This is a genomic window from Variovorax sp. 10N432 (assembly GCF_056394465.1).
Genome location: NZ_JBFTHX010000006.1, coordinates 219,467 through 261,905 on the forward strand (window position 1 = coordinate 219,467; position 42,439 = coordinate 261,905).

Here is a 42,439-nt window from a genome sequence, read left to right on the forward strand (position 1 = left end):
ACACCAGCGAGGTGCCGGTCATCATCGTCACCGGCAAGCAGGATGAGGCCGACCGGGTGATGGGGCTGGAGATCGCCGCCGACGACTACGTCACCAAGCCTTTCAGCAACCGCGAGATGCTGGCGCGGATCCGGGCGGTGCTGCGGCGCTACCAGTCCCGGACCGACGCCGCGCCCCTGGGGCGCAGCACCAAGCGTCGGGCCTATCGCTTCGCGGGCTGGGAGCTCAACCTGCTGGCGCGCCGGCTGACCTCGCCCGAGGGGCAGCGCGTCGAGCTCAGCAACGGCGAGTTCAACCTGCTGCTGGCGTTGTGCGAGCAGCCGCAGCGCGTGCTGACGCGCGACCAGTTGCTGGAGCTGTCGCGGCTGCACGGCGCCGAGGTGTACGACCGCTCGATCGACGTCCAGATCCTGCGGCTGCGGCGCAAGATCGAGGTCGATGCCTCGGCGCCGAAGATGATCCGCACCGAGCGCGGCGCCGGCTACGTGTTCGAGCCGCAGGTGCAGGTACTGCACTGAGCGTGGTCGCCCGCCCTGCGCTGCTTCAACTACCCGCGGCAGCGTCGATGATCAGGCTGGTGATCTCGTCGGGATGCGAGATGAGGGCCAGGTGGCTCGACGGCAATTCGATGGTGGTGGCGCTCATTCGCCTGGCCAGGAAGCGCTCGAGATCCGGGTCGATCGTGCGGTCGTTGCTGGAGACCTGGTACCAGGATGGCTTTGTGCGCCAGGCGGCCACGGTGGTTCTTCCGTTGAACAAGGTCGATGCCACCCGGCCCTGCACGGCGTAGAGCACGCGTGCCCTGAGCGGGTCGATGTCGCCCGCGAAGTCGCGCAGGAAGGCCTCTTCGCTCAACTGCGCGAAGCCACCCGAAGTCACCATGCCCGCACTGGCAGGGGGCTTGGGAAACTTGGCGGCCAATGCGCCGAAGTCCTCGCCGGCATCGGGTGCCCGGGCCGAGACATAGACCAGCCCCGACACCTTGTCGTGGACTCCCGCTTCGCTGATGACCATGCCGGCCCATGAATGCCCGACCAGCACGGTCGGGCCGTCCTGCAGGTCGAGAATGCGGCGCGTGGCCTGGACGTCGTCGTCGAGCGATGTCAGCGGGTTCTGCACCGCAGTCGCGCGCAGGCCTGCCCCTTGAAGGCGAGAGATCACCTCGGTCCAGCAGGAGCCGTCGGCATAGGCGCCGTGGACCAGGACCACGTTGCGCACTCGCACAGATGCAGCGTTGCGCTGCGCTGCGGGACTGGCGCTCGTCCGTGCCATCGAAGGCGCGGCGAGCAGCGCGGCGCCCGCGCCTGCCAGCAGGGCTGAAAAGTTGCGTCGATTGAACATCAGGGGTCTCCTTGAATTGCCTCAGGACGCGCGGCCGGTCTCGAACAGGAACCAGGCGCGCCGCTCGGCCTCGTCGATCCAGTTTTCCAGCAGGCTCGCGGTGGCGACGTCGCCGTGCTCGTCGCACAGCGCATGGGTGGCGCGCATGTAGTCGACCAGGCGCAGGTTGTCCTCGCGCAGCTCGGCCAGCATGTCGCCCGGCGTGACGAAGGGCGCATCGTTGTCGGACAAGCGCTGGTGGCGCGAGATGTCGCCGATCGAGCGCAGGGTGCTGCCGCCGAGCTTGCGGGCGCGCTCGGCGAGCGGATCGGTGAGGGCGAAGATCTGGTCCGCCTGCTCGTCGAGCATCAGGTGGTAGTCGCGAAAGTGCGGGCCGGACATATGCCAGTGGAAGTTCTTGGTCTTCAGGTAGAGCGCGAAGCTGTCCGCCAGCAGGGCGGCGAGGCCGGCGCCGATGTCGCGCCGGGCCTCGGCGCCGAGGGTCGTCGGGGTTCGCAAGGGCGCCTGGCGGCGGGCGAGTGTGGATTCGAGCGTGGTGGTCATGAAAGCGGCCTCTTTGGATTGCATCGGGGTTGGAGATGAACCGCCGGCCGATGCGCTGCCGGTGTCCATGGATGAACTGTGCGGCGGGCGAGTTGCCAGGTCGTTTCAGGGCCGGCGGCCGTGTTGCAGTTGAAATGTCCGCACCGGCATCTGATGCGAAGCGCGAAATGCGGCCGACCGAGCATCGAGGCTCCACGACCAAGGAACCCCTCGCCATGAACACCCCCTCCCATCCCGTGCAGCCGCCTGGCACGCCGATCCCGGCCATGCGCCGGTCCAGGCGGTCGCGGCGGCCATGCTGCTCGCGCCCTCGGCCGGGCCTGAATCGTCAGACGTACCGGGGAATCGGCCCCACCTGCGGGGTGGTGTCGTCGCCGAGGTCGAGCCCGACACGGTCGACGTAGCACCAGCCCCAGCCTTCCGGCGGGTCGTAGCCTTCGATGACCGGGTGCGATGTCGCATGGAAGTGCGCGCGCGCATGGCGGTTGGGCGACTCGTCGCAGCAGCCCACGTGGCCGCAGGTCCGGCACAGCCGGAGATGGACCCAGGTGCTGCCGGTCTTGAGGCATTCCTCGCAGCCCTTGGCGCTGGGCAGCACGTGGCGGATGCTTGCGGCGTGGGTGCATTGCCTGGTCATGTCGATGTCCTCGTGAAGTGGAAAGATGCGGGTGGAGCCGTCGTCGACGACCATGAGCCGCATCATGCGATGCCCATGATCTCGTTGCCCATCGAAATGCCCCGTTCGCCCATCCGGGCACCGGCGTTCAGCTGTTCTGCCCCCCAGGCCGCCAGGCGGGTGTCGAGGCCCCGGCCCGGCGCCAGGGCCTTCGCGAGCGCCAGCGCGTCGGCTGCCGCTTTCGCCGTGCTGCCTGCGGTGTGCGGGCGTGGCACGAAGGCGGCATCGCCGATCAGCACGGTGCGCCCGAACACCATGCGCGGGACCGCCAGGTCGAGGATGGCTTGAACGAAGGGCGCTTCGGTGGCGAGCACCAGTTCGCGCAGGCTCGGCGCCAGCAGTTGCCGCGCATCGTGTCGCAGGGCGGCGATCGGCGCATCCCTCGCTGCTCCGGGTGGCAAGGAAAACGCGTGCGCCACGCCGTTGCGATCAGTCAGCAGCTCCGCCAGCGGCGCGCCGGCGGGCACCTTGCGGTACCACACCCAGTTCCAGCGTCGGGCGCCCTCGGCCACGGACCCGTCTTCGCCGGGAACGCGGTACTCGAGCAGGAGATGGTCGCGTCCTTGCTGGAACACGAAGGCGCTGCCGAGCCTCGCGGCAGCAGCCCCGCCCAACGCCGCCTCCGGAACCAGGCCTCGCCAGGCGACGTAGCCCGCATAGGAGGGCCTGGTTCCGGGCAGCAGCTGGCTGCGCACGGTGGAGCCCGCGCCGTCGGCGCCGATCAGCAGGTCGCCTCTTTCCATCCGGCCGCTCGCGAACAGTACCGTCACGCGCTCGCCCGTCTGCTTGAAGCTCACCAGCCGTTCCCCCGCATGGACGCAGCTGGCCGGCAGCGCCTTTCGCATGGCGCCGTAGAGCATGTTCCAGGAGGTCTGGGTCTGCGGCATCCAGGTGCGGTGGATCACCTCGTCCTCCGCGTCCAGGTAGATGCGGTCGCCCGATCGGACGCCCAGCGCGTCGGTATGCCCGACGCCGGCAAAGCGAAAGGCAGCCAGTACATCGGGCTGCAGCACGATGCCGCCGCCGCGGCTGTCGAGCGCGTCCGGCGAGCGCTCGAAGACCGCCACATCCCAGCCGACGGCGCGCAGGGTGGTCGCCGCGAACAGGCCGCTGAGCGATCCGCCGGCGATGATCGCGCGCGGGCGTTCCGGCGCGGTCATGTGGAAGACCCGGCAGCGAGGGGCTGGTGGGCGTGCGGTGCGAGGTGGCGAGGCGTCATCGTTGCTCCTTGTGTGCCGCGACCTGTGCGACGCCTCGACTGTCGATGGCCGGCGTTTCCGGCGGATTTCACGCGGCGGGCGGATGTCTTACAGATGCAAGATGCCGGGCACGCACCGATGCCGCGCGCTACTCCCTCATGCCTGCGAAGTCGACGATGCGCTTGTATTCCACGGCGTCCCTGGCCATCAGCTGGGGCAGGTTCTCGTCGCCGCGGCCGACCACCACCCCGATGCGCTCGAGCTTCTGTCGCACCATTGCGTCCTGCAGCGTCTCGCGCAGCGCGCGCTGCAGCCTGGCCCGCGGGTCGGGCGCCAACCCGCGCGGCGCCATCAGCGCGTACCAGGCCACCAGGTCGTAGCCCTTGAGGGCCGGATGCTCGCCCAGCGCCGGCACATCCGGCATCAGCGCGATGCGCTGGGCACTGGTCACCGCGATCGGGACGATGCGCCCGCCATCGATGAAGGGCTTGGCCGCGCCCGGCCCGAGGAATGCGAACTCGATCGCACCGCCCGCAAGGTCGCTGCCGATGTTGCCGGCACCGCGGTAGGGGACGTGGGTGATCGACAGTCCGGCCTGCTTCTTCACGAGCTCGCCCGAGAAATGCAGCATCGATCCGATGCCCGAGGTGCCGTAGCTCAACTGGCCGGGCTTCTGGCGGGCGACCGACACGAACTGCGCGAGCGAAGTGACGCCGCTCTGCGTCGATGCGACCAGCACCAGCGGAATGGCGCCGACGTAGCCGACCGGCGTCAGGTCCCTGGCGGCGTCGTACTTCTGGGTCGGATTGAGGAAACGGGTGGCGACGAATTCGCTGCTCGATCCGAAGATCAGCGTGTGGCCGTCGGGCGCCGCGTTGACCACCTTCTGCACACCGATGGCGCCCGCGGCGCCGCCGGCGTTGTCGACGACGACGGTCGCGCCGAGTTTCTTGCCGAGCGTCTCGACAACGGCGCGGCCTACGGCATCGACGCTGCCGCCGGGGGGATAGCCGATCACGACGGTGATCGGGCGGCTGGGCCAGGCCGGCTGCGCCGCCGCGGGCGCGCCCAGGATGCAGGCGGTGGCCAGAGCGAGCAGGGCTGCAAGTCGTCGGGCGTTGCGAACGCGAACACGGGGCGATGAAGACATGGCTGGGTGCATGAAGAAAGCGAGCTCAGTGCGGCACGGGCGGAACGGCGGTTTCGCGCATCACGGCCTCGGTGCTCCGGTAGCGCTCGGCCATCTCGCGTTCGGCCGGCGTGCTGATCTGCGCCTGCATGTAGGCACCCAGCGCGCGGGCGTGGTTGACGATGAAGCTGCCGGCGGCGAGGCGCGAGGCCTCGTAGGCCTGCAGCGCGGACGGCACATCGGGCGTTTCCGCGAGCGCACGAACCAGCGCCGCGGCATCGCTGCCGGCCTTGGTGACGCCCATCCCGCAATGCGGCCGGGCAACGAAGGCCGCGTCGCCCAGCAGCGCCACCCGGCCGAAGGCCAGCGCCGAGCTCTCGAGATCGAAGATCGGCTGGAAGAACAGGTTGGGCGTCTTCTGCACCACCTCCGCGAACTGCGGCGCCAGAACCTCGTGCGCCGCTTGGCGCGCGGCGGCCAGCACCTCGGGCCGGATCAGCGGCGGCGGGATGCCGTCGGGCCAGGTCTTGCCGGTCGCATCGGTCAGCATCTCGCGCAGCGTCGTGTCCTGGTCGGCCGGCCGGTACCAGACGAAGTTGTAGCGGCGCTTGCCGGGCGCCACGCTGTTGCCCTGTCCCGCCACCGGGTAGGCGATCATCTGTTCGCGCGGCGGCAGGCCGAAGGCGAAGTACGGAAAGAGCTCGGCCAGCGCGCGTGGCGAGAGGCTCGCTTCCTCGACCAGTCCCCGCCATGCAAGGTAGCCGGCATAGCGCGGCCGGGTCTCGGGCTGCAGCAGCTGGCGCACGGTGGAGCGCAGGCCATCGGCCGCCACCAGCAGATCGGCGGCCACCACGTCGCCATCGGCGAAGGTCGCGCGCACACCGGCGGCGTCCTGTTCGAAGGAGACCAGCTGCCGGCCGTTGTGATAGCGCTCCGACGGGAAGGCGCGGCGCAGCACCTGGTACAGGCGGCCCCAGGCGGTGAGCAGCTGCGGCAGGGGGCGCGAGTCCTCGACCTGGCCATCGCGTGCCAAGGTGATGCGCTCGCGGACCTCGACGCCGATGCTGTCGGTCACGTCGACGCCCGCGGCGCTCAGCACTTCCATCAGCTCGGGATGCGTCACGACGCCGGCGCCGCGGCTTTCCAGTTCGTCGGCCACCCGCTCGTGCACATGGACGTCCCAGCCGGCGCGCAGCAGCAGGTTTGCAGCGAACAAGCCGCCCAGCGAGCCGCCGATGACCAGCGCCTTGCGCTCGGGCCTTGCGCTCTGCGGCGCGTTCATGCGTGGGCTCCGTGTTGCCGGGCTTCTTCGGCCGGGTAGTTGAGCTCGATCGTCACGCCGGACGGGTCTTCGACGAACAGCTGGTGCAGGCCGATGCTCGGCACCGTGCGTTCGCGAAAAGCCAGGCCGGCCTGCCGCAGCCGCCGGCGCATGTCGGGCAGGTCGGTCGCCAGGAAGGCCAGGTGGTCGATCGCGGCGCTGCCGTGCAGCGATGCCTCGCTCTTGTCGCCAAGGTACTCGACCAGGCCCTGCGGCGCGTCGGGGTCGATGCCGATGATGTGGACGACGCCGAACTGGGCTTCGTCGTCGCCCTTGTAGAGCCAGAGGCCGGGGAAGTCGAACGGTGGCCGGAAGCCTTCGCGCAGGCCGAGCACGTCGACATAGAAGTGGCGCGAAGCCTCGAGCCGGGTGGTGCGCACCGAGTAGTGGGCAAGGGTGTGGATGGCCATGACGAGGTCCTTGGACGTTGGATTCGAATCGGGTTCGGAAGGCGGGCGCTCAGCCCGCGTTGATCAACTGCGCCAGCCGTTCGGCCGACAGCGGCAACTGGCGCGCGCGCAAGTCGAGAGCATGGGCGACGGCGTTGGCGACCGCCGCGGCGGCCGGCCCGGCGGCGGCCTCGCCGGCGCCCAGGCTGGGCTCGCCCGGCCGTTCGATCACGCGCACGGCGATCTCGGGGATCTCGTCGAAGCCCAGGATCGGGTAGTGCTCCCAGTCCCCGGACGTGATGCCGCTGTGGTCCCAGGTCACGCTTTCCTTCAGTGTCCAGCTGAGCGACTGCAGCAGGCCGCCCTCGATCTGGTTCACCAGGCCATCGGGATTGACCACCGCGCCGGCATCGACCACGGCCCAGGCCTTCTCGACCCGGACCTTCTCCTCGACGCTGACCTGCATGGCGATGGCGCAGTACGCGGCCTGGTTCTTGTAGCGGCCGACGGCGATGCCCAGGCCGCTGCCGCTGCCGCTTTCGCCGCGCCGGCGCCAGCCGGCCATCTCGGCGGCGGCCTCCAGCACCGCACGCGCACGGGGGTCGCCGAGGTGGCGCAGGCGGAATTCGACCGGGTCGCAGCCGGCCCACTGCGCCAGCTCGTCCATGAAGCTTTCGATCGCATACAGGTTGGCGTAGGAGCCGAGCGAGCGCAGCGCCGACACGCGCACCGGCGAGTCGGGGATGAAGTGGTAGTCGACCTGCTGGTGGGGCAGGTCGTACAGCGCGATCGCGTTGCGGTCGCCGCCGCCCATCGGCAGCGGCAGGTCGCGCGGCGTTGGCCGCGGCAGCGGCGGATCGATCTCCCAGGCGCCGAGCAGGTTGATGCCGTCGCCCCAGCCGGGCCGGTTCATGTGGGTGTGGCTCCACAGGGACATGGCCCAGCCGCCGATGCGGCCGGCGTCGTCGAGGCCGGCCGTGAGCTGCACCACGCTGGCCGAACCGAACGGTGACATCGACATCTCGTCCTCGCGCATCCACTGCACGCGCACCGGCTGCCCGATGCGGGTGGCGACGAAGGCGGCATCGAAGGCGGCATCGTCGGCGCCGTTGTGGCCGTAGCACCCTGCGCCTGGCGCATGGATGACCTCTACCGTCGCGGCCTCGCGTCCCAGCGCCGCGGCGATCTGGTCGCGCAGCGGATAGACGCCCTGCGTATGGGACCAGACGCGCAGCTGCATGCCGCGAGGATCGGCCAGCGCGCAGGCCGGGCCGATGGACGCGTGCGCCAGGTAGGGGCGGGAGTAGGTGGCGCTGTAGGCCTGCAGCCCCGTGCCGGGCGTGCCGCCCTCGTGCACGCGGCGCGTGCTGGCGGGCAGGCCCTGCAGCAGCGTGACGGTGTCCTGACCCGCATGGGGATCGGGCATGGCATCGAAGTCGAGCAGCTTGCGGGCCTTGGGCAGCGCGCGCACCAGTGCGCCTTCGTGCGGGCCCACGAGGGCCAGGAAGCGGCCGCTCTGCACCACCTGCGACACACCCGGCAGCGCCCGCAGTTCGGCGAGGGGCACCGCCGCCAGCCGCTGCGAGGGATGCCGCCCGCGCAGCATCCGCACGTGCTGCATGCCGGGAATGACCAGGTCCTGCAGATAGCCGGCGCCGGTGAGCTTGGCCCGGAGATCCACGCGCGGCAGCGATCGCCCCACGTAGGGCTCGGGCGCGTGACGGATGCTGGCGGGGGCCGGGACGATGGCGACGTCGAGATCGATCTCGGCGGCGAGCTCCCAGTAGTCGGTGCGGCGCGTGCCGCCGGCGTCGCTGAAGCAACCGGCATCGACTTGCAGGTCCGACGGCGAGACATCCAGCCGGCGCGCGGCCAGCGCAACGAACAGCGACCAGGCGTGCGCGCAGGCCCAGCGCAGCGCCGCGCCGCCGTACTGCACCGAGAGGCTGCCTGCGGTGTAGCCCTCGTCGGGCGAGCGGTCGGTGTGGCCGGCGACCAGCACCACATGCGCCGGCGTCAGGCCGAGGCCGTCGCAGGCGATCTGCACCAGGGCCGTCTCGATTCCCTGGCCCAGCTCGACCTTGCCGGTGAACACGGTGAGCTGGCGCCCGGGTCCGATGCGCAGCCACTGGCCGAGCCGAGGATGGGCCTGGATGGCGGGCGGCGTGGAGAGCGTGGAACTCATGGCTGGCCTCCCGCGCGCAGCCGGGCCGCGGCGGCCTCGATCGCCTTCAGGATGCGCGCATGCGCGCCGCAGCGGCACAGGTGCCGGTGCATCGTCTCGTGCAGATCGGCCTCGGTCGGCGAGGTGGTGCGACGCAGCAGGGCGGTCACCGACATCAGGATGCCGTTGATGCAGTAGCCGCACTGCGCGGCCTGCAGCGTGACGAAGGCGTCGAGCACGACCGTGCCGACCGGGTCGCTCGCCAGTTGCTCGACCGTGGTGAGCTCGCGGCCGGCGGTGCCCCACAGGGGCATGTCGCAGGACTGGACCGCGCGGCCGTCCATCCAGACGGTGCAGGCGCCGCAATGGCCGGCGCCGCAGCCGAAGCGCACGCCCTTGCAGTCGAGGTCGTTGCGCAGGACATAGAGCAGCAGGTCGTTCTCGTCGGCCTGCACTCGGTGCGCGCGGCCGTTGACCTTGAGTTCGAAAGTGGAAGTCATGGGCACTCGAAATGGGGCCGCGCGCTCAGGCGTCCGTTGCCATGGCGGGCTTGCGGAGGCCGGCGGCGCGACGGTACGGCGGGGGGTAGTAAGGCGTGATGCCCAGCGTCTCCGCTGCTCGCCAGACCCAGCGCGGGTCGGCCAGGAAGGGGCGCGCCAGGGCGACCTGATCGGCCTGGCCCGAGGCCACGATCGCGGCCGCCTGCGCCGGCTCGCTGATGCCGCCGACGGCGCGGGTGGCGATCCCGCTGCGGCGCCGCACTTGCGCGGCCAGCCCGACCTGGAAGCCGGGGCCGAACGGAATGCGCTCGCCGCGCACCACGAAGCCGCTGCTCACGCAGACGTAGCCGAAGCCGATGTCCTTGAGGCCCTGGGCCAGGCGCACCGCGTCGTCGACCCCGAGGCCGCCTTCGGCCCAGTCGGTTCCGGTGATGCGGGCACCGAGCACCCGGCTGCCGGGCACCTGCTCGTGCAGGCGCCGGGCGATGTGCAGCGCCAGCCGGTCGCGCCCGGCCGCGTCGCCGCCCCAGGCGTCGTCGCGCCGGTTCGATAGCGGCGACTGGAACTGGTGCAGCAGGTAGCCGTGCGCGCAGTGCAGCTCGATGACATCGAAGCCCAGGCGCACGGCGCGCCGCGCGGCGTCGACGTAGGCCTCGACCAGCCCTTCGATGCCGGCTTCGTCGAGCGCCTCGGGCGTGTGCCAGTCGGGCGCGAAGGGCAGGGCGCTCGGCGCCACGCAGCGCCACGGCGCGCCGCCGTCGCCGCCGGCCTTCAGCGGCCCGCCGCCTTCCCAGGGCACCTGGGCCGAGCCCTTGCGGCCCGCATGGCCGAGCTGGATGCCGAAGCGCGTGCCCGGCGCGGCCACCGCGCGTGCGGCCTGCAGCACGCGCGACAGCGCGGCCTCCGCGGCGTCGCTGTAGAGGCCCAGGCAGCCGTGCGTGATGCGCCCGCGGGCCTCGACGGCGGTGGCTTCGACCATGACCAGGCCGGCGCCCGACATCGCGAGCTGCATGAGGTGCTGCAGGTGCCAGTCGTTGGCGACGCCGTCCCGCGCCGAGTACTGGCACATGGGCGAGACGACGATGCGGTTGGGGAAGTGCATCCCGCCCATCGCGAGTGCGCTGAACAGGTGGGATTCGGGTGCTGCGGGTGAAGTGACGGGCATGGTCATGGCTCCTGGCGGGTCAGCGCATCGGCGCGATGTCGAGCAGCTTCAGGGCGTTGAGCCCTTCGATCTGCGCCACCTCGTCGCTCGACAGGCCGCGCACCGAGGCGATCAGTTCCCGGGGCCGCTCCTCGCCCATGTCGTAGGGATAGTCGGTGCCGAGCAGCACCCGGTCGGCACCGAAGAGATCGACCAGATGGCGCAGCATCTCGGGGTCGAACACCATCGTATCGACATAGAAGGTCTTGAGATAGCTCGACGGCGCGCGATCGATCACCGTGCGGCAATCCTTGCGCGCCCGCCAGGCGTGGTCCATGCGTGCCCAGTAATGCGCCACGTAGCCGCCGCCATGCGCCGCGATGAACTTGATGTTCGGATGGCGCGCCACGACGCCGTCGAAGATCAGGTGGCTGACGGCCACGGTCGTGTCCAACGGGTTGCCGATCACGTTGTTGAAGTAGTGGTCGGTCAGCCGGGAACCTTCCGAGAAGCCGACCGGATGCAGGAAGATCACCGCACCGAGCGCGTCGGCGCGGGCGAAGAAGGGTTCCAGCCCGAGCCTGGCATCGGTCAGGTCGAGCCCGTTGACGTTGGTGTTGATCTCGATGCCGCGCAGGCCGAGCGTGCCGATCGCGTGGTCGAGCTCCTGGATCGCGAGCTCGGCGTTCTGCAGCGGCACCGAGCCGAGCCCGACGAAGCGCCGCGGCGTGGCCGCCACCAGCGCCGCGATGCCTTCGTTCACCTGGCGGGCCAGGACTGCCCCGCGCTCCGGCGGCGTGAAATAGAAGAACTGGAAAGGCGCCGGGCTGATCGCCTGGATGTCGATGCCCATGCGGTCCATGTCGTCCAGCCGCTGGTCGACGCCGGTCAGCTTCGGCGCACGCTCCCGCATCTGCGCCACGTTGGTCTCGCGCGTGAGGGCATTTGCATGGATCACGCTCGGGTCGTGGCGGCCGACATCGAGGTCGCTCGCCGCCTTGGCGACCTCCGGGTTCAGGTAGTGGCAGTGGACGTCGACGACCGGCGGACGGTCGCCGCGCACCGGCGTCGACGCGCTGGCCGTGCGCGGCATCGAAAGCGAAGCCGATCTCGCGCGGCCCGTGGCCGGCGGGGCGTGGCGGTGGGTCGGGTCGGTGCAGTGGGGGGAGCAGGTGTAGAGCACGTGAAATCCGTTGGGTGGGTATTGGAAGAGTCCGGGCTAGAACACGCCGAGATGGCGGGTCGCGAGGTCGGGTTCGGCGCGCACCGCGTCGGCGCTGCCGGCGTGCACGACGTGGCCGGTGTTGAGCACCACCACATCGTCTGCCACTTCGAGCGCAAGGTTGAAGTTCTGCTCGACCAGCACGATCGAGAGCCGGTCGGCCTTGAGCGTCTTGATGGCCTGCGCCACCTCCGCGACGATCAGCGGCGCGAGTCCTTCCGAAGGCTCGTCGAGCAGCAGGACGCGCGGGTTGCCCATCAGCGCGCGGCCGATCGCGAGCATCTGCTGCTCGCCGCCGGAAAGGGTGCCGGCGCGCTGGCGCATGCGTTCCTTGAGGCGCCCGAAGGTGGCGTAGACGCGATCGAGATTCCAGGCGTGCTTGCCGTCGTCGTTCGCCCGCGCCGCCTGTTCGGCCACCTGCAGGTTCTCCAGCACCGTCAGGCTCGGGAAGATGCGCCGGCCCTGGGGCACCAGCCGCATGCCGGCGCGGGCGATGCCTTCGGGCGACATCCGTTCCACCGGGCGGCCCGCGAGGCGGATGCTGCCGGCGCGCGCCTGATGCAGGCCCGCGAAGGTGTTGAGCGAGGTGCTCTTGCCCGCGCCGTTGCGACCCAGCAGCGCCAGCACACGGCCTTCCTGCAGGTTCATCGACAGCCGGTGCACGACCTGGCTCTGCCCGTAGCAGACGTCGAGTTCGCTCACGCTCAATGCATCAGTGGCCAAGGTAGATCTCCCTCGTTCTCGGGTGGTTGACGACGGTGCGCCGGTCGCCTTCGACGATCACCTGCCCATAGTGCAGCACCGTGATCTGTTCGGCGAATTCGAGCGCCACGTCCATGTCGTGTTCGATCATCAGGATCGCCGTCTCGCGCGGCACCTGGGCGATCAGCCGCTGCACCACCACGCGCTCGTCCTGCGACAGGCCGGCGAGCGGCTCGTCGAGCAGCAGCAGGCGCGGCTGCTGCGCCAGGCCCAATGCCAGCTCGACCCGTCGCTGTTCGCCATAGGACACGTCGCACACGCGGTGCAGCGCCTTGCCGGCCAACCCGACGCCGTCGAGCAGCTGCACCGCGCGATCGTGCAGCGCCGCGTGCCGCGCCAGGTCGGTGCGCGCATCGAGCCGCAGCGGCAGCAGCGCCAGCAGCCCCAGCACCACGTTGTGCGCCAGCGTGTCCTTCGGGAACAGCGTGATGATCTGGTAGGTGCGCGCGAGTCCGCTGCGTGCGCGGGCGCGCACCGGCAGCTTCGTGACGTCTTCACCGAAGATGCGGATCGACCCGCTGTCCGGGCGGATCTCGCCACCGATCAGGCCGAACAGCGTGGTCTTGCCGGCGCCGTTCGGTCCGATGACAAGACGCCGCTCGCCGGGCTGCATCGTGAGCGAGACGTCCTGCGTGACGGCGATGCCGCCGAAGGACTTGCGCAGTCCCTTGATCTCGAGAGCGGCGGTCATGCGCGGCCTCCCTTCCAGCGCGCCAGCAAGGTGCGGACGCCCGGCACGATGCCGTGCGGCATCACCAGCACGATGAAGACGAACACGGCGCCCAGCAGCATGTTCCATCGTTCGATGTAGCCCGACGCATAGTTCTTCAGCAGCACCACCAGCACGGCGCCGACGGCCGGCCCGGCCAGCGTGCCGGCACCGCCCGCGATCACGCTCAGCAGCACCTCGGCCGATGCGGTGACCGACAGCACGCTCGGATGCACGTACTTGTGGAAGTAGACGTAGAGCAGGCCCGCCACCGCGCCGACGAAGCTCGCGCCCACGAAGGCACACCAGCGGATCGCCCAGACGTTGTAGCCAAGCGAGCTCATGCGGCGCGCCTGGTCGCGGGTGCCGCGCAGCGAGGCGCCGAAGGGCGAGTTCACGAGCCGCCCGACGACCAGCAGCACCACCGCCGTGATCGACAGCACGAACCAGTAGTAGGCGTTGCTGTTCTCCATGTCGATGCCGAAGGGAGCCGGCCGCGTGAGGCCCGACAGGCCGTTGTCGCCGTTGGTGACCGAGGTCCAGCGGTAGGCGAGGCCCCACACGACCTGCGACAGCGCCAGGGTCAGCATCAGGAAGCTGAGTCCCGAGGCCCGCAGCGCGATCCAGCCGAAGACGCCGCCGATGGCTGTGGTGGCCAGCAGCGTGAGCGGCGCGGCCATCGCGTGGCCGAGGCCGAGCCGCAGCGCCAGCCAAGCGGCGATGTAGGCCGACAGGCCCAGGTAGGCCGCGTGGCCCAGCGAGGTCAGGCCGGCGTAGCCGACCAGCAGGTTCAGGCTGGAGGCGAAGATCACGGCGATCAGCATCTGGCTGCCCAGGTTGACGTAGTACTCGCCTGACACCGCCGGCAGCAGCGCCAGGGCCGCGAGCAGCAGCAGGCCATGGATCGTCGGCTTCATGCGCGGGCACCTCCGAGCAGGCCGGTGGGCCGGAAGGCCAGCACCAGGATCATCGGCAGGAACAGGATCACGTAGGCGAGGTCGGGGACCAGCGCGGTGCCGAAGGTGTAGACGAAGCCGATGATGAAGCTGGCGATGAAAGTGCCCATCAGGCTGCCGATGCCGCCGAGGATCACCACGATCAGCGCCAGCGGCAGCATGTCGGCGTCCAGCCCCGGATAGGCCGAGAGCATCGGTCCGCCGAACGCACCGCCGAGTCCGGCCAGCATCGCGCCCAGGCAGAACACGCTGGTGAAGAGGGCCGAGGCCCGGATGCCCACCGCACGCGCCATCGGCATGTCGTCGACACCGGCGCGAATTCGCGCCCCCAGGCGGGTGCGCTCCAGCAGCAGGTACAGCACGACGGCGGCCACCAGCGCCACCGCGATCACGGCCAGCCGGTAGCTCGGAAAGCTGAAGCCGAACAGCGATGCCGGACCGCTCAGGAAAGCCGGCGGCGAGACCGGGATCGGATCGCCGCCCCACAGCACCAGGCAGAGGTCGGCGGCGATGAAGGACAGGCCGAGCGTGGCCAGCACCTGGGCCTGCGCGTTGCCCGACAACCGGCGCAGCACGAGGCGCTCGAAAAGCCCGCCGATGACTGCGGTGGCGAGCCCGGCCAGCACCACGGCGACCGCGAAGCCCCAGCCGGCCCGCGCCGCGCTCGCGGCCACGTAGGCCCCGATCATGAAGAGAGCGCCGTGCGTGAGGTTGGCGATGCGCATCAGCCCGAAGATGAGCGCGAAGCCCGATGAGAGCAGCAGCAGCAGGCCGCCGAGGGCCAGGCTGTTGAGTGTCTGAGTCAACCAGAATTGCATGTTCTTGACGACAGGGCCCGCCGCGCCGAGGCGGCGCGGGCCGTGAAGCTCCGGTAGGGGCGTCAGGCGGCCAGGTTCCTGGCGGGCGGCCAGTCGCGCGAATAGACCGGCTCGGCCAGAAACTTCTTGGGGTCGTAGGTCCAGAACTGGCTTACGTCCGGGTAGGTCTCGATGATGCTGTTGACCAGCCGGCCATCCTTGCGCTCGACCGTGCGCACGTAGACGTTGCCGACCACGTTGCCCCAGGCGTCGAACTTGACCGGTCCGCGCGCCGTCAAGGCGTTGGTCTTCTGCAGCGATGCGCGCAGCGACTCGCGGTCGAAGGCCTGGCCCTTCAAGGGCTCCAGCGCGGCGTCGAGCACCGATGCGCTGACATGGGTGCAGGCGGCGTAGAAGCCGGGGTCGTAGCCGTGCGCTTTGCGGAAGGCGCCGGCGAACTTCGCGTTGACCGGGTTCGCGAGCTCGGCGGAATACCAGTTCACCGTGACGATGCCCAGCGCCTCGTCCCCCATGTTGCGCAGCACCGCTTCGTCGAGCGCCGTCATGCCGCCGACCAGGGCCAGCTTGCCGCGCAGGCCGTACTCGTTGAACTGCCGGATGAAGCGAAAGCCGTTGGAGCCCGCGAAGCCGAGGAACACCGCGTCCGCGTCGCGGTTGAGCTGGGCCAGGAAGCTGCCGTAGTCGGGCGCCGTGAGCGGCGGAAACAGCTTCTGCACCACCTTGCCGCCGGCTTCCTCGAAGACGCGCTGGAAGCCGGCCGTCATCTCGTGGCCGTAGGCGATGTCGTCGGCCACCAGCACCATGCGCTTGTACTTCAGCTTCTTGGCGCAGTAGTCGGCCAGCGGATGGGCGCACTGGGCCGAGGTCGAACTGGCGCGGAACAGCCAGGGGTTGGCCTTGCGCTGGGTCATGTCTTCGGCCGCGGCCACCGGAAACACCGGAATCTTGCGGGCCCGCATGTAGTCGTCGGTGGCCAGCGCCTCGAAGGCGGCCAGCGGGCCCATGAGCACCTGGGCACGTTCGCGCTCGACCAGTTCCTGGGTCTTGCTGCGGGCGGTCGACGGCACGCCGCCGGTGTCGGCCACGATCAGCTCGACCTTGCGGCCGCCCAGCCGCTGGTCGTTGGCCGCCAGGTAGCTCTGCAGCCCGCGCTCCATGTCGAGTCCGCCGGAAGCGAAAGGCCCGGTCTTGGCGGTGAGCAAACCCAGGCGCAGCGGCTCTGCCGTGCCCTGGCCGCGCACCAGCGAAGGGGCCGCCAGGGCGGCGCCGGCGGTGGCGGCGGCTGCCATGAAACTCCTGCGATCGATCGTCATGCTGTCTCCGTTCTTCGTGAGGGTTGGATGTTAAGTGATCGGACGATCAATAATAGTTCGAGCAGATTCCGAGATCAAGCGGCGTTCGGCAGAGGGACATCGGGGTTTACCCGGGCCGGCTGGTGTCGAGAGCCCGGCGCGCTAATAATCAAACGATCGGCCAGATTCATTCCACGGACACCATCGATGACCCCCCGCACCGCCAAGGCTGACGAGACTCCCGAAGAAGGCGCCGCCGGCGGCAAGCAGCGGCGCCGCCGCCTCGCGCCCGAAGACCGCGAGCACGAGATCGTCCAGTCGGCCATCAGCTTCTTTGCCAGGCATGGATTCGAGGGCAGTACACGCGACCTGGCCCAGCGCCTGGGCGTCTCGCAGCCCCTGCTGTACCGCTATTTCCCGACCAAGGAGGCGCTGGTCGACCGCGTCTACGACGAGGTTTTCGTGCGCCGCTGGAACCCCGAGTGGGAGGAGTGGCTCGCCGACCGCACGCACTCGCTGGAAAGCCGGCTCAAGCGCTACCTCAAGGACTACGCGCATTTCGTGCTGCGCGGCGAATGGGTGCGCATCTTCATGTATGCCGGCCTCAGCCGCGCCGGCGTGAACCAGCGCTACCTGGCGCGCCTGCGCGAGCGGCACTTCCTGCTGATCGCGCGCGAGCTGCGCTTTGCCTACGACATTCCCGATCCCGAGAACGCCGAGGCCGAGGACGAAGAGGTCGAACTCATCTGGGCCATGCACTCCAGCGTGTTCTACATCGGCGTTCGCAAGTGGGTCTACGACCTCGCGGCGCCACGCAATATTGATCGATTGATCGATATGAGGGTCGAGTCCTTCCTGCACGGGGCGCCGAAGGTGCTGCTGGCCGACCGCAAATCGACCTGAATTTCAGTCGGCCCGCTCCAGCAGCGCATCCAGAAAGCGCAGCGCCGCCGGACCGAGCGCGTCGGGGCGCCAGACGATGCGGTAGTCGGTGCGCATCTCCAGCAGCGGAAGATCGCGCACCACGATGTTCTCGCCCGAGAACTGCACCAGGCTCTCTTGCGCCGCGCACAAGCCGAAGCCGCTCGCGACCAGCGCCAGCGCCGAGATGATGTCGCCCGCGACGCAGGCCACGCGCGGCTCGAAACCCAGGCGATGGCAGGCCAGCATGAACTTCGCGCGCAGCGACGGGCCGCTGCGCTCGGGCGTCACCACCCACTCGGCATCGACCAGCTGGCGCGCCGAGATCTCCGGCGCCGCGACCAGCGGATGCGCGCGTGGCATCAGCAGCACGTAGCGCTCCGAACTGTAGACCGCCGAAGCCAGCGCGGGATCGGTGAGCTCCTGAGTCTGCACCGCGAAATCGATTCGTCCCCGGCGCAGTTCCTCCAGTTGCTCGCTCTCCGGCGCGCCCTCGAACTGGAAGCGGATCGCGGGGTGCGCGGCCTGCACGCGCTGGGCGGTGTCCGGGATGATGCCGTTGTAGAGCGCGCCCGGCATGTGGCCGATGACCACCGTGCCGCCGGTGCCGCCGGCCCGGCGCTGCAGGTCGAGCATCAGGCGCTCGTTGCCGAGCAGGAGTTGGCGCGCGTTGAGCAGCAGTTCGCGTCCGGCGTTGTTGAGCCGCAGGCTCCTGCCGACGCGATCGAACAGTGCGAAGCCGATTTTTTCCTCGAGGTTGAGGATGGTGCGGCTCAGCGGCGAGGCCGAGATGTGCAGCAGCTGTGCCGCCCTCGAGATGCTCTCGTTCTCTGCCACGCAGACGAAGTGCTTCAGCGTCCGGAGGTCGATCAGGTTCATGGGGTCGTGCTCGGGTGCGAAGGCCGGAGTCTAAATAGTTCGGACCCTTGATGTCCGAGATCATGAGAAAGATTGTCCTTTTCAGTCATCTTCTCGTTAACGATCATTCGATCAACGCTGCGGCGCTTCCCGCCCGGCGGACACCGACCGCGGGCCTCGCCCGTCAACCTCCGAAGCTCCTCCTGGGCGTCCGACATGACTCAAACCCTTCCCGCGTCCGTACAGCGCAAAGTGATCCGGCGGATCATCCCGATCCTGATGCTGATGTACACCATGGCGTACCTCGACCGCATCAACATCGGCACCGCGGCGCTGCGCATGAATGCCGAGCTGGGCATCAGCCAGCAAGTGTTCGGACTGGCTGCCGGCCTGTTCTTCATCGGCTACCTGGCGATGGAGATCCCGAGCAACATCATCCTGCACCGGGTCGGCGCGCGCGTCTGGCTCACGCGGATCATGGTGACCTGGGGCCTGATCTCCGCTTGCACGGCCTTCGTGCAGAACGGCTGGCAGCTGATCGCCGTGCGCATGCTGCTGGGCGTCGCCGAAGCCGGCTTGTTTCCGGGCCTGATCTACTGCCTGGCGCTGTGGTTTCCGCCCGGCCTGCGCGGGCGCATGCTGGTGATCGCCGTGCTGCCCTGGGCGGTCATCGTGGGCACGCCGATGTCGGCAGCGATCGTCCAGTACGCCGATGGCCTGTTCGGCTTCTCGGGCTGGCGGATCATGCTGTTCGTCGAAGGCCTGCTGCCGGTGCTGCTGGGCTTCTACTCGATCCGCTTCCTGACCTCGAAGCCCGAGGAGGCCGACTGGCTGACCGACGAGGAGAAGCGCCAGGTGATCGCCGCGCGCGACAGCGGCGACGCCCCTGCGTCCGTCGGCGAGCCGCCGCTGCGCACCACCTTGCTGCAGCCGCACCTGATCTTGCTGTCGCTCGCCTATGCAACGGCGCAGATGGGCTTCTATGCGAGCCTGATCTTCACGCCGCAGATCGTGCAGGAGTTCGGCCGCCTCTTCGGCGTCGCACTGTCGACGGTCCAGGTCGGGCTGCTGGCGGCGATACCGAGCGTGTTCGGCATGGTGATCTACTGGTTCTGGGTCGCTCATTCGGACCGCACGGGCGAGCGCGTGTGGCATGCCATCGCCGCCTTCGTGACCGCCGCCGCGGGCATCGGCATCCTGGTCAGCGTGCCCAACCTCTACGCGTCGATCGCCGGGCTGTCGCTGTTGACCGCGGGGCTGGTCAGCGGGCCGATCTGCATCTGGCAGCTCACCGGTGTCGGCGTCAGGGGCAAGACCGCCGCCGTGGTGTTCGCCTATGTCAACTGCTTCGGCATCGTCGGCTCGATGTTCAGCCCGTATTTTATCGGGCTGCTCAAGGACCGCACGGGCTCCTATGACGCGGGGCTGTTGTTCCTCGCGCTCGCCGCGCTGCTCGGCGCCGTCTTCGTCTACCTCGCCGGTCGGCGCATGCGGCGCCAGGCCCTCGTCAGGCCATCGGCTGCACCGGCGGGCCGCTACGAGCCCGCGACGCGCTGAGCTCGCAACTTCATCCACACACCCACACGAAGGAACCCCAGTGATCCATTTCGACCATGTCTGCATGGCAGCCCCGAACGTCTACGAGTCGACTTTCCGGCTCAGCAAGGAGACCGGCCTCGGCAACTACGACGGCGGCTTCTTTCCGCTCTACGGCATCGGCCATCGCGTGGTGCCGCTCGCGCCCGACATCTACATCGAGGTCGAGAGCGTGATCGACCGCCGACCCCTCGCCCACGGCGAACCGCTGACCGTCTTCATGGAGCGCCAGACGCGCGAAGGCGACTGCTTCCTCGGCTGGTGCCTGCGCTCCGACACGCTGGAAGAGCTGGAGGCTTTCGCGGCGCACCACGGCACGACGATCGATCCCAACACCACCGGCCACGAGGCCGGCCGCCAGATGATGAACGGCGCGCGCGGCTTCGCGCTGCAGGCGCCGAGCGCGACCGTGGCCTGGCCGATCGGCAAGCCCAACCTCTACTTCAAGCCGGGCGGCGGCACGCACGTCGCGAGCCTCCCGGTGGTGCCGGGCTCCGGCGAAGTGCAGGGGCAGGGTCTGGCGTGGATCGAGATCGGCGGAACCCATTCGGATCTCAAGGGCTGGCTCGGCGACGTCGCCTCGCCCTCTGATTTTCCGTTCGAGATTCGCTACAACGGCGGTTCCTCGGGGCTGTACGCGATGGGCGTGCAGACGGACCGCGGCGTGGTGCAGATCCGCCGGCCGCCGGTCTGCATCGGCTGACGGACCCCGAGCGCGCGCGGCCGTGAGGCCTTGCCGCTCATGAAGAGGAGAGCGTGACCAGCGACGCCTCCACCGTGTCGACGAAAACCTCCAGGTTCTCCACGGTTCGAGCCTGGCTCATATTTGCGCTCCTTGCAAAGATGTTTCGCGAGAGCGAGGGATTGTCCGCTTGAGGTTGCCCCCATACGATGCCTTGACTTCATCGATTCAAGCATGCAAGGCCGGGACAGCTCGGGGGTATTCAACCCGGCAACCGGGGCGGTGAGCGGCCACGTCCCTCATGCGCGGCAACAGGATCTGGATCGCATGGAATGAAAGAGAAACAAGCCATGAAAGCCATCGTCTTCGACGACTTCGGCGGGCCCGAAGTGCTCGTGATCCGCGAGGTCGCGGCCCCGGAAGTCCGACCCCATGACCTGCTGGTGCGCAACGCCTCCATCGGGGTCAATCGCGCCGACCTTTCCCATCGCAAGGGTGCCTACGGCCGCGCCTTCTTCGGCGACGCGGACACCATGGGACTGGAGATTGCCGGGACGGTGGTGGAGGTGGGGGCGCAGGTCCAGGGATTCCGCGTGGGCGACCGCGTCATGGGCATCGTCGGCGGAGGCGCCTATGCCGAACTCTCGCGCATCGATCACCGCATGGCCATGCAGGTCCCGCCAGGCCTCGACCTGGTCGATGCCGGCGCGGTGGCCGAGGTTTTCGTGACCGCGCACGAAGCGCTGTTTCATCTGGGCCGCCTGCAAGCCGGCGAGTCGGTGCTGGTCCATGCGGCGGCCGGCGGCGTGGGCTCCGCCGCGGTGCAACTCGCGCACGCTGCCGGCGCGCGCGTGTTCGCGACCGCGGGCGGCGACAAGCGCGATGCCGTCCAGAGCTTCGGGGCGGATGAAGTCATCGACTACCGCAGCGACGACTTCCAGGCCGTGGTGGCCGCCAAGACGGATGGCAAGGGCGTCGACGTCTTGATCGACTTCATCGGTGCCCCCTACCTGGAGCGCAACCTGCGTTCGCTGGCGGTGGGCGGGCGCATGGTGGTGGTGGGCTTGCTCGGGGGCGCGGAAGGCGCCGCGCTTCCCATGGACCTGCTGCTGTACCGCCACCTGCAGATCTTCGGCACGGTGATGAAGTCGCGGCCTCCCGAGGTCAAGCAGGCGATGGTCCAACGCTTCGCGCAGCGATGGCTCGACGCCCTGGCGGCCGGCGCGATCCGGCCTGTGATCGACAGCAGCTATGCGCTCGCCGATGCGGCCCAGGCGCATCGGCGCATGGAATCGGGCCAGAGCGTCGGCAAGATCCTGCTGCTGCCCGGTCAGAGACCGTCGTGACAGCCGATGCCGCCTGCGAACGGATTGCAACTGCAATGCTTGCCAGGCCAGGTCGAAATCCAGCCGAAACAGGGGCTTGAGACATTGGATCCCGGCGTCAGTGCCACGCGCAGCGGCCAACGCCGGCAGGCACTTTCGCCTCCATCCACTTTTCCTCCCAGGAGTTCTCATGACCGACAGCATCCGCAGCGACCTCGTCCTCTCGCAATCGGCCTTCAGCCACGTCATCGACGTGCCCATCGAGCAAGTCGACATCGGCAAGTGGCTCTTCGGCTTGCCCGAAGCCGAGTACCAGCGGTGCGCGCCGCCGGACCATATCGCTTGCGGCTCGACCCGCACCGACGATGGTCGCCCGATGTCCATCAATGTCGAGCAGATCGGCACCGGCCTGGTCGTCCAGCACTATGTGGGCGAAGTGGTCGGAAAGCTGCGCTGCCTGCTGGTCTCGACGTCGGACGTGTTCACACCGGCAGGGCGCACCCGGGTGCAAGTCATCTGGGAACTCAGCGCCAAGGGCTTGAGCGACGGGCGCACCGAGTACACGAACTCGGTGGTGTCGCACCCGACGGAAGAGTTCCTGGCCTTCATTGCGAGCCACGGAGTGAGCTTCGAGCAGGCATCGCACGACCGACAGCTGGCCTCCGGCGATCACAACAGCCGTGAAACGCCGTTGTTCGCAGAGAGCATCGCCCGGGCAGCGCGGGCCAATGCCAGGAGCGCCAGGAGCGCCAGGAGCGCCGAGACGCCGACGGCAGTCGCTGCTTGAGCCTGCGAAGTCTCACCCCGCCATCTGCGGCATCGACAGCATCCGTGTTCAAGCCTTGCGCGATTTCTCCCGCGCCGGCTGACGCGCGAAGTCGATGAAGGACTTGAGGTAGTCCACGTCCATCTCCGCTTCCCGGCCACCCAGGAAGATCTGCTTGGCGAGCCCATGGCGGCCGAGCCGGACGGGGACGATCTCCAGCTTGTCCGCATACTCTTCAACCAGCCAACGCGGCAGCGCTGCGACGCCCCTGCCGCTGGCCACCATCTGCAGCATGATGTCGGTCGTCTCGATGGTCTTGTGGCGCTTGGGCGTGATGCCTGCGGGCATCAGGAACTGGTTGTAGACGTCCAGCCGCTCGGGCGCCACCGGGTAGGTGATCAGGACCTCCGGCGTCAGCTGCGCCGGCTTCACGTAGGCGGCCGATGCCAGCGGGTGGCTGGCGCCCACGACCAGCACCTGTTCGTAGTCGAACACAGGCTCGAAGCGCAGCCCCGGCTTGAACAGCGGATCCGGTGTCACGAGCAGGTCGATCTCGAAGCCGAACAGCGCACCGATGCCCCCGAACTGGAATTTCTGCTTGACGTCCACATCCACGTCGGGCCACTTGGCCAGGTAGGGTGCCACGACCTTCAGCAGCCACTGATAGCACGGGTGGCACTCCATGCCGATGCGCAGCGTGCCACGCTCGCCTTGCCCGTACTGCTGCAGGCGCTCCTCGGCGACGTCGAGCTGGGGCAGGACGCGATTGGCGACGGCGAGCAGGTATTCGCCGGCCTGCGTGGGCCGCAGGGCGCGCCCCTCGCGCAGCCAGATCGCAGTGCCCAACTGCAGTTCCAGTTTCTTCATCGCATGGCTGAGGGCCGACTGCGTCAGGCACAGCGTCGCCGCGGCAGCGGTCAGTGAGCCCTGCCTGTCGACCTCCCGGACGATGGCCAGATGAATGCGCTCCAGCATTTCGTATGAATAAAACTAATCGATTGTTGAAATAAGACCATTTTACTTCATGGAGTGGCATGCCTACGATCAGCGCCATTCGCATTTCCGATGCATCCCGAAAGCAGTCTCATGGTCCTGACCCACAATCTTGGTTTTCCCCGAATCGGCGCGCAGCGCGAACTCAAGTTCGCGCTCGAGTCCTACTGGAAGGGCGCTTCGTCGCGCGACGAACTCCAGGCCCTCGGCGCCCGGTTGCGCCAGCGCCACTGGCAGCAGCAGGCCGGCCTGGACCTCGCGCCGGTGGGTGACTTCTCGTTCTACGACCAGGTGCTGGACATGAGCTTCACGCTGGGCAACCTGCCCGAGCGCGTGCGGGGCTTCCATGGCGATGTCCTGGACAACTATTTCCGGGTCGCCCGTGGCCGCTCGGCGCACGGCAGCGAAGACCACGGCGCCTGCTGCGGCGGTGTCGCCGCCGGCGAAATGACCAAGTGGTTCGACACCAATTACCACTACATCGTGCCGGAGTTCACGGCGCAGACGCACTTCAAGCTGGATGCCTCCCGCCTGCTGGCGCAACTGGCCGAGGCCAGGGCGCAAGGGGTCAAGGCCAAGCCCGTGATCGTCGGACCGGTCACCTACCTCGCCATCGGCAAGGCCAAGGACGATTCGGACAAGCTGGCCCTGCTTCCGCGGCTTCTGGAGGCCTACGCCGAACTGCTGGACACCCTGGCCGCGCAGGGCGTCGAGTGGGTGCAGATCGACGAGCCGCTGCTGGTGACCGAGCTCGATGCCGACTGGCAGCATGCCTACAACACCGCCTACCACCAGCTCAAGGGCTGCCGCGTCAAGCTGCTGCTGGCCACCTATTTCGGCCAGCTGCTGGAGAACCAGTACCTGGCCGCCAACCTGCCGGTGGCGGGCCTTCACATCGATGCCGTCAACGGCCGGGCCGACGTGACGCCCCTGCTGGGCCTGATGCCGGCCCACAAGGTGCTGTCGCTCGGCGTCATCGATGGCCGCAACATCTGGAAGACCGACCTGGCCGCCGTGCTCGACTGGCTCGAGCCCATCGCGCAGAAGTTGGGCGGCGACCGGCTGTGGATCGCACCGTCGTGCTCGCTGCTGCACGTGCCGGTCGACCTCGAGAGCGAGCACAGGCTCGATCCGGAAATCAAGTCGTGGCTGGCCTACGCGCTGCAGAAGCTCGACGAACTGAAGCTGTTGTCGACGGCGCTCAACCAGGGCCGCGACGCGGTCAAGGACGCGCTCGCCGCCAACCAGGCTGCCGTTGCAGCGCGTCGCGCGTCGCCGCGGGTCCACAACCCCGCGGTCCGGGCGGCGATCGCCCGGATCGACGCCGAGCTCGGACGACGCAAGAGCGGCTACGCGCAGCGCGCCCCGCTGCAGGCGGCGCGCCTGAAGCTCCCGGCTTTCCCGACCACCACCATCGGCTCGTTCCCGCAGACCGCGGAGATCCGCCAGGCACGCAGCCGGTTCAGGGCCGGCGAGCTCGGCGAGGCCGGCTACAAGAGCGCCATGCAGGCGGAGATCGCCCGCAGCGTTCGCGAGCAGGAGGCATTGGGCCTCGACGTGCTGGTGCATGGCGAAGCCGAGCGCAACGACATGGTCGAGTACTTCGGCGAGCAACTCGACGGCTATGCCTTCAGCCAGTTCGGCTGGGTGCAATCCTACGGTTCCCGCTGCGTCAAGCCGCCGATCCTGTTCGGCGACATCACGCGCCCCAAGGCGATGACGGTCGAATGGATCCGCTATGCGCAGTCGCTGACGAACAAGCCGATGAAGGGCATGCTGACCGGTCCGGTCACGATCCTGAACTGGTCGTTCGTGCGCGACGACCAGCCTCGGTCGGCGTCATGCAAGCAGCTGGCGCTGGCGATCCGAGAGGAGGTGCTCGACCTCGAGAAGGCCGGCGTGGGCGTGATCCAGATCGACGAGGCGGCCCTGCGCGAAGGCTTGCCGCTGCGCAAGTCGCAGTGGAAGAACTACCTCGACTGGGCGGTCGAATCGTTTCGCATCACCGCCAATGGCGTCGACGACGAGACGCAGATCCACACCCACATGTGCTATTCGGAATTCAACGACATCATCGCGTCCATCGCCGACATGGATGCGGACGTGATCACGATCGAGACCTCCCGCTCGGACATGGAACTGCTGGACGCTTTCGACGACTTCAACTACCCGAACCAGATCGGCCCCGGTGTCTATGACATCCACTCGCCCAACATCCCGACCCGGGAGCACATCGTGCAACTGATGAAGAAGGCGGCCGAGCGCATTCCGGCCGAGCGGCTGTGGGTCAACCCGGACTGCGGCCTGAAGACGCGCCAGTGGGCCGAGGTGATTCCCGCGCTGACCCACATGGTCGAGGCCGCCAGGGCCCTGCGCGCGGTCGCCTGAGGCGATCAGGGCGGGTCGGCCGAGTCCGCCGGGTAGGGCGTGAAGCGGCTTTCGTTCTCGTTCACCTCGAGCGGCCTTCCCACGAACGGGAAGGCCCGCTGCGGACAGCGCGTGCGCTCGCACACCTTGCAACCCATGCCGATGGGCGTGGCGATCTCGGGGTCGTCGAGGTTCATGCCCCGCGAATAGACCAGTCGCGGCGCGTGCCGGGTGTCGCAGCCCAGCGCCACCGAGAAGGTCTTGCTCGGTGCGCCGTAGCCGCCCTGGCCCTTCGAGACCGTGCGGGCGATCCAGAGGTAGGTGCGGCCATCGGGCATGCGCGCCAGCTGCGGCAGGATCTTGCCGGGCTGCGAGAAGGCCTCGTACACGTTCCACAGGGGGCAGGTGCCGCCGGTCTTCGAGAAGTGGAAGTGGGTGGCGGACTGCCGCTTGGAGATGTTGCCGGCGCGGTCCACGCGGATGAAGAAGAAGGGCACGCCGGGCGCGTCCGGCCGCTGCAGCGTGCTCAGGCGATGGCAGATGGTTTCGAAGCCGACCCCGAAGCGGCGCGAGAGCCGGTCGATGTCATAGCGCATGGTTTCGGCCGCCTTCAGGAGCGCCGCGTAGGGCAGCAGCAAGGCGCCCGCGAAGTAGTTCGCCAGGCCGATGCGCGCCAAGGTCCGCGCCTGCGGATCGCCGCCGAATTCCGGCGTATCGACCAGCCGGTCCAGCAGCGCGGACTGCTCCAGCAGGGCGAGCTGCGTCGCCAGCTGGAACGCTTGTTGGCCGGCTTCCAGGGCCGCGGACAACCGCAAGGTCCGGCTGCCCGGCTCATAGCGGCGCTGGCTCTCCTCGGCCTCATCGTGCGATGGCATCGCGTGCACGCCGTGCCGCTGAATGAGTCGGCGGACGAGCCATTCCGACAGCGGGCCTCCTTCGGCGTTCGCCTCGGCCGCGAGCGCCTCGGCGGCACGGTCCACGGCATCGAAATGGTTCTGATGGGCGAAGAAGAAGTCGCGCACCCTCTCGAAGGCCATCGGCCGCGTCGGCGCGATGTCGGCGCGGTCGTCTCCCAGGCGCAGTGCCATGGCTTCGAGACGCTGGGCCGCATCGGCATTGCGACGGTGCAGGGCCAGCAGCGCTCGCCCCACGGCGGGCATCTGCGAGGCGACCTCGAGCAGCTCCGGCAACGCGACCTCCTCGCCGCCCGGGTTGTCGGCCAGGGCCTCGCGCATGCCGGCCACCAGGCGCGCTTCCTCGTCCTCGGAAAACTGCTGCACGTCGATGCCCAGCGCACGACTGATCCGGAGCAGGACGGCGACGGTGAGCGGCCGCTGGTTCTGCTCCAGCTGGTTCAGGTAGCTCGGCGAAAGGCCGAGCGCGTTGGCCAGCGCGACCTGCGACAGGCCGCGTTCGGCCCGCAGCTTGCGCAGGCGCACGCCCATGAAAGTCTTCTTCATCGTGATCTCCGGTGGACTGAAGAATTTGCAAGATTCGCAAATTCGCGGATTCTTCTTCGCAAATCTTCGCCCTTTTAGTCCTTCTGCAAGGACCCGATTGTGCGTAAATTGCGAAGCATGACAACACCCAGCGGCACGGTCGAACTGAAGGACATCGTCTTTCCGGACCAGGCCAACCACTACGGAACGCCGCCGGAAGAAGTTCTCAAGGGGTGTTCGAGATGGTGGCCGTGGATGCCGCAAGGACGCCCCGTTCCCATCGATCGCTCTTATCTGGAAAAGGAGACTGCATGACAACCGCCACCCAGGCTGCACCCGCAGGGTTCAAGCCGAAGAAATCCGTCGCGCTCTCGGGCGTCACGGCCGGCAACACGGCCTTGTGCACCGTCGGCCGCACAGGCAACGACCTGCACTACCGCGGCTACGACATCCTCGACATCGCGGAGGTCTGCGAGTTCGAGGAGATCGCCCACCTGCTGGTGCACGGCAAGCTGCCCACGGCGGCCGAACTGCGGGCCTACAAGGCGAAGCTCAAGGCCATGCGGGGCGTGCCGGCCAGCGTCAAGTCGGCCCTCGAGCAGATCCCCGCGGGCGCGCATCCGATGGACGTGATGCGCACCGCCGTGTCGGCCCTGGGATGCACGCTGCCCGAGAAGGACGATCACAACGCGCCAGGTGCGCGAGACATCGCCGACCGCCTGATGGCCTCGCTGGGCTCCATGCTGCTGTACTGGTACCACTGGTCCACGCAAGGCAGGCGCATCGCGCTGGAAACCGACGACGACTCCATCGGTGCGCACTTCCTGCACCTGCTGCATGGCACCCAACCCAGCGCCGCCTGGGAACGCGCCATGCACACTTCCTTGAACCTCTATGCCGAGCATGAGTTCAACGCCTCGACCTTCACGGCGCGCGTCATCGCCGGCACCGGCAGCGACATGTACTCGGCCATCGCGGGCGCCATCGGGGCGCTGCGCGGGCCCAAGCACGGCGGCGCCAACGAGGTCGCGTTCGAGGTCCAGAAGCGCTATGACTCGCCCGACGAAGCCGAAGCGGACATCCGTCGCCGGGTCGAGGCCAAGGAAGTGGTGATCGGGTTCGGACATCCGGTCTACACCGTGAGCGATCCCCGGAACGTCGTCATCAAGGGCGTCGCCAGGTCGCTGTCGGATGAAGCGGGCGCCAGCAAGATGTTCGACATTGCGGAGCGCCTGGAGACGGTGATGTGGGATGCCAAGAAGATGTTCCCCAACCTCGACTGGTTCAGTGCCGTGAGCTATCACATGATGGGCGTGCCGACGGCGATGTTCACGCCGCTGTTCGTCATTGCCCGTACCAGCGGCTGGGCCGCGCACGTCATCGAGCAGCGCATCGACAACAAGATCATCCGCCCGAGTGCCAACTACACCGGTCCCGAGGACCTGGCGTTCCTGCCCATCGGCGATCGCCGCTGACAGGAACCCGCGCATGAACACCTCGTACCGCAAGAAGCTCCCGGGCACGTCGCTGGACTATTTCGACGCCCGCGAAGCCGTCGACGCCCTTCGGCCCGGCGCCTGGGCCGGGCTGCCCTACACCTCGCGCGTGCATGCCGAGAACCTGGTGCGCCGCTGCGACCCGGCCATCCTCGACGACTCGCTGCTGCAGTTGATCGAACGCCGGCGCGACCGCGACTTTCCGTGGTTTCCGGCCCGCGTGGTGTGCCACGACATCCTGGGACAGACCGCACTGGTGGACCTGGCCGGCCTGCGCGATGCCATCGCCGACAGGGGCGGCGATCCGGCCCAGGTGAACCCTGTGGTGCAGACCCAGTTGATCGTGGACCACTCGCTGGCGGTCGAGTTCGCGGGCTTCGATCCGGATGCGTTCGCCAAGAACCGCGCCATCGAAGACCGTCGCAACGAAGACCGGTTCCACTTCATCGAGTGGACCCGGAAGGCCTTCAAGAACGTCGAGGTGATCCCGCCGGGGAACGGGATCATGCATCAGATCAACCTCGAGCGGATGTCGCCGGTCGTCCATGCCAGGGACGGCGTGGCCTTCCCCGACACGCTGGTCGGCACCGACAGCCACACCCCCCACGTGGACGCGCTGGGCGTGATCGCGATCGGCGTCGGCGGGCTCGAAGCCGAAAGCGTGATGCTGGGCCGCGCTTCCTGGATGCGGCTGCCCGACATCGTCGGCGTCGAGCTCAGCGGCAAGCCAGGGCCCGGCATCACGGCGACCGACATCGTGCTGGCGCTGACGGAGTTCCTGCGCCAGCAGAAGGTGGTGGGCGCCTATCTCGAATTCCATGGCGAAGGCGCCTCGGCATTGACCCTGGGCGACCGGGCCACGATCTCCAACATGACGCCCGAGTTCGGCGCCACGGCGGCGATGTTCTCGATCGACCGGATGACCATCGACTACCTGCGCCTCACCGGACGCACGGACGAACAGGTTCGCCTCGTCGAGACCTACGCGAAGGAAGTGGGACTCTGGTCGGACGCATTGGCCAGCGCGGAATACGAGCGCGTGCTGCGCTTCGACCTGCGCGCGGTGGTGCGCAACATGGCCGGCCCGTCCAACCCGCACAAGCGCCTGCCGACCTCCGAGCTGGCCGCGCGCGGGATCGCTGCCGAGTGGGAGGACGTGCCGGGCCGGATGCCCGACGGCGCAGTGATCATCGCGGCCATCACCAGCTGCACCAACACCAGCAACCCGCGCAACGTGATCGCCGCCGGCCTGCTGGCGCGCAATGCCAATGCGCGCGGTCTCGTGCGCAAGCCCTGGGTCAAGTCGTCGCTCGCGCCCGGCTCCAAGGCGGTGCAGCTGTACCTGGAAGAGGCCGGCCTGCTGCGCGAACTGGAACGGCTGGGCTTCGGCATCGTGGCCTTTGCCTGCACCACCTGCAACGGCATGTCCGGTGCGCTGGACCCTGCGTTCCAGCAGGAGGTCATCGACCGCGACCTTTACGCCACGGCCGTGCTGTCGGGCAACCGCAATTTCGACGGCCGGATCCATCCCTATGCCAAACAGGCCTTCCTGGCGTCTCCGCCGCTGGTCGTGGCCTACGCGATCGCCGGCACCGTGCGCTTCGACATCGAGAAGGATGTGCTCGGCATCGACGCCGACGGCTTGGCCGTGACGCTGAAGGACATCTGGCCGAGCGATGCCGAGATCGACGCCGTGGTCGCCGCCAGCGTCAAGCCCGAGCACTTCCGCCGCGTCTACGATCCGATGTTCAAGATCGGCGTGGCCGGCCACGCGCCGATCAGCCCGCTGTACGACTGGCGCCCGCAGAGCACCTACATCCGCCGCCCCCCGTACTGGGAGGGTGCGCTGGCCGGCGAACGCACGCTGCGTGGACTGCGCCCGCTGGCCTTGCTGCCCGACAACATCACGACCGACCATCTGTCGCCGTCCAACGCCATCCTGCGCGACAGCGCGGCGGGCGAGTACCTGCACCGGATGGGCCTTCCCGAGGAAGACTTCAATTCCTACGCCACGCACCGCGGCGACCACCTGACGGCGCAGCGCGCGACCTTCGCCAATCCGCAGCTCGTCAACGAGATGGCCGTGGTCGACGGCAAGGTCCGGAAGGGCTCGCTCGCCCGGATCGAACCCGAGGGCCGGGTGGTTCGCATGTGGGAAGCCATCGAGACCTACATGCAGCGCAAGCAGCCGTTGATCATCATCGCCGGCGCCGACTACGGCCAGGGCAGTTCGCGCGACTGGGCGGCCAAGGGCGTTCGGCTGGCAGGCGTGGAAGCGATCGCGGCCGAGGGCTTCGAGCGCATCCATCGCACCAACCTGATCGGCATGGGCGTGCTGCCGCTGGAGTTCAAGCCCGGCGTGAATCGCCTGACGCTGGGCCTGGACGGCACCGAGACCTACGACGTCGGGGGTGAGCGTCGACCGCGCGCCGACCTGGGCCTGGTGATCCGCCGCCGCAACGGCGATGTCGTCGAGCTGCCGATGACCTGCCGGCTCGACACCGCCGAGGAGCTCTCGATCTACGAAGCCGGTGGCGTGCTGCAGCGATTTGCGCAAGACTTCCTTGCTTCCACGGAACCGGCCTGATGTCACACACGCCACAAATCAAGATCCCGGCGACCTGCATGCGCGGCGGCACCAGCAAGGGCGTGTTCTTCCGCCTGCAGGACCTGCCGGAGGTGGCGCAGCGCCCCGGGCCGGCACGCGACGCTCTGCTGCTCCGCGTGATCGGCAGCCCGGACCCTTACGGCAAGCAGATCGACGGCATGGGCGGCGCGACCTCCAGCACCAGCAAGGCGGTGATCCTGTCGCGCAGCAGCCGGCCCGGCCATGATGTCGACTACCTGTTCGGCCAGGTGGCCATCGACCGGCCCTTCGTCGACTGGAGCGGCAACTGCGGCAACCTTTCCGCCGCCGTGGGGCCCTTCGCGATCGCCAACGGACTGGTCGATGCCAGCCGGCTGCCGCGCAACGGCATGGCGACGGTGCGGATCTGGCAGGCCAACATCGGCAAGACCATCGTCGCGCACGTGCCCATGAGCTACGGCGCCGTCCAGGAGACGGGCGACTTCGAACTCGACGGCGTGACATTCCCGGCGGCCGAGGTGCAGCTGGAATTCATCGACCCGGCCGACGAGGGTGACGGCGAGGCCGGCGGCGCCATGTTTCCGACCGGCAACCTGGTGGACGACCTGGAAGTGCCCGGTGTCGGCACCTTGAAGGCGACGCTGATCAACGCCGGCATCCCGACCATCTTCGTCAATGCGGATGCCGTCGGCTACGCCGGCACCGAGCTGCAGGATGCGATCAACGGCAGCGACGCCGCGCTGGCGATGTTCGAAGCCATTCGCGCGCACGGCGCCGTGCGCATGGGGCTGATCCGGGACATCGCCGAGGCCGGCCTGCGCCAGCACACACCCAAGGTGGCCTTCGTGGCGCCTCCCGCGGCCTACACGGCCTCCAGCGGCAAGCCGGTGAACGCGGCCGATGTCGACCTGCTGGTGCGCGCACTGTCCATGGGCAAGCTGCACCACGCGATGATGGGCACCGCGGCGGTGGCCATCGGCACCGCGGCCGCCATCCCCGGCACCTTGGTGAACCTGGCGGCCGGTGGCGGCGAACGCACCGCCGTGCGCTTCGGCCACCCCTCGGGCACGCTGCGCGTCGGCGCCGAAGCCAGGCAGGTCGACGGCCGGTGGACGGTCACCAAGGCCTTGATGAGCCGCAGCGCCCGCGTGCTGATGGAAGGCCAGGTCCGCGTACCCGGCGACAGTTTTTGAATCTCAGGAGTCTTTCCAGTGTCCACTCGCAAGCAACTCAGATCGCTGGTCGAAGCCCGTCGCGGCGTGATCGTCCCGGGCGCCTTCAACGCGCTGTCCGCCAGGGTCATCGAAGACCTGGGGTACGAAGCCATCTACGTCACGGGCGCCGGCGTCACCAACATGTGGTTCGGCATGCCGGACCAGGGCTTCATGGGCCTGCACGAGATCGCGGACCACACCGCGCGCATCCGCGATGCGGTCGAGCTGCCCCTGATCGTCGACGCCGACACCGGCTTCGGCAACGCGCTCAACGTGCGTCACACCGTGCGTGTGCTCGAGCGGGCCGGCGCCGACTGCATCCAGCTCGAGGACCAGCTGGCGCCCAAGCGCTGCGGCCACTTCTCGGGCAAGGAAGTCATTTCCACCGAAGAGGCGGTGAGCAAGATCAAGGCGGCGGTCGATGCGCGGCACGATCCGGACTTTTTGATCATGGCGCGCACCGACGCCTGCGCCACCCAGGGTTTCGAGGCCGCCCTCGAACGCGCCCAGTTGTTCGCGCAGGCGGGTGCCGACATCCTGTTCGTCGAGGCTGTCACCACCGCGGAAGAGATCCGCGCGCTGCCGGGGCGATTGGGCAAGCCGCAGCTGATGAACATGGTGATCGGCGGCAAGACGCCGATCGTCGGCGCCGACGAGCTGGGCCGCCTCGGCTACGGCATCGTGCTCTACGCCAATGCGGCGCTGCAGGGTGCGGTGGCGGGCATGCAGAAGGCGCTGACGGTGCTGCGCGATGCCAGGCGCGTCGACGAGGACCCGGCGCTGGTCGTGCCGTTCGCGGAGCGGCAGCGCCTGGTCGGCAAGCCGGTCTGGGATGCGCTGGAAAAGCGCTACACCTGATCGCCCGCGCGGATCGCCGTCGTGGCCGCGTGCGGCCGCGCAGCGGCGTCAGAGCAGAGGGTAGGGCTGGTCGTCCGGTGTGCCGAGTGCCAACTCGCGATAGAAGTCCCAGCCCCGCTCGCCGGCGTAGGTGCCTCGGTCCCGCTCGGCGAGGTAGCGCACGATGTCGAAGTGGTTGAGCCTGCCGTCGACCGGTTCCATGTCCAGCTGCGCCGTGCCGCGGATGTGCGACATGACGGATCGCGCCATCAGCATGAAGGCCCAGGGCGCGGCGCCGATGCCGTCCAGTCCCACGCCCGGGAAATAGAGGTCCGGCGCATCCAGGCTGCGGAAGATGCAGGCGCAGCGCGAGGCCAGTTCGGCGACGGTTCGCACGCGTGCAATGCGCGGCTCCTCGAAGTACGAGAGGTCGGTCTGGTAGCCCGTGCCCCAGAGGAGCACGTCCCCCGCGAGCCGCGTGCCGTCCGACAGCGTCACGTGGCGCCCCTCGATCTTCTCGACGCTGCCCGGATACCGCTCCAACGCGGCAAAGCTGGCCAGCATGCGTGCGCGGCCGGGTATGAGCTGGTCTTGCCGCACGTCCAGCAAGCGCTGGGGTCGGATCGACTGGATGCCGAACTTCTCGTAGCGGGACAGCAGGTCGGCGCCGATCGTCTCGTTCTGCTGCGTGACGGTCATGCCGCTCGCCTGCATCTTCGCGTAGGGCCGCACGCTGCCGGCGATCGCCTTCGGCTTTCCGGTCGGCGTGAACCAGCGCAAGCCCCGGTACACCCATGCGATCCGGCGCGCCTTGTGCTCCAGGCACAGGTCCAGCAAGTCGAAGGCCGAGGCGCCGCCGCCGACCACGATCACTTCGCGTCCGGTCAGCTCGGTCGGGTCGCGCAGGGCGCTGGAATGCAGCTCTCGCAATTCGCTGTCGCGACGAATCGCATCGGGTATGGCGGGCGTGTTGTGGCCCCCGGTGGCCGCCACCAGATGACGCGCCCGCACCGTGCCGCCTGGCGTGTCGAGCTCCCAGCAGGTGCCGGTGTAACGCGCACGAGACACCGGGCTGTCGAGCCGGATGCGGTCAGCCAGGTCGAAGCGCTCGACCCATGCCTCGATGTTGGCGAGGATGCACGGCTGCTTCGGGCCACCCATCGGCAGATCGCCGAGGGTCCAGTCGGCCGGGCTGATCTGGATGTCCTGCCACGCCGGAAGCTGGCGCCACAGGCCGCCGACGCCGCCCTGCTTTTCGAGCAGCAGCGAATCGAGGCCCGACTGCCGCGCGTAGTGCAGGTGGATGACGCCGGCGACCCCTCCGCCGACGATGGCCAGGTCGAGCAATGGGGTGGCTTGCATGGATGCTCCTCCTCATGGCCCAAGGGCGCGGTGCACGGAAGGAGATCGCCTGGCAGCCGAGTGGGCCGATGATGCACCCGACGTTCGCGGCGTGGCAAAAGCGGGCCTGGAACGGCCGCCGAGGGCTGCGACGGAGGCACGCGCGAAATTGCCCCTAAGTGCAGTAGACGCCGCCGTCGAAGCAGCACATAGTGCGCGCACGAGGCTGGCGAATCTGTCTTCGTCGTCTCCCGAGCCCGATCCGCATCGGTTTCATCCACCTTGTACCGGAGTCCAATTCATGAAAGTGCGCCTCTTCTCCTTGTTTTCCGCATTTGTAATGGCTGTCCTTCTCACCGCTTGCGCCGCGCCGGGATCGCAGCAAGGGTCGATGACTATCCGGCAGGGCAAGATCGAGCAGATCATGCCGACGGAGATCCCGACTTCTCACCATACCGGTGTGGGGGCCGTGCTCGGTGGCCTCGCCGGCGTGGGCGTCGGCAGTCTGATCGGCGGCGGTACCGGCCGCGATGTCGCCATGGTGGTGGGCGCGATCGGCGGCAGCGTTGCGGGCAGCCAGATCGCCGAGCGCTACAGCAGGCCGCTGGAAGGCCAGCAGATCTTCGTTCGCACCGACAGTGGCGTGCTGGTCGAAGTGACGCAGCCGGTGACTCCCGGCCTGCGAGTGGGCCAGCGGGTCTTCATCCAGGGCAACGGCGAGGGCGCCCGCGTGATGCCTCAGTGAAGCTGCCTCAATGAAGCTGCCGCTGCGTGAGTCGCTCTCACGCTCGCGGCCGGGCGGCTTCGCGTCCGGTCCGCGTCAGGCCGACGGCAGCAGCTGACCGACCGTGGCCGACGGCGGACCCATGGCCACCGGCGCCGGCACCATCTCGCCCCATTGCGCGGCCGCGGCCTGCAGGGCCTGCATCAGGTCCTTGGCCATGGCTTCCAGCAGACGAACCTCGCTCTGGCTGAGCGCGCGGGGTTCGACATCCAGCAGACACAGCGTTCCCAGCACGTGGCCGCCCGGTCCGCGCAGCGGCGCGCCCGCATAGAAGCGCAGCCCCTTGCCCTGCAGCGCGGGGTTGCCGGCGAAGCGCAGGTCCCTCGACACATCGGGCACCACCAGCGTCTGTGCGTTCGCGACCACATGGCCGCACATCGACAGCTCGCGCGGCATGCCGAGGTCGACGCCGCGCAGCGGTGCGGCATCCGGGCTGGCCGGCGCGCGCAACTCGCCGTAGGCGCCGCGCACCTCCTGCGTGCTCTCCTCGATCAGCGACACCATGGCCATCGGCACGTCGAACACGTCGGCCGCGCGCTGCGTGGCGGCATCGAAGAGCTCCTTCGCGCGCGGATCGAGCGCGCCGCTGGCACGCAGGGCGTGGAGCCTGTCGGCATCCGCCTCGGGGCGCGCCGCCTGCATGAAGCCCTCGGCCGGCTGGGTGCCGGTCAGTGCGGCGATCGCGACCACCGCCTCGCCGACCGAGGTGACGACGCCGTCCGCGCCGAGGTTGCGGATCGCTTCCTCGCCCAACAGCTCCGGTGGCGCGTTCCACAGGCCCAGCACGACCCGCGTGCCTGGCCAGCGACGCTTCAGCCGCCGGCAGAAGTGGCGCGCCGCCACCTGCGGGTCGGGGCTGAAGTACGAGATGCACACGCACTCCACGCCGCCCAGGTCGAGCCCCGTGATGAAGTCCGCGTTGACCGCGCCGGCCCCGTGCGGCAGGGCGACGCAGCCCTGCATCGACAGGGCATGCGCCAGCATGCGCGCCGCCAGGCTATCGACTTCCCATTTGCCCCCGATGCACACCACCGCGGCGGGCGCGGAGGCCGCGTGCGGTTCGGGATGAAGCTCTCGCATCTCGTCGATCAGGGCCTCGATGCCGATCACCACGCGGTGCCGGTGCTCGGCACGCGCGACGTTGGCGTGGTCGCTCGAGGCCATGCGCAGCACCTGCAGCCCGGTCTCGTTGTAGAAGCCGAGCACGTTGTGGTCGACGACCTGGTCGGTCGCGAGCTCGATGGCTTCCTCGACATCGTCGGCGATCAGGCGCTGGTAGATGCGCGTCGGCGCGTCGAGGGCGGGCTGGCTCCCGAGCAGGACGTCCAGGAAGCGCAGCCGTGGCAGGTGCCGGCCGATGACCATCAGGCAGACCGTCAGCGGCGTCGACATGATGAGCCCCAGAGGGCCCCACAGCGCGGTCCAGAAAGTCGCCGCGACCATCAGCGACATGGCCGAGAGTCCGGTGCTCGCGCCGTACAGCCAGGGCTCGATCACGTTGTTGCTCAGCATCTCGAGCGCGATGATGAGACCGATGGTCCACAGCACCATGCTCCAGCCGGGATCGACCGCGAAGGCCAGCGCGATCGGGAACACGGCGGAGATCATCGGCCCCACGTACGGAACGAAACGCATCACCGCCGCCACCGCGCCCCAGAGCATCGCGCCCGGCACGCCGATGAACCACAGGCCGAGCGCCATCGGCACGCCATAGCTGAAATTCACCACCAGCTGCATCGTGAGGTATTTGCTGATGCGCTGGCCGGCCTCGTCCATGGCATCGGTCGAGCGATGCAGGCTGCCGCCCCAGAGTCGAACCAGGCGATCGCGCAAGTCCAGCCGATCCAGCAGGATCAGCACCACGAAGACCAGCACGATGCCGGCGGTCGCCAGCGGCGCGCTCGCCATCTCGAGCAACGAGATGCCTTGCTGGAAGGACGAGGGCGTCTTCTCGACCAGCTGCACGGCTTGCGCCGGCGCGGGCGCCGTGTTGCCGGTGGCGCCCCTGGCGCCCGCGCGAGCCGGGGCCGGGGCTTGCGGTGCGTCCTCGACCTCCTTCTTGAACGTGTCGAAGGTCTTGATGACGCCGTCGAACATCCCGGGGCCGCTGGCCCGGGCGCGAAGCTCGCTGAGCTTGGTCTTGATGTTGTTCTGGTAGGTCGGAAGTTCGGCGCTCAGGGTACTGACCTGACTGCCGAGCAGCAGGCCCGCCATGCCCATCGTGCCGAGGGCCAGCAGCACCACGAGCATCACCGCGGGCGCGCGCGGCAGGCCCAGCCGCTTGAGGCGCATCACGAGCGGGTCGAGCACGAAGCCCAGCAGGAAGGCGAGGGCCAGCGGCATCAGGATGTCGCGGCCGAAATAGAGAGCCGCGATCACCGCCGTTGCCGTCACCGCGCCGGCCATGGTCCTCAGTTCCGGCACCAGCGAGACCAGGGCGAGGGCAGTGGAAGGCGCGGCGGCGTCCGGTGCCGCGCTCGCGGCAGCACCGTGCTCAGGGCCGGCGCCCGACTCTCGCGAATTGGCGCTGGCCATCGATGTCGGTGGGCTCACGCGGATTCCTTGATTGTCGACGGGTGGCCCAGCTTGTGGCCGAGCAGCACCGGGCAGGGTCGGCCAATGGCCCGCCGGGAGGTAGGCAGCCAGCCAGCGCTTCAGGGCCCTGAACGGGGCGGGCTCCATTTCGGCAGCGCACGGAAGGCGCATGATGGAGCTTTTCGGGCGACTCTCGACGACGTGCGGGAGGCGCCGAACTTTCCCGCTGAGCGCTTCGACCGGGTTGAAGCGCGAGGCTATCGCTGGAGGACCCCATGCACCGATTCCTCTACAACCATCGCGACGAGCTCATTGAGCGGTGCAAGGCAAAGGTCGCTCGGCGGCCCAGGCGAGAAGCCACGGCCGCCCAACTCGCCAACGGCGTGCCCATCTTTCTGGACCAGTTGACGAGAACGCTGGAGGCGCAGGAAAACGGCGAGGTCGACGAGAGTTTCCGTATTTCAGGTGCCGCCGGGGGTGGCGCAAGAACGGCCCTGTCCGAGATGGGCCTGAGCGCTGCTGCGCATGGCAAGGAACTGCTGGCGCTCGGCTATTCCGTCGACCAGGTGGTGCACGACTACGGCGACCTTTGCCAGGCCATCACCGACCTCGCCGTCGAACTCGATGCGCCGTTTTCTGTCGACGAGTTTCGCACCTTGAACCGTTGCCTCGACAACGCCATTGCCGATGCGGTGACGGAGTTCGGCATCTGGCGGGACGCCGGCGTCGCACTTCAGCAGACCGCCGACGAGAACGAGCGCCTGGGCATGCTGGTGCACGAACTGCGAAACTACCTGCACACCGCAACGCTTGCGTTCACGGTGCTCGAATCGGGAAAGGTTCCGATCGGCGGTGCGACCGGCGCCGTGTTGAAAAGGAGCCTGTCTTCGTTGGCGACCCTGCTCAACCTGTCGCTGTCCCAGGTCAGGGGCACGGCCGAAGCGTCACAGGAGACGGCTTTTCCGGTCGCGGCGCTTGTCGCGGAAGCCAGGAATGGCGCCGCGCTCGATGCCAGCGCCAGGGGCTGCACGCTCTTGGTCCGCGATGTCGATCCCGCGCTGGCCATTTCGGGCAATCGGGAGCGGCTCCTGGCGGCTTTGGCGAACCTGCTGCAGAACGCGCTGAAGTTCACCCACGCCGATTCCGAAGTCACACTGAGTGCCCACGCCGAAGGCGACCATGTCCTGGTCGACGTCGAGGATCATTGCGGAGGACTGCCGCCAGGCGCTGCCTCGCGCATCTTCCAGCCCTTCGTACAAGTCGGCGACAACAAGACCGGGCTGGGACTCGGTCTTTCCATCGCGCGCCGAAGCGTCGAGGCCGATGGCGGCGTCCTGACCGTTCGGGATGTGCCGGGCACAGGATGCGTCTTCACCATCAAGCTGCCCCGAAGAACGCTGGGCTAGGCGCCGGCCCGGCGGTCCCGCCGCGCTCTCGTCCTCACAGCTGTTTCGACAGCCATGCTGCGACGTGCTCCATGGCTTTCTCCGTGAGAGGCCGGTCTCGCCACGCCGCCAGCGTGAGCTGCCTGGATTGCTTCAGGTCCGCCTCGAACTGGGCGGTCTGTGCCGCCGCGAAATCCTCGTCGTAGATGTTCAGGTTGGCTTCGTCGTTGAGCCTGAAGGAGCGGTTGTCGAAGTTCGTGGAGCCGACCGAGACCAGCAGCCCGTCGACCGTGAAGACCTTGCAATGGAACATCGTCGGCTGGTACTCGCTCATCTGCGCGCCCGCCTCCAGCAGCGGTCCCCATGACGCTCGCGATGCCCCACGGACCGTCTGCGAGTCGATGATGGGTCCCGGCGTGATGATCCGCACGCGCACCCCTCGCCGCATGGCGGCCACCAGCGCGTCCACCGTCAGGTCGTCGGGCACGAAGTACGCGCTCGACAGGTCGATGGTCCGTGTCGCCGCGGCGATCGACAGCAGGTACATGAGGTGCATGCTCTCGCTGCCGCCGGATGGCGAGCTGCTGAACATCTGGGCGCGTCCCTCGCCCATGGGTTCGATCGGCGGAAAGTAGCGTCGGCCATGGAGGACGTCGCCCGAGACCTTGATCCAGTTGTCCATGAAGACGGCCTGCATCTGCGCGACGACCGGCCCCTCGACCTTGAAGTGGGAGTCGCGCCAGTGCTCGGCGTCCTGCGCGCTGCCGGTCCAGTTCGGCGCGATGCCGACGCCGCCGGTGAAGCCGATTCGTCCGTCGACGACCAGCAGCTTGCGGTGGGTGCGGTTGTTCATGCGGGCGATGTCGTACCAGTCGGGCTTGTGGAACTTCCGGATCTCGACGCCGGCATCCTCCATCTCGCGCAGGAATGCCTCGTCCACCTTGGCGCTGCCGAGCCAGTCCAGCAGCACGTGCACCTTGACCCCCGCGCGGGCCCTTTCGGCGAGGGCGTCGGCGAAGGCCTTGCCGATGTCGCCGGACCAGTAGATGTAGGTCTCGAAGGTGATGCTCTGCCGTGCCCCGCGAATGGCGGCCAGCATCGGGGGAAAGATCTGGTCCCCGTTGTAGAGGGCCTCGAAGCGATTGCCGTGCGTGATCGGGGGGCCCAGCATGACGCCCAGCACGTGCTGGTACTGCGGATCGTGCAGCGCGTATTCGCGCCTCACCTGCTCGTCGAGCTTTTTCTCGCCGCTGCGGAAGTTGAGGACGAGCAGCGTGGCGGACAGCGTGAGGACGAAGGTCCAGGCGATGGCTTTCAGGTGGCGTCTCATGCGGCCCTGTCGCGCGTGTCGAAGAAAGTTGACAAGAGGTACTCCGTTGGCTTGGACCAAGCCCTGCCGCGTATGTTGGCGCCAGGCGGCCTGCGCGCGAATCGTCCTCGGGAGTCAACGCATGTAGGCCGGCGAGCCGACCCGTCGAGGGTCCGCGTCAGCCCGCCCCCTTGTCCAGCTTCAGGAACAGGTCCCGGTCGGGCGCGAAGTTGGCATGCAGCGGCAGCAGCGCACCGCCGAGCGCGCGGGCGTCCGAGCCGGTGGTGCCGGGCAGCAGCTGCGGACATTCGACGCCTTCCCAGCTGTAGCGGCTGCGCGCGGCCGACACCGCGTCGAGCAGCGCCTCGAGCAGCTCGCGGCTGAACGAGCCGTCGATGATCACGCCTTCGAGATCGAGCAGGCAGGCGGCGTCGTGGATGGCCAGCACGATCGCCGGTGCGGCCTCGTCCAGCCAGGCTTGCGTGATCGGTTGCCAGGGCGCCTGCAGCGCCCGCCGGTCGGACACCGCGTCCGGGTCCAGCCCGGCTTGCTCGAAGCGCCGCTCCAGCATGATCAGCGAGGCCACGCTGAGCAGTTGCGGCGGCGGCGCGGTGTCGCCCGGCATCGCCCGGTGCAGGGCCAGCGAGCCGATCGCGCCCGCGTTGCCGTTGAGTCCGCCGCGCAGGTGGCTGTCGATCACCAGTCCGCCGCCCACGAAGGTGTCGACGAAGATGTAGACGAAGCTGCGCACGCTGCGGCCGCGCCCGGCCACCAGCTCGGCCACGCAGGCGGCCGCGGTGTCCTTGACGAAGCTCACCGGCAAGGTCGACAGCGCCGCCACCCGCGCCCGCACGTCGGTGCGGTTCCAGGCCGCGGCGCGGTCGGCCTCGACGCCCAGCAATGCCTGCCAGCCGCCCAGCGACAGCGGCGCCGCGATGCCGATGCCCTGCAGCCGCTCCTGCTCGGCGGCACCCAGCAGCGCATGGAACTCGGCCAGCCGGGCGGCAATCTCGCCGAACACCGCCTCGGGCCGGGGATAGTCGTAGCTCAGGCTGCGCCGCGCCCGCACCGCGCCGGTGAAGTCGACCAGCAGCATGTCGAGGCTGCGCCTGCCGAGCTTGATGCCGATCGAGAAGGCGCCGTCCGGGTTCAGCGCCAGCGGCACCGAGGGCTGTCCGACCTTGCCGCGCAGCAGGGCGCCGCGCAGCAGCAGGCCGTCGTCGATCAGCCGCTTGGTGATCAGCGAGATGGTCTGCGGCGTCAGCCGGGTCAGCCGCGCCAGCTCGGCGCCGGGCATCGGGCCGTGGTTGCGGATCGCCTGCAGCACCACGCGCTCGTTGTACTGGCGCAGGCCGCCCTGGCTCGAGCCGCGCGGGCGCAGCCGGGTCGTCTCCTGCGACCCGTCGTCGGCCGAGGGTGGCATCGTCATCGCATGCACCGCCCCGCTCACGCCAGGCATTCGGCGGGCAACTGCTCGGGCGGCAAGGCCCCGGTCATGACCGCGACCGTGTCGCTCATGCTGATCTTCTTCGGGTTCAGCACCGCGCCGCGCTTGCCCAGCCGGGCGACATGGATGCGGTCGGCGATCTCGAACACGTGCGGCATGTTGTGGCTGATCAGCACCACCGGCAGGCCCTTGTCGCGCACCCGCCGGATCAGCTCGAGCACCATGTTGCCTTCCTTGACGCCAAGCGCCGCGGTCGGCTCGTCGAGGATCACGACGTGGCTCGCGAAGGCCGCCGCCCGCGCCACCGCCACGCACTGGCGCTGGCCGCCCGACAGCGTCTCGACCGCCTGCGTCATCGAGCGGATGCCCACCTTGAGGTCGTTCATGCGCGC

37 protein-coding genes and 1 pseudogene (1 of these 38 only partly in view) are annotated in these 42,439 nt (G+C 68.7%); 14 read left to right on the forward strand and 24 right to left on the reverse strand.

The window, feature by feature from the left end:
- A protein-coding gene (locus AC1DF3_RS10150) for a response regulator (RefSeq protein WP_286531222.1) crosses the window boundary here: on the forward strand, positions 1-518 show its 3' portion. Its footprint begins 217 nt before the window's first position; 518 of the gene's 735 nt are visible here — the last part of the coding sequence; its start codon lies beyond the left edge, outside the window; the stop codon is at positions 516-518.
- Positions 519-543: 25 nt separating this feature from the next.
- Here AC1DF3_RS10150 and AC1DF3_RS10155 read toward each other — a convergent pair whose 3' ends face one another.
- The 16 genes and pseudogenes from AC1DF3_RS10155 to AC1DF3_RS10230 form a co-directional block, all read right to left on the reverse strand.
- Positions 544-1,341: an alpha/beta fold hydrolase gene (locus tag AC1DF3_RS10155; RefSeq protein WP_478139561.1), complete on the reverse strand. Its 798-nt coding sequence runs from the start codon at positions 1,339-1,341 to the stop codon at positions 544-546.
- Between the two features lie 21 nt (positions 1,342-1,362).
- Complete coding sequence (locus tag AC1DF3_RS10160) at positions 1,363-1,884, reverse strand: Dps family protein (RefSeq protein ID WP_478139562.1); 522 nt, start codon at positions 1,882-1,884, stop codon at positions 1,363-1,365.
- A 328-nt stretch (positions 1,885-2,212) separates the two neighbouring features.
- Positions 2,213-2,587 carry a UBP-type zinc finger domain-containing protein gene (locus AC1DF3_RS10165; protein ID WP_478139563.1) on the reverse strand — a complete coding sequence of 125 codons (375 nt, stop codon included), beginning with the start codon at positions 2,585-2,587 and terminating at the stop codon, positions 2,213-2,215.
- Positions 2,584-3,720, reverse strand: coding sequence for an FAD binding domain-containing protein (locus tag AC1DF3_RS10170; RefSeq protein WP_478139564.1), 1,137 nt, complete (start codon positions 3,718-3,720; stop codon positions 2,584-2,586). The genes AC1DF3_RS10165 and AC1DF3_RS10170 overlap by 4 nt, the downstream gene beginning before the upstream one ends.
- Positions 3,721-3,907: 187 nt before the next feature.
- The gene (locus AC1DF3_RS10175) at positions 3,908-4,909 is read right to left on the reverse strand and encodes a Bug family tripartite tricarboxylate transporter substrate binding protein (RefSeq protein ID WP_478139565.1); all 1,002 of its coding nucleotides are present in this window, start codon (positions 4,907-4,909) and stop codon (positions 3,908-3,910) included.
- Between the two features lie 25 nt (positions 4,910-4,934).
- Entirely contained in the window at positions 4,935-6,170 is a 1,236-nt protein-coding gene (locus AC1DF3_RS10180) for an FAD binding domain-containing protein (RefSeq protein WP_478139566.1), read from the reverse strand.
- Positions 6,167-6,619: a VOC family protein gene (locus AC1DF3_RS10185; RefSeq protein WP_286531233.1), complete on the reverse strand. Its 453-nt coding sequence runs from the start codon at positions 6,617-6,619 to the stop codon at positions 6,167-6,169. The genes AC1DF3_RS10180 and AC1DF3_RS10185 overlap by 4 nt, the downstream gene beginning before the upstream one ends.
- A gap of 49 nt (positions 6,620-6,668) precedes the next feature.
- Positions 6,669-8,783 carry a molybdopterin cofactor-binding domain-containing protein gene (locus AC1DF3_RS10190; RefSeq protein ID WP_478139567.1) on the reverse strand — a complete coding sequence of 705 codons (2,115 nt, stop codon included), beginning with the start codon at positions 8,781-8,783 and terminating at the stop codon, positions 6,669-6,671.
- Positions 8,780-9,262 carry a (2Fe-2S)-binding protein gene (locus AC1DF3_RS10195; RefSeq protein WP_478139568.1) on the reverse strand — a complete coding sequence of 161 codons (483 nt, stop codon included), beginning with the start codon at positions 9,260-9,262 and terminating at the stop codon, positions 8,780-8,782. The genes AC1DF3_RS10190 and AC1DF3_RS10195 overlap by 4 nt, the downstream gene beginning before the upstream one ends.
- 25 nt (positions 9,263-9,287) lie before the next feature.
- Positions 9,288-10,427, reverse strand: coding sequence for an NADH:flavin oxidoreductase/NADH oxidase (locus AC1DF3_RS10200; protein ID WP_286531239.1), 1,140 nt, complete (start codon positions 10,425-10,427; stop codon positions 9,288-9,290).
- Positions 10,428-10,446: 19 nt separating this feature from the next.
- Positions 10,447-11,589, reverse strand: a complete 1,143-nt coding sequence (locus AC1DF3_RS10205; RefSeq protein ID WP_478139569.1) for an amidohydrolase family protein — start codon at positions 11,587-11,589, stop codon at positions 10,447-10,449.
- 36 nt (positions 11,590-11,625) lie between these two features.
- The gene (locus tag AC1DF3_RS10210) at positions 11,626-12,351 is read right to left on the reverse strand and encodes an ABC transporter ATP-binding protein (RefSeq protein WP_478139570.1); all 726 of its coding nucleotides are present in this window, start codon (positions 12,349-12,351) and stop codon (positions 11,626-11,628) included.
- Positions 12,341-13,012: pseudogene (locus AC1DF3_RS10215) on the reverse strand (ABC transporter ATP-binding protein); the annotation flags it as partial. The pseudogene AC1DF3_RS10215 and the gene AC1DF3_RS10210, both read right to left, overlap by 11 nt.
- 65 nt (positions 13,013-13,077) lie before the next feature.
- The gene (locus AC1DF3_RS10220; RefSeq protein WP_286520272.1) at positions 13,078-14,016 is read right to left on the reverse strand and encodes a branched-chain amino acid ABC transporter permease; all 939 of its coding nucleotides are present in this window, start codon (positions 14,014-14,016) and stop codon (positions 13,078-13,080) included.
- Positions 14,013-14,861 (reverse strand): branched-chain amino acid ABC transporter permease, encoded by an 849-nt coding sequence (locus AC1DF3_RS10225; RefSeq protein WP_478139571.1) that lies wholly within the window; start codon positions 14,859-14,861, stop codon positions 14,013-14,015. The genes AC1DF3_RS10220 and AC1DF3_RS10225 overlap by 4 nt, the downstream gene beginning before the upstream one ends.
- A 74-nt stretch (positions 14,862-14,935) precedes the next feature.
- Positions 14,936-16,186, reverse strand: coding sequence for an ABC transporter substrate-binding protein (locus AC1DF3_RS10230; RefSeq protein WP_286531254.1), 1,251 nt, complete (start codon positions 16,184-16,186; stop codon positions 14,936-14,938).
- A gap of 186 nt (positions 16,187-16,372) precedes the next feature.
- On the opposite strand from AC1DF3_RS10230, the gene AC1DF3_RS10235 reads away from it, so the two are divergent.
- A complete protein-coding gene (locus AC1DF3_RS10235) occupies positions 16,373-17,068 on the forward strand; it encodes a TetR/AcrR family transcriptional regulator (RefSeq protein WP_478139572.1) in 696 nt (231 codons plus the stop codon).
- A gap of 3 nt (positions 17,069-17,071) precedes the next feature.
- Here AC1DF3_RS10235 and AC1DF3_RS10240 read toward each other — a convergent pair whose 3' ends face one another.
- Entirely contained in the window at positions 17,072-17,965 is an 894-nt protein-coding gene (locus AC1DF3_RS10240) for a LysR family transcriptional regulator (RefSeq protein WP_286531259.1), read from the reverse strand.
- Between the two features lie 195 nt (positions 17,966-18,160).
- Here AC1DF3_RS10240 and AC1DF3_RS10245 point away from each other — a divergent pair, with 195 nt between their 5' ends.
- The 4 genes from AC1DF3_RS10245 to AC1DF3_RS10260 all read left to right on the forward strand — a co-directional run bounded on the left by AC1DF3_RS10245 (position 18,161) and on the right by AC1DF3_RS10260 (position 22,334).
- Complete coding sequence (locus AC1DF3_RS10245) at positions 18,161-19,501, forward strand: MFS transporter (RefSeq protein ID WP_286531261.1); 1,341 nt, start codon at positions 18,161-18,163, stop codon at positions 19,499-19,501.
- A 40-nt stretch (positions 19,502-19,541) separates the two neighbouring features.
- On the forward strand, positions 19,542-20,243 hold the full coding sequence (locus AC1DF3_RS10250) for a VOC family protein (RefSeq protein WP_286531263.1): 702 nt from the start codon (positions 19,542-19,544) through the stop codon (positions 20,241-20,243).
- Between the two features lie 329 nt (positions 20,244-20,572).
- Positions 20,573-21,568, forward strand: a complete 996-nt coding sequence (locus tag AC1DF3_RS10255) for an NAD(P)H-quinone oxidoreductase (RefSeq protein WP_478139573.1) — start codon at positions 20,573-20,575, stop codon at positions 21,566-21,568.
- Positions 21,569-21,737: 169 nt separating this feature from the next.
- Positions 21,738-22,334, forward strand: a complete 597-nt coding sequence (locus AC1DF3_RS10260; RefSeq protein WP_478139574.1) for a hypothetical protein — start codon at positions 21,738-21,740, stop codon at positions 22,332-22,334.
- 48 nt (positions 22,335-22,382) lie between these two features.
- On the opposite strand, the gene AC1DF3_RS10265 is transcribed toward AC1DF3_RS10260, so the two are convergent.
- Complete coding sequence (locus AC1DF3_RS10265) at positions 22,383-23,288, reverse strand: LysR family transcriptional regulator (RefSeq protein WP_478139575.1); 906 nt, start codon at positions 23,286-23,288, stop codon at positions 22,383-22,385.
- 111 nt (positions 23,289-23,399) lie between these two features.
- On the opposite strand from AC1DF3_RS10265, the gene metE reads away from it, so the two are divergent.
- The gene (metE, locus tag AC1DF3_RS10270; protein ID WP_478139576.1) at positions 23,400-25,694 is read left to right on the forward strand and encodes a 5-methyltetrahydropteroyltriglutamate--homocysteine S-methyltransferase; all 2,295 of its coding nucleotides are present in this window, start codon (positions 23,400-23,402) and stop codon (positions 25,692-25,694) included.
- A gap of 5 nt (positions 25,695-25,699) precedes the next feature.
- Here the strand turns inward: metE and AC1DF3_RS10275 are convergent, their stop codons facing one another.
- Positions 25,700-27,133: a short-chain fatty acyl-CoA regulator family protein gene (locus tag AC1DF3_RS10275; RefSeq protein WP_478139577.1), complete on the reverse strand. Its 1,434-nt coding sequence runs from the start codon at positions 27,131-27,133 to the stop codon at positions 25,700-25,702.
- Between the two features lie 117 nt (positions 27,134-27,250).
- Here AC1DF3_RS10275 and AC1DF3_RS10280 point away from each other — a divergent pair, with 117 nt between their 5' ends.
- Genes AC1DF3_RS10280 through AC1DF3_RS10300 form a run of 5 tightly spaced genes read left to right on the forward strand, consistent with a single transcriptional unit; the run spans position 27,251 to position 33,267 of the window.
- Positions 27,251-27,427, forward strand: a complete 177-nt coding sequence (locus AC1DF3_RS10280; RefSeq protein ID WP_478139578.1) for a hypothetical protein — start codon at positions 27,251-27,253, stop codon at positions 27,425-27,427.
- On the forward strand, positions 27,424-28,587 hold the full coding sequence (prpC, locus tag AC1DF3_RS10285; protein ID WP_478139579.1) for a bifunctional 2-methylcitrate synthase/citrate synthase: 1,164 nt from the start codon (positions 27,424-27,426) through the stop codon (positions 28,585-28,587). Before AC1DF3_RS10280 ends, prpC begins: the two co-directional genes overlap by 4 nt.
- A gap of 13 nt (positions 28,588-28,600) precedes the next feature.
- Positions 28,601-31,195 (forward strand): Fe/S-dependent 2-methylisocitrate dehydratase AcnD, encoded by a 2,595-nt coding sequence (gene acnD, locus AC1DF3_RS10290; protein ID WP_478139580.1) that lies wholly within the window; start codon positions 28,601-28,603, stop codon positions 31,193-31,195.
- A complete protein-coding gene (prpF, locus tag AC1DF3_RS10295) occupies positions 31,195-32,388 on the forward strand; it encodes a 2-methylaconitate cis-trans isomerase PrpF (RefSeq protein ID WP_478139581.1) in 1,194 nt (397 codons plus the stop codon). The genes acnD and prpF overlap by 1 nt, the downstream gene beginning before the upstream one ends.
- An 18-nt stretch (positions 32,389-32,406) precedes the next feature.
- The gene (locus AC1DF3_RS10300) at positions 32,407-33,267 is read left to right on the forward strand and encodes an isocitrate lyase/PEP mutase family protein (RefSeq protein ID WP_301810503.1); all 861 of its coding nucleotides are present in this window, start codon (positions 32,407-32,409) and stop codon (positions 33,265-33,267) included.
- A 48-nt stretch (positions 33,268-33,315) separates the two neighbouring features.
- Here the strand turns inward: AC1DF3_RS10300 and AC1DF3_RS10305 are convergent, their stop codons facing one another.
- A complete protein-coding gene (locus AC1DF3_RS10305) occupies positions 33,316-34,608 on the reverse strand; it encodes an NAD(P)-binding domain-containing protein (RefSeq protein ID WP_286531284.1) in 1,293 nt (430 codons plus the stop codon).
- A 280-nt stretch (positions 34,609-34,888) separates the two neighbouring features.
- On the opposite strand from AC1DF3_RS10305, the gene AC1DF3_RS10310 reads away from it, so the two are divergent.
- The gene (locus tag AC1DF3_RS10310) at positions 34,889-35,332 is read left to right on the forward strand and encodes an outer membrane lipoprotein (RefSeq protein WP_286531285.1); all 444 of its coding nucleotides are present in this window, start codon (positions 34,889-34,891) and stop codon (positions 35,330-35,332) included.
- Positions 35,333-35,407: 75 nt separating this feature from the next.
- Here the strand turns inward: AC1DF3_RS10310 and AC1DF3_RS10315 are convergent, their stop codons facing one another.
- A complete protein-coding gene (locus AC1DF3_RS10315) occupies positions 35,408-37,924 on the reverse strand; it encodes an AI-2E family transporter (RefSeq protein WP_478139582.1) in 2,517 nt (838 codons plus the stop codon).
- Positions 37,925-38,181: 257 nt separating this feature from the next.
- Here AC1DF3_RS10315 and AC1DF3_RS10320 point away from each other — a divergent pair, with 257 nt between their 5' ends.
- Complete coding sequence (locus AC1DF3_RS10320; protein WP_478139583.1) at positions 38,182-39,312, forward strand: sensor histidine kinase; 1,131 nt, start codon at positions 38,182-38,184, stop codon at positions 39,310-39,312.
- Positions 39,313-39,346: 34 nt separating this feature from the next.
- On the opposite strand, the gene AC1DF3_RS10325 is transcribed toward AC1DF3_RS10320, so the two are convergent.
- The 3 genes from AC1DF3_RS10325 to AC1DF3_RS10335 form a co-directional block, all read right to left on the reverse strand.
- Complete coding sequence (locus tag AC1DF3_RS10325; RefSeq protein ID WP_478139584.1) at positions 39,347-40,621, reverse strand: phospholipase D-like domain-containing protein; 1,275 nt, start codon at positions 40,619-40,621, stop codon at positions 39,347-39,349.
- Between the two features lie 157 nt (positions 40,622-40,778).
- The gene (locus AC1DF3_RS10330) at positions 40,779-42,029 is read right to left on the reverse strand and encodes an ROK family transcriptional regulator (RefSeq protein WP_286531294.1); all 1,251 of its coding nucleotides are present in this window, start codon (positions 42,027-42,029) and stop codon (positions 40,779-40,781) included.
- A 17-nt stretch (positions 42,030-42,046) separates the two neighbouring features.
- A partial coding sequence (locus AC1DF3_RS10335; protein WP_478139585.1) for an ATP-binding cassette domain-containing protein occupies positions 42,047-42,439 on the reverse strand: 393 nt, incomplete at its 5' end.

Coding starts and splice junctions, on each gene's coding strand:
- AC1DF3_RS10190 (WP_478139567.1), bottom strand. CDS start 8,783: ATGAGTTCCACGCTCTCCACGCCGCCCGCCATCCAGGCCCATCCTCGG.
- AC1DF3_RS10165 (WP_478139563.1), bottom strand. CDS start 2,587: ATGATGCGGCTCATGGTCGTCGACGACGGCTCCACCCGCATCTTTCCA.
- prpF (WP_478139581.1), top strand. CDS start 31,195: ATGTCACACACGCCACAAATCAAGATCCCGGCGACCTGCATGCGCGGC.
- AC1DF3_RS10265 (WP_478139575.1), bottom strand. CDS start 23,288: ATGCTGGAGCGCATTCATCTGGCCATCGTCCGGGAGGTCGACAGGCAG.
- AC1DF3_RS10255 (WP_478139573.1), top strand. CDS start 20,573: ATGAAAGCCATCGTCTTCGACGACTTCGGCGGGCCCGAAGTGCTCGTG.
- AC1DF3_RS10240 (WP_286531259.1), bottom strand. CDS start 17,965: ATGAACCTGATCGACCTCCGGACGCTGAAGCACTTCGTCTGCGTGGCA.
- AC1DF3_RS10280 (WP_478139578.1), top strand. CDS start 27,251: ATGACAACACCCAGCGGCACGGTCGAACTGAAGGACATCGTCTTTCCG.
- AC1DF3_RS10185 (WP_286531233.1), bottom strand. CDS start 6,619: ATGGCCATCCACACCCTTGCCCACTACTCGGTGCGCACCACCCGGCTC.
- AC1DF3_RS10275 (WP_478139577.1), bottom strand. CDS start 27,133: ATGAAGAAGACTTTCATGGGCGTGCGCCTGCGCAAGCTGCGGGCCGAA.
- AC1DF3_RS10330 (WP_286531294.1), bottom strand. CDS start 42,029: ATGACGATGCCACCCTCGGCCGACGACGGGTCGCAGGAGACGACCCGG.
- AC1DF3_RS10245 (WP_286531261.1), top strand. CDS start 18,161: ATGACTCAAACCCTTCCCGCGTCCGTACAGCGCAAAGTGATCCGGCGG.
- AC1DF3_RS10305 (WP_286531284.1), bottom strand. CDS start 34,608: ATGCAAGCCACCCCATTGCTCGACCTGGCCATCGTCGGCGGAGGGGTC.
- AC1DF3_RS10310 (WP_286531285.1), top strand. CDS start 34,889: ATGAAAGTGCGCCTCTTCTCCTTGTTTTCCGCATTTGTAATGGCTGTC.
- AC1DF3_RS10260 (WP_478139574.1), top strand. CDS start 21,738: ATGACCGACAGCATCCGCAGCGACCTCGTCCTCTCGCAATCGGCCTTC.
- AC1DF3_RS10325 (WP_478139584.1), bottom strand. CDS start 40,621: ATGAGACGCCACCTGAAAGCCATCGCCTGGACCTTCGTCCTCACGCTG.
- AC1DF3_RS10230 (WP_286531254.1), bottom strand. CDS start 16,186: ATGACGATCGATCGCAGGAGTTTCATGGCAGCCGCCGCCACCGCCGGC.
- AC1DF3_RS10155 (WP_478139561.1), bottom strand. CDS start 1,341: ATGTTCAATCGACGCAACTTTTCAGCCCTGCTGGCAGGCGCGGGCGCC.
- acnD (WP_478139580.1), top strand. CDS start 28,601: ATGAACACCTCGTACCGCAAGAAGCTCCCGGGCACGTCGCTGGACTAT.
- AC1DF3_RS10180 (WP_478139566.1), bottom strand. CDS start 6,170: ATGAACGCGCCGCAGAGCGCAAGGCCCGAGCGCAAGGCGCTGGTCATC.
- AC1DF3_RS10160 (WP_478139562.1), bottom strand. CDS start 1,884: ATGACCACCACGCTCGAATCCACACTCGCCCGCCGCCAGGCGCCCTTG.
- AC1DF3_RS10200 (WP_286531239.1), bottom strand. CDS start 10,427: ATGCCCGTCACTTCACCCGCAGCACCCGAATCCCACCTGTTCAGCGCA.
- metE (WP_478139576.1), top strand. CDS start 23,400: ATGGTCCTGACCCACAATCTTGGTTTTCCCCGAATCGGCGCGCAGCGC.
- AC1DF3_RS10220 (WP_286520272.1), bottom strand. CDS start 14,016: ATGAAGCCGACGATCCATGGCCTGCTGCTGCTCGCGGCCCTGGCGCTG.
- AC1DF3_RS10320 (WP_478139583.1), top strand. CDS start 38,182: ATGCACCGATTCCTCTACAACCATCGCGACGAGCTCATTGAGCGGTGC.
- AC1DF3_RS10175 (WP_478139565.1), bottom strand. CDS start 4,909: ATGTCTTCATCGCCCCGTGTTCGCGTTCGCAACGCCCGACGACTTGCA.
- AC1DF3_RS10195 (WP_478139568.1), bottom strand. CDS start 9,262: ATGACTTCCACTTTCGAACTCAAGGTCAACGGCCGCGCGCACCGAGTG.
- prpC (WP_478139579.1), top strand. CDS start 27,424: ATGACAACCGCCACCCAGGCTGCACCCGCAGGGTTCAAGCCGAAGAAA.
- AC1DF3_RS10235 (WP_478139572.1), top strand. CDS start 16,373: ATGACCCCCCGCACCGCCAAGGCTGACGAGACTCCCGAAGAAGGCGCC.
- AC1DF3_RS10170 (WP_478139564.1), bottom strand. CDS start 3,720: ATGACCGCGCCGGAACGCCCGCGCGCGATCATCGCCGGCGGATCGCTC.